The sequence below is a fragment of the Micromonospora matsumotoense genome (assembly GCF_900091525.1).
GTDB classification, from domain to species: domain Bacteria; phylum Actinomycetota; class Actinomycetes; order Mycobacteriales; family Micromonosporaceae; genus Micromonospora; species Micromonospora matsumotoensis.
Window position 1 is genome coordinate 283973 of the sequence record NZ_FMCU01000002.1, and the last position, 56497, is coordinate 340469.

56 protein-coding genes, 1 pseudogene and 1 riboswitch (2 of these 58 cut by a window edge) are annotated in these 56497 nt (G+C 72.5%); of the genes and pseudogenes, 30 read left to right on the plus strand and 27 right to left on the minus strand.

What is annotated here, in order from left to right; translation table 11 throughout:
- The 4 genes from prfH to sthA all read right to left on the minus strand — a co-directional run.
- A protein-coding gene (prfH, locus tag GA0070216_RS04975) for a peptide chain release factor H (protein WP_091239625.1) crosses the window boundary here: on the minus strand, positions 1–568 show its 5' portion. 116 nt of this gene lie to the left of the window's left edge; only the first 568 of its 684 coding nucleotides appear in the window; its start codon is at positions 566–568; its stop codon lies beyond the left edge, outside the window.
- A complete protein-coding gene (locus GA0070216_RS04980; protein ID WP_091240850.1) occupies positions 565–1707 on the minus strand; it encodes an RNA ligase RtcB family protein in 1143 nt (380 codons plus the stop codon). The genes prfH and GA0070216_RS04980 overlap by 4 nt, the downstream gene beginning before the upstream one ends.
- A 206-nt stretch (positions 1708–1913) precedes the next feature.
- The gene (locus GA0070216_RS04985) at positions 1914–3125 is read right to left on the minus strand and encodes an ROK family protein (RefSeq protein WP_091239629.1); all 1212 of its coding nucleotides are present in this window, start codon (positions 3123–3125) and stop codon (positions 1914–1916) included.
- Positions 3126–3274: 149 nt separating this feature from the next.
- Positions 3275–4678 (minus strand): Si-specific NAD(P)(+) transhydrogenase, encoded by a 1404-nt coding sequence (gene sthA / locus GA0070216_RS04990; RefSeq protein ID WP_091239632.1) that lies wholly within the window; start codon positions 4676–4678, stop codon positions 3275–3277.
- 262 nt (positions 4679–4940) lie between these two features.
- On the opposite strand from sthA, the gene GA0070216_RS04995 reads away from it, so the two are divergent.
- The 5 genes from GA0070216_RS04995 (at position 4941) to GA0070216_RS05005 (ending at position 9197) form a co-directional block, all read left to right on the plus strand.
- Complete coding sequence (locus tag GA0070216_RS04995; protein WP_091239635.1) at positions 4941–6647, plus strand: LLM class flavin-dependent oxidoreductase; 1707 nt, start codon at positions 4941–4943, stop codon at positions 6645–6647.
- 89 nt (positions 6648–6736) lie between these two features.
- Positions 6737–6877, plus strand: a complete 141-nt coding sequence (locus GA0070216_RS34375) for a hypothetical protein (RefSeq protein ID WP_176738837.1) — start codon at positions 6737–6739, stop codon at positions 6875–6877.
- Positions 6874–7071, plus strand: a complete 198-nt coding sequence (locus GA0070216_RS05000) for a DUF397 domain-containing protein (protein WP_091239638.1) — start codon at positions 6874–6876, stop codon at positions 7069–7071. Before GA0070216_RS34375 ends, GA0070216_RS05000 begins: the two co-directional genes overlap by 4 nt.
- Before the next feature lie 249 nt (positions 7072–7320).
- Positions 7321–7458, plus strand: a complete 138-nt coding sequence (locus GA0070216_RS34380) for a hypothetical protein (RefSeq protein WP_176738838.1) — start codon at positions 7321–7323, stop codon at positions 7456–7458.
- Positions 7459–7589: 131 nt separating this feature from the next.
- Positions 7590–9197 carry an NAD(P)-binding domain-containing protein gene (locus GA0070216_RS05005; RefSeq protein ID WP_245722307.1) on the plus strand — a complete coding sequence of 536 codons (1608 nt, stop codon included), beginning with the start codon at positions 7590–7592 and terminating at the stop codon, positions 9195–9197.
- Here the strand turns inward: GA0070216_RS05005 and GA0070216_RS05010 are convergent.
- From GA0070216_RS05010 to GA0070216_RS05030, 5 genes are all read right to left on the minus strand, one after another.
- Positions 9181–9843 (minus strand): nitroreductase family protein, encoded by a 663-nt coding sequence (locus GA0070216_RS05010; RefSeq protein WP_091239641.1) that lies wholly within the window; start codon positions 9841–9843, stop codon positions 9181–9183. The two genes, GA0070216_RS05005 and GA0070216_RS05010, sit on opposite strands and share 17 nt — an antisense overlap.
- A 114-nt stretch (positions 9844–9957) precedes the next feature.
- Positions 9958–11109 carry a carboxylate-amine ligase gene (locus GA0070216_RS05015; RefSeq protein ID WP_091239644.1) on the minus strand — a complete coding sequence of 384 codons (1152 nt, stop codon included), beginning with the start codon at positions 11107–11109 and terminating at the stop codon, positions 9958–9960.
- A gap of 74 nt (positions 11110–11183) precedes the next feature.
- On the minus strand, positions 11184–12320 hold the full coding sequence (locus GA0070216_RS05020) for a M20 family metallopeptidase (RefSeq protein WP_091239649.1): 1137 nt from the start codon (positions 12318–12320) through the stop codon (positions 11184–11186).
- Between the two features lie 77 nt (positions 12321–12397).
- A complete protein-coding gene (locus tag GA0070216_RS05025) occupies positions 12398–13660 on the minus strand; it encodes an RNA polymerase sigma factor (protein ID WP_091239652.1) in 1263 nt (420 codons plus the stop codon).
- A gap of 10 nt (positions 13661–13670) precedes the next feature.
- Positions 13671–14072, minus strand: a complete 402-nt coding sequence (locus tag GA0070216_RS05030) for a YciI family protein (protein WP_091239655.1) — start codon at positions 14070–14072, stop codon at positions 13671–13673.
- 439 nt (positions 14073–14511) lie between these two features.
- On the opposite strand from GA0070216_RS05030, the pseudogene GA0070216_RS05035 reads away from it, so the two are divergent.
- Positions 14512–15303 (plus strand): annotated as a pseudogene (locus tag GA0070216_RS05035) (neutral zinc metallopeptidase); the annotation flags it as partial.
- Positions 15304–15421: 118 nt separating this feature from the next.
- Positions 15422–16069, plus strand: a complete 648-nt coding sequence (locus GA0070216_RS05040) for an HAD family hydrolase (RefSeq protein ID WP_091239660.1) — start codon at positions 15422–15424, stop codon at positions 16067–16069.
- A 103-nt stretch (positions 16070–16172) separates the two neighbouring features.
- Here the strand turns inward: GA0070216_RS05040 and GA0070216_RS05045 are convergent, their stop codons facing one another.
- The 5 genes from GA0070216_RS05045 to GA0070216_RS05065 all read right to left on the minus strand — a co-directional run bounded on the left by GA0070216_RS05045 (position 16173) and on the right by GA0070216_RS05065 (position 22807).
- Entirely contained in the window at positions 16173–18725 is a 2553-nt protein-coding gene (locus GA0070216_RS05045; protein ID WP_091239663.1) for an ABC transporter permease, read from the minus strand.
- Complete coding sequence (locus GA0070216_RS05050; RefSeq protein WP_091239666.1) at positions 18725–19492, minus strand: ABC transporter ATP-binding protein; 768 nt, start codon at positions 19490–19492, stop codon at positions 18725–18727. Before GA0070216_RS05050 ends, GA0070216_RS05045 begins: the two co-directional genes overlap by 1 nt.
- A gap of 347 nt (positions 19493–19839) precedes the next feature.
- The gene (locus GA0070216_RS05055; protein ID WP_091240855.1) at positions 19840–20490 is read right to left on the minus strand and encodes a response regulator; all 651 of its coding nucleotides are present in this window, start codon (positions 20488–20490) and stop codon (positions 19840–19842) included.
- A gap of 104 nt (positions 20491–20594) precedes the next feature.
- Positions 20595–21788: a sensor histidine kinase gene (locus GA0070216_RS05060; protein WP_091239670.1), complete on the minus strand. Its 1194-nt coding sequence runs from the start codon at positions 21786–21788 to the stop codon at positions 20595–20597.
- A gap of 107 nt (positions 21789–21895) precedes the next feature.
- Positions 21896–22807 carry a RecB family exonuclease gene (locus GA0070216_RS05065; RefSeq protein ID WP_091239673.1) on the minus strand — a complete coding sequence of 304 codons (912 nt, stop codon included), beginning with the start codon at positions 22805–22807 and terminating at the stop codon, positions 21896–21898.
- Positions 22808–22888: 81 nt separating this feature from the next.
- Here GA0070216_RS05065 and GA0070216_RS05070 point away from each other — a divergent pair, with 81 nt between their 5' ends.
- From GA0070216_RS05070 to GA0070216_RS05080, 3 genes are all read left to right on the plus strand, one after another.
- The gene (locus GA0070216_RS05070; RefSeq protein WP_091240862.1) at positions 22889–24043 is read left to right on the plus strand and encodes a site-2 protease family protein; all 1155 of its coding nucleotides are present in this window, start codon (positions 22889–22891) and stop codon (positions 24041–24043) included.
- A gap of 74 nt (positions 24044–24117) precedes the next feature.
- Positions 24118–25059: a tRNA (adenine-N1)-methyltransferase gene (locus GA0070216_RS05075; protein WP_091240860.1), complete on the plus strand. Its 942-nt coding sequence runs from the start codon at positions 24118–24120 to the stop codon at positions 25057–25059.
- An 81-nt stretch (positions 25060–25140) separates the two neighbouring features.
- On the plus strand, positions 25141–25713 hold the full coding sequence (locus tag GA0070216_RS05080) for a hypothetical protein (RefSeq protein WP_091239677.1): 573 nt from the start codon (positions 25141–25143) through the stop codon (positions 25711–25713).
- A gap of 270 nt (positions 25714–25983) precedes the next feature.
- Here GA0070216_RS05080 and GA0070216_RS05085 read toward each other — a convergent pair whose 3' ends face one another.
- Complete coding sequence (locus tag GA0070216_RS05085) at positions 25984–26280, minus strand: ferredoxin (protein WP_091239680.1); 297 nt, start codon at positions 26278–26280, stop codon at positions 25984–25986.
- A gap of 177 nt (positions 26281–26457) precedes the next feature.
- Here GA0070216_RS05085 and arc point away from each other — a divergent pair, with 177 nt between their 5' ends.
- From arc to prcA, 7 genes are all read left to right on the plus strand, one after another.
- Positions 26458–28239 carry a proteasome ATPase gene (gene arc / locus GA0070216_RS05090; RefSeq protein WP_091239684.1) on the plus strand — a complete coding sequence of 594 codons (1782 nt, stop codon included), beginning with the start codon at positions 26458–26460 and terminating at the stop codon, positions 28237–28239.
- A 151-nt stretch (positions 28240–28390) separates the two neighbouring features.
- Positions 28391–30460 carry a hypothetical protein gene (locus GA0070216_RS05095; RefSeq protein ID WP_176738839.1) on the plus strand — a complete coding sequence of 690 codons (2070 nt, stop codon included), beginning with the start codon at positions 28391–28393 and terminating at the stop codon, positions 30458–30460.
- 58 nt (positions 30461–30518) lie between these two features.
- The gene (gene dop, locus GA0070216_RS05100) at positions 30519–32036 is read left to right on the plus strand and encodes a depupylase/deamidase Dop (RefSeq protein ID WP_091239687.1); all 1518 of its coding nucleotides are present in this window, start codon (positions 30519–30521) and stop codon (positions 32034–32036) included.
- A 109-nt stretch (positions 32037–32145) separates the two neighbouring features.
- A complete protein-coding gene (locus tag GA0070216_RS05105; protein ID WP_091239691.1) occupies positions 32146–32358 on the plus strand; it encodes a ubiquitin-like protein Pup in 213 nt (70 codons plus the stop codon).
- Positions 32359–32391: 33 nt separating this feature from the next.
- Positions 32392–33066 (plus strand): endonuclease VII domain-containing protein, encoded by a 675-nt coding sequence (locus tag GA0070216_RS05110; RefSeq protein ID WP_245722308.1) that lies wholly within the window; start codon positions 32392–32394, stop codon positions 33064–33066.
- Positions 32985–33824, plus strand: a complete 840-nt coding sequence (prcB, locus tag GA0070216_RS05115) for a proteasome subunit beta (protein WP_176738840.1) — start codon at positions 32985–32987, stop codon at positions 33822–33824. The genes GA0070216_RS05110 and prcB overlap by 82 nt, the downstream gene beginning before the upstream one ends.
- 61 nt (positions 33825–33885) lie before the next feature.
- Positions 33886–34719, plus strand: coding sequence for a proteasome subunit alpha (prcA, locus tag GA0070216_RS05120; protein ID WP_091239700.1), 834 nt, complete (start codon positions 33886–33888; stop codon positions 34717–34719).
- Positions 34720–35027: 308 nt separating this feature from the next.
- Here prcA and GA0070216_RS05125 read toward each other — a convergent pair whose 3' ends face one another.
- The 6 genes from GA0070216_RS05125 to rfbB are packed head-to-tail and all read right to left on the minus strand — an operon-like array spanning position 35028 to position 40350.
- On the minus strand, positions 35028–36056 hold the full coding sequence (locus tag GA0070216_RS05125; RefSeq protein ID WP_091239703.1) for a glycosyltransferase family 2 protein: 1029 nt from the start codon (positions 36054–36056) through the stop codon (positions 35028–35030).
- Positions 36057–37367: a lipopolysaccharide biosynthesis protein gene (locus tag GA0070216_RS05130; protein WP_245722309.1), complete on the minus strand. Its 1311-nt coding sequence runs from the start codon at positions 37365–37367 to the stop codon at positions 36057–36059.
- The gene (locus GA0070216_RS05135) at positions 37367–38068 is read right to left on the minus strand and encodes a glycosyltransferase family 2 protein (protein ID WP_091239707.1); all 702 of its coding nucleotides are present in this window, start codon (positions 38066–38068) and stop codon (positions 37367–37369) included. Before GA0070216_RS05135 ends, GA0070216_RS05130 begins: the two co-directional genes overlap by 1 nt.
- The gene (locus GA0070216_RS05140; protein WP_245722310.1) at positions 38061–38468 is read right to left on the minus strand and encodes a DUF2304 domain-containing protein; all 408 of its coding nucleotides are present in this window, start codon (positions 38466–38468) and stop codon (positions 38061–38063) included. The genes GA0070216_RS05135 and GA0070216_RS05140 overlap by 8 nt, the downstream gene beginning before the upstream one ends.
- Positions 38465–39352: a dTDP-4-dehydrorhamnose reductase gene (gene rfbD / locus GA0070216_RS05145; RefSeq protein WP_091239710.1), complete on the minus strand. Its 888-nt coding sequence runs from the start codon at positions 39350–39352 to the stop codon at positions 38465–38467. The genes GA0070216_RS05140 and rfbD overlap by 4 nt, the downstream gene beginning before the upstream one ends.
- The gene (rfbB, locus tag GA0070216_RS05150; RefSeq protein WP_091239715.1) at positions 39349–40350 is read right to left on the minus strand and encodes a dTDP-glucose 4,6-dehydratase; all 1002 of its coding nucleotides are present in this window, start codon (positions 40348–40350) and stop codon (positions 39349–39351) included. Before rfbB ends, rfbD begins: the two co-directional genes overlap by 4 nt.
- Positions 40351–40438: 88 nt before the next feature.
- Here rfbB and rfbA point away from each other — a divergent pair, with 88 nt between their 5' ends.
- From rfbA to GA0070216_RS05175, 5 genes are all read left to right on the plus strand, one after another.
- Positions 40439–41356: a glucose-1-phosphate thymidylyltransferase RfbA gene (rfbA, locus tag GA0070216_RS05155; protein WP_091239718.1), complete on the plus strand. Its 918-nt coding sequence runs from the start codon at positions 40439–40441 to the stop codon at positions 41354–41356.
- Positions 41353–41976 carry a dTDP-4-dehydrorhamnose 3,5-epimerase gene (gene rfbC, locus GA0070216_RS05160; protein WP_091239721.1) on the plus strand — a complete coding sequence of 208 codons (624 nt, stop codon included), beginning with the start codon at positions 41353–41355 and terminating at the stop codon, positions 41974–41976. Before rfbA ends, rfbC begins: the two co-directional genes overlap by 4 nt.
- A gap of 68 nt (positions 41977–42044) precedes the next feature.
- On the plus strand, positions 42045–43403 hold the full coding sequence (gene pafA / locus GA0070216_RS05165) for a Pup--protein ligase (protein WP_091239725.1): 1359 nt from the start codon (positions 42045–42047) through the stop codon (positions 43401–43403).
- Between the two features lie 58 nt (positions 43404–43461).
- Entirely contained in the window at positions 43462–43659 is a 198-nt protein-coding gene (locus GA0070216_RS05170) for a hypothetical protein (protein WP_091240865.1), read from the plus strand.
- A 264-nt stretch (positions 43660–43923) separates the two neighbouring features.
- Complete coding sequence (locus tag GA0070216_RS05175) at positions 43924–44466, plus strand: carboxymuconolactone decarboxylase family protein (protein ID WP_091240868.1); 543 nt, start codon at positions 43924–43926, stop codon at positions 44464–44466.
- Positions 44467–44518: 52 nt separating this feature from the next.
- Here GA0070216_RS05175 and GA0070216_RS05180 read toward each other — a convergent pair whose 3' ends face one another.
- Both GA0070216_RS05180 and GA0070216_RS05185 read right to left on the minus strand, forming a co-directional pair.
- Positions 44519–45604, minus strand: a complete 1086-nt coding sequence (locus GA0070216_RS05180) for a DUF3866 family protein (RefSeq protein ID WP_091239729.1) — start codon at positions 45602–45604, stop codon at positions 44519–44521.
- Positions 45605–45655: 51 nt separating this feature from the next.
- Positions 45656–46783, minus strand: a complete 1128-nt coding sequence (locus tag GA0070216_RS05185) for a cation diffusion facilitator family transporter (protein WP_091239732.1) — start codon at positions 46781–46783, stop codon at positions 45656–45658.
- Between the two features lie 229 nt (positions 46784–47012).
- On the opposite strand from GA0070216_RS05185, the gene GA0070216_RS05190 reads away from it, so the two are divergent.
- From GA0070216_RS05190 to tatC, 5 genes are all read left to right on the plus strand, one after another.
- Positions 47013–48011, plus strand: coding sequence for a helix-turn-helix transcriptional regulator (locus tag GA0070216_RS05190; RefSeq protein WP_091239736.1), 999 nt, complete (start codon positions 47013–47015; stop codon positions 48009–48011).
- Positions 48008–49006, plus strand: a complete 999-nt coding sequence (locus tag GA0070216_RS05195) for a helix-turn-helix transcriptional regulator (RefSeq protein ID WP_091239740.1) — start codon at positions 48008–48010, stop codon at positions 49004–49006. Before GA0070216_RS05190 ends, GA0070216_RS05195 begins: the two co-directional genes overlap by 4 nt.
- Before the next feature lie 10 nt (positions 49007–49016).
- Positions 49017–49265: a hypothetical protein gene (locus GA0070216_RS05200; RefSeq protein ID WP_091239743.1), complete on the plus strand. Its 249-nt coding sequence runs from the start codon at positions 49017–49019 to the stop codon at positions 49263–49265.
- Positions 49266–49478: 213 nt separating this feature from the next.
- Positions 49479–49814: a Sec-independent protein translocase subunit TatA gene (tatA, locus tag GA0070216_RS05205; protein WP_091239746.1), complete on the plus strand. Its 336-nt coding sequence runs from the start codon at positions 49479–49481 to the stop codon at positions 49812–49814.
- 18 nt (positions 49815–49832) lie between these two features.
- On the plus strand, positions 49833–50786 hold the full coding sequence (gene tatC / locus GA0070216_RS05210; protein ID WP_091239751.1) for a twin-arginine translocase subunit TatC: 954 nt from the start codon (positions 49833–49835) through the stop codon (positions 50784–50786).
- A gap of 80 nt (positions 50787–50866) precedes the next feature.
- Here the strand turns inward: tatC and GA0070216_RS05215 are convergent, their stop codons facing one another.
- From GA0070216_RS05215 to GA0070216_RS05230, 4 genes are all read right to left on the minus strand, one after another.
- Entirely contained in the window at positions 50867–51616 is a 750-nt protein-coding gene (locus tag GA0070216_RS05215; protein WP_091239754.1) for an amino acid ABC transporter ATP-binding protein, read from the minus strand.
- Positions 51613–52410, minus strand: a complete 798-nt coding sequence (locus tag GA0070216_RS05220) for an amino acid ABC transporter permease (RefSeq protein WP_091239757.1) — start codon at positions 52408–52410, stop codon at positions 51613–51615. Before GA0070216_RS05220 ends, GA0070216_RS05215 begins: the two co-directional genes overlap by 4 nt.
- Before the next feature lie 41 nt (positions 52411–52451).
- Positions 52452–53351 (minus strand): ABC transporter substrate-binding protein, encoded by a 900-nt coding sequence (locus GA0070216_RS05225; RefSeq protein WP_245722311.1) that lies wholly within the window; start codon positions 53349–53351, stop codon positions 52452–52454.
- Positions 53352–53628: 277 nt separating this feature from the next.
- Positions 53629–53740: riboswitch (SAM riboswitch) on the minus strand.
- Between the two features lie 67 nt (positions 53741–53807).
- Positions 53808–54215, minus strand: coding sequence for a winged helix-turn-helix transcriptional regulator (locus GA0070216_RS05230; protein WP_091239760.1), 408 nt, complete (start codon positions 54213–54215; stop codon positions 53808–53810).
- A gap of 119 nt (positions 54216–54334) precedes the next feature.
- Between GA0070216_RS05230 and GA0070216_RS05235 the strand changes: the two genes are divergently transcribed.
- The 3 genes from GA0070216_RS05235 to GA0070216_RS05245 all read left to right on the plus strand — a co-directional run.
- The gene (locus GA0070216_RS05235; RefSeq protein ID WP_091239763.1) at positions 54335–55183 is read left to right on the plus strand and encodes an SDR family oxidoreductase; all 849 of its coding nucleotides are present in this window, start codon (positions 54335–54337) and stop codon (positions 55181–55183) included.
- A gap of 110 nt (positions 55184–55293) precedes the next feature.
- Positions 55294–55830, plus strand: coding sequence for an RNA 2'-phosphotransferase (locus tag GA0070216_RS05240; protein WP_091240876.1), 537 nt, complete (start codon positions 55294–55296; stop codon positions 55828–55830).
- Between the two features lie 198 nt (positions 55831–56028).
- Positions 56029–56497: the 5' portion of a GAF and ANTAR domain-containing protein gene (locus GA0070216_RS05245; RefSeq protein ID WP_091239766.1), read on the plus strand. Its footprint extends 260 nt past the window's final position; the window shows 469 of its 729 coding nt (coding positions 1–469); the start codon lies at positions 56029–56031; the stop codon falls past the right edge of the window.

The window sequence follows — 56497 nt, forward strand, 5'->3', positions numbered from 1 at the left end:
CGTCGTGGATGCGCCGGCGGGCGGCGGTGACGGCGCGGCCGGCGCGTACGTCGCCGTCGGCGAGACGCTGCCGCAGCAACCGCAGGGCAGCGGCGCGGTTGAGGCTGAACTGCCGTTCGGTGTCCACCACGACGACGAGGCCCGAGGGCCGGTGGGTCGCCCGTGCCGCCGTGCTGACCTTGTTCCGGTGCTGGCCGCCGGGCCCCCCGGTGCGACAGGCGACGATGTGCACGTCGGCCTCGGTGAACGTCGTGGCCGGGGTGTCCACCCGGCACGGCCGGGCGGTGACGTACCAGTTCTTCCGACCCGTCGCGGGCCGGTACGGGCTGGGGGCCTGCCAGCACAGGGTGCCGGTCCACGCGGCGGCGACCGCCTCCGCCTCGGCCCCGGCGAGCCGGACCAGGACCGAGCGGTAGGTGGCGGGCCGGTCACCGGCGACGGTCTCGACCCGGTGGGTGGTCACCCGGTGCCGGGCGGCGTCGGCCGCCAGCCGGTCCAGCAGCCGGGCCACCGCCCAGGCGCACTCCTGCGGGCCCCGCCCGGCCGACAGGAGTAGGTGGACGCTCATGTCCGACCTCGCCGCCGACGCTCGTCCCGACGTGCCGGTCGCAGGTCGGACCCGAGGTCGGGTGTCTTGTAGGTGACCAGTGGGACGGTGCTCGCCACGGGAGTGGCCAGGTCGTGGTCGACCAGGTCGGCGATCACCTGCTCGATGCGTTTGTAGGCCGTCGGCGCCTCCTCGAAGAGCAACTGCCGGTCGCCGCACACCACCAGCGAACCGACCGGCGTCCGCCGCAACTGGGCGACCGTGTGCTTGGCCCGGCCCCGACGCAGCGCGTCGGCGCGGGACATCTTGCGGCCCGCGCCGTGCGCCACGGAGTGGTTGGCCGCCGGCCCCGCGTGGCCGGCGACGAGGAAGGACCGGGTGCCCCGGGTGCCGGCGACCAGCACGTCGCGGCCGTCGCCCGGAGCCGCACCCTTGCGGTGCAGGTAGCCGCCGTCACGGACCTCGACCAGGTTGTGGCACTGGTCGACGATCGGCGCGGTGGGCTCGGCCCCCAGGGCGTGGGCGACCCGGGCGGCCAGCAGCCGCCGGTTGAGCGCACCCCAGCGGACGGCGTCGTGGTGCCGCGCCAGGTAGGCGGCCGGATCGGGGGCGGGCCCCGCGCCGTGGGCCTCGGTGTGTGCCCGCAGGATCCGCTCGCCCAGGCCCCGGGACCCGCTGTGGACGATGAGCACGAGATCGCCGGCGGCGAGCCCGAGCCGGCCCGCGTGGTCCGCCGCGAAGACGGTCTCGATCCGGGCCAGTTCGACGAAGTGGTTGCCCCGACCGACCGTGCCGAGGCCCTCGACGTGGCCGGCGGGCGGATCGCCGGCCGCGACGACCCAGGCCGGATCGTCGGCGTCCCGCGCGGGGTCCAGCGCCCGGTCCAGGTCGGGAAAGCGGGCGGCGAGCCGTTCGGGTACGGCGCGCCTGAGGCTGATCGGGAAGACGGCGATGCCGCACCCGATGTCGGAGCCCACCAGATGTGGGTAGAGCACGGTCGACGCCATCGCGGCGCCGATCGGGGCGCCCTTGCCCGGGTGCAGGTCGGGCATGGCGGCGACGTGGCGCATGCCGTCGAGGGCGGCCACCTGGTGGCACTGCCGGACGGCGTCGGACTCGATCCAGCTCTCGGGGGAGGCGAAGACGGTGACGGTGGCCATGGTCGGCTGCGGCAGGGAACCCTGCCGGGGGTGGTGCTCGGGCACGGACGCTCACTTCGGGAACGGGAGTCGACGGACGGCGTGACGGCGCGATGCGGCGTCACGGGCCTGCGGGGACAAGGGGGTGGTGTCCGTCAGAACGTCATGCCCACCAGCATGGCTCGCCGGACCGGTCGCGCCAACCGGTTTTCCGGTCGGCCGGGCGCTCAGCCGACCCGCACGCCCAGCGGATCGGCGAGCAACCGCGCGAAGCCGAGTTCCGCCGCGCCGACCAGGGTGGCGTCGTCACCGAGGGCACAGACCCGCAGCTGCGCCCGGGTACGCGAGACCGGCAGGACGTTGGCGGCGATCCGTTCCTGGACGTGCGTCGCCGCGCCCCGGTACACCTCCCGCAGCACGCCACCGAAGATCACCATGCCGGGATTGAACAGGTTGATCACGTTGGCCACCCCGATGCCCAGCCAGTCGCCGACGGTCCGCAGCGCGTCGCGGGCCGCCGGCTCGCCGCGATCGGCCGCCTCGACCACCTCGCGGACCGCGTCACGGCCGATCAGGTCGGCGGGGCGACCGGCCGCGTCGAGCAGCGCCCGCTCACCGACCTCCGCCTCCAGGCAGCCGCGCGAACCACACCCGCACGGCCTCCCGTCGTACGGGTTGACGAGCATGTGACCGACCTCGGAGCCGTACCCGCCGTCACCGCCGAGCAACTCGCCGCCGACGATGATCCCGCCGCCGACCCCGACGTCGCCGTGCAGGTAGACCAGGTTGCGCACCCCGACGCCCACCCCGCGTTGGTGCTCGGCCAGCGCGCCCAGGTGGGCCTCGTTGCCGACCAGGACCGGCAGGCCGAGATCGAGCCGACGCCCCAGCTCCGCGCCGAACGCCTGGTCCACCCAGCCCAGGTCGGGACCGAACCGCACCATCCCGTCACCGGGCCGGATCATCCCGCAGTACGACGCGCCGAGCCCGACGCAGACCGCCCCCGGTGTCGCCGTCCGGTGCAGGTCACGCCCGAAGTCGGCCAGCACCCGTACCACGGTGTCCAGATCGACGCCCGCGCGGGCCCGGTGCGCCTCCCGGCGGTCCTGGATCTCCCCACCCAGCCCGACCCGGGCGGCCACCAGCCGGTCCACCGCGATGTCGAAGGCGAGCACATAGGCCCGGTCGGTCGCCGGCCGGACCACCAGGGACGGTCGACCGGCCCGCCCGGTCAGTTCGGGGAACCCCTCCCGCACCAGGCCGGCCGCGACCAGGTCGGTGGTGAGCGCCAGGACCGTGCTGCGGTTGACACCCAGCCACTCGGCCAGCCCGGCGCGCGACACCGGGCCGCCGAGGTGCACCCGCCGCAGCAGCGCGCTCAGGCTCCGGCGACGGCTGACACCCGCCGACTGCCCGTCCATGGTCGGACTCTTCGGCATCACGAGGCGGACCCTGTCGATCGGCGGCGGACTACCCGTCGAGCGTAGTTGCCGCTGCCGCCGTGCGTCACCTCGCGCGCCCGGCCGGTGACCGTCCCCACCCACCGGTGCGGGCCCCGCGTGTCGCACAGCCCGCACCGGGCGTCGGGTCAGCCGTCGATCCGGGTGATGTTGCGGATCTTGTTGACCGCGTCCAGGGCGGCGACCTTGTACGCCTCGGACAGGGTCGGGTAGTTGAAGACCGTGTCGATCAGGTAGTCGACCGTGCCGCCGCAGCCCATCACCGTCTGCCCGATGTGGACGATCTCGGTCGCGCCGGTGCCGAACACGTGCACCCCGAGCAGCCGGCCGTCCTGCGGGGAGACGAGCAGTTTCAACATGCCGTACGAGTCGCCGACGATCTGCCCCCGGGCCAGCTCGCGGTAACGGGCGATGCCGACCTCGAACGGGGTGGAGCTGTTGGTCAGCTCCTCCTCGGTCTTGCCGACGAAACTGATCTCCGGAATCGTGTAGATGCCGATCGGCTGCAACTCCTGGAGTTCGCGGGCCGGCTCGCCGCAGGCGTGCTGCGCGGCCATCCGGCCCTGCTCCATCGAGGTGGACGCCAACGCCGGGAAGCCGATCACGTCACCCACCGCATAGATGTGTTCCACGCTGGTGCGGTAGTGCTCGTCGACCGAGATCCGGCCGCGCTTGTCGGCCTCCAGGCCCGCCGCGTCCAGGGCCAGGTCGTCGGTCTGCCCCTGCCGGCCGGCGGAGTACATCACCGTGTCGGCGACGATCTTCTTGCCGCTCTTGAGGATGCACAGCGCGGCGTTCTGGTGCTTTTCCACCGCGGCGACCTCCTCGCCGAAGCGGAACGTCACCGACAGGTCACGCAGGTGGTACTTGAGCGACTCGATGATTTCCTCGTCGCAGAATTCGAGCATCCGGTCGCGGCGCTCCACCACGGTCACCTTCGTGCCCAGCCCGGCGAACATGGAGGCGTACTCCATGCCGATCACGCCGGCACCGACCACGACCATGCTGCGCGGCACGGCCTGCAGGTTGATCACCCCGTCGGAGTCGACGATCGTCCGGTCGTCGAAGTCGACGCTGTCCGGCCGGGCCGGTCGGGTGCCGGCGGCGATGACGGCCTTGTCGAAGGTGATCCGGGTGTCGTGTCCGGAGCCGCCGTCCACCCAGATCGAGTGCGGGTCGGCGAACCGACCGGTGCCGGTGATCAGCGCGACCCGGTTACGGGACAACTGGTTGCGGATCACGTCGGTCTGCCGCTCGATCACGTGCTGGGTCCGGGCGGCCAGGTCGGCGACGGTGATCTCCTCCTTGACCCGGTAGCTGCTGCCGTAGAGGTCCCGCTGGCTCAGGCCGGTCAGATAGAGCACGGCCTCCCGCAGCGTCTTGGAGGGGACGGTGCCGGTGTTGATGCACACCCCACCGATCATGTCGCGGCGGTCCACGATGCCGACCCGCCTACCGAGCTTCGCGGCGGCGATCGCGGCCTTCTGACCGCTGGGCCCGGAGCCCAGCACCAACAGGTCGTAGTCATACACGGCACCCAGCCTTGCAAGCTGCCGCAACTTCCGCCAGTCGTGATCGTCGCGCGCCGGACGGCAGCACCTTGTCATCGACGGCTGACCGGCCCGGTGCTGCTACCCTGACCGGCCCGAACTCCGCGACTGCCCGGCAGAGCGCCGTGGGACGACGCTACGGTGGGCCGGTCGCCCCAGCCCACCGCCGTGGCCGCGTCCCGACGGGGTACGCGCCGACGGGCGACGCCGGGACGCGACGAGGGGATCAGGTGACGGCAGCGTCATGACCGACTACGGACACGAGTTGCTGTTCGGCGGCTTCCTGACCCCCGACGCCCGGCAGCCGGCGCAGGTCGTCGCCCGGGCCAGGCTCTGCGAGCAGGTCGGCCTGGACCTCGTCACCTTCCAGGACCACCCCTACCAGCCGGGCTTCCTCGACACCTGGACGCTGATGTCCTACCTGGCGGCGGCGACCAGCCGCATCCGGTTGGCCGGCAACGTGCTCAACCTGCCGCTGCGGCAGCCGGTGGTGCTGGCCCGCAGCGTCGCCAGCCTGGACCTGCTCAGCGGCGGCCGGGTCGAACTCGGCCTCGGCACGGGCGCGTTCTGGGACGCCATCGAGGCCAACGGGGGTCGACGGCTCGCCCCCGGGCAGGCGGTGGACGCGCTGGACGAGGCGATCCGGATCATCCGGGAGGTGTGGGCCGCCGACCGGCGCGGCGGGGTACGGGTCGACGGCGAGCACTACCGGGTGCTCGGCGCGAAGCGCGGTCCCGCCCCGGCGCACCCGGTGGGGATCTGGGTCGGCGCGTACAAGCCGAGGTTGTTGCGGTTGGTGGGGCGGACGGCGGACGGCTGGCTGCCGTCGCTTTCGTACCTGCCGAAGGGGTCGGCGGAGCTGGCAGACCTCAACGCGCTCGTCGACGAGGGCGCGTCGGCGGCCGGGCGGGACCCCGCCGAGGTGCGGCGGCTGCTGAACGTCTCCGGCCGGTTCACCCGTGCCGGTGCGGGTTTCCTCGACGGGCCGCCGCAGCAGTGGGCGCGGGAACTGGCCGACCTGGTGCTGACGCACGGCACCTCGGGTTTCATCCTTGGCACCGACGACCCCACCAGCATCCAGCTGTTCGCCCAGGAGGTCGCCCCCGCCGTCCGCGAACTGGTCGCCGCCGAGCGGGCCGGGTCGACCGCGCCCGGGTCGGCCGGGTCGGCCGGTTCATCGGGGCCGGCGGGCGAAGGCGCACCGGCCGGGTCGGCCGAGGACGCTCCGGCCGGGTCGGGCTCAGTGACGCCGGCCGGGTCGGGCGAGGGCGGGTCGGCGGCGGGCTCCGGCCGTCCGGCCGGTGCGCAGCCGGGGGAGGTCGTCCGGGCCGGGGGTATCGCCGGGCTCGCGGTCACCCCCACGCCCGCCCCGCAGGTACGGCACAGCGACCACCGGCTCTGGGACGAGTCGACCCGGCCGGTCGCCCCGCCCGCCCCGCAGGGGCACGTCTACTCCCCGCAGGCCCAGGCCGCCGGCGGGCACCTCGTCGACGTCCACGACCACCTGCGTCGGGAGCTGAGCGAGATCCGCGACCTGCTCGACCAGGTCCGGCGGGGGGTGGTCTCCGCCGGGGACGCCCGGGGCGTGCTCAACCGGATGACCCTGCGACAGAACAACTGGACGCTGGGGGCGTACTGCGCCGCGTACTGCACGCTGGTGACCCAGCATCATGGGCTGGAGGACGACGCGATCTTCCCGCACCTGCGGCGGGCCGACCCGGGGCTGGTGCCGGTGATCGACCGGCTGGCGCAGGAACACGTGGTGATCCACGACGTCGTCGAGGGCGTCGACCGGGCCCTGGTCGCGCTGATCGAGGACCCGGGTCGGCTCACCGAGCTGCAACGGGCGGTGGACGTGCTCACCGACACCCTGCTGTCCCATCTGTCCTACGAGGAACAGAACCTCGTCGAACCGTTGGCCCGGTACGGCTTCTACCCCGGGCAGCTCTGACCGGTACGCCCACCCTCGCCCGGCGGCTGGTCGACCCGCTCGGTCGACCAGTCCCGTCAGCCCGGCTGCCCGAGCTGGTCTGGCAGGAGGTGCTGACCTCCAGCGACATCATCGACCAGTCCAGCCGGGTCGCCGACTACGTCGTGACCTTCGCCGAGGCGCAGGAGCGGGCGCTAAGCTCGGAGGACTCGCTGGCCCTGATCCGGCGGATCGCCGAGGAGATGACGTGATCACCCCAAGCCGTGACTGGTTCAAGTCGTCCCGCAGCTCCGACAACGCCAACTGCGTCGAGGTGCGGTTCGTCGGCGCCGAGGTGGGTGTCCGCGACTCCAAGGACCGCAGCGGCCCCACCCCCGCCTTCGCCGCTGCCTCCTGGGCCAGCTTCACTCAGGTGCTCAGGCTGCCCGAAGTCCCGCGGTCCTGACCGGCGCGGTAGTCATCGCCGGGGGTGCCCGCACCGTCGACAGCGCCGTCGTGGTTCACCTCGACGCCGTCGCGCAGCAGTCCGAGGAGCCCTGGGCGGTGTGCCATGTTCGCGGGTCCTGGCGGCGCAGGGGTGCCGGCGTTCGGCACGTGGTGCCATAATCGTGACGGTGCCCGTGGCCGTCGCCACCGGGCCCGGGGGGCGCCTCCGCACCGCGCGGACGGCGGGGACCGACCCCCGGAGGCCACCGTGGACACCATCCCCCTCGCCGACCTCGTCGACCTGCTCGATGGCCTGCTGCAACTGGGCGCCGCAGCGCTCAGCCTCGCCGCCGCCGTCGTGGTGGCCCGCGCCGGCCGCCGCTCCGGCCGACAGCGTGACGACTGACCCGGGACCTGCTGATCGACTCATTGGGGCCGATACAGCGGTGTCCAACCCGCCCGGACACCGCTGTATCGGCCCCATGGCGAACCAATCGCCCGAGCCAGCGGAGTGGGACGCGCTGTCGTCGTCGACCATTGACACATCTCGTGGTCCACTTCATCGTCGGGGGAACCGTCTCCGCGTCGAAGGGTTACCCGATGGTCGACACCGCGCACACGTACGTCATCGTCGGAGCCGGGCCCGCCGGCCTACAGCTGAGTTACTACCTCCAACAGCAGGGCGCCGACTACCTGACGCTCGAACGTGGTGCCGAGCCGGGCGGCTTCTTCCGGCGGTTCCCGCGCCACCGTCGCCTGATCTCGCTCAACAAGGTGCACACCGACAGCACCGATCCCGAGATCCGGTTGCGGTGGGACTGGAACTCGCTGCTCAACGACGATCCGGAGCTGCTGTTTCCGAAGTTCAGCGAGGAGTACCTGCCGGCCGCCGACGACCTGGTGAGTTATCTCGCCGAGTTCCAACGGGTCCACCAGCTCCGGGTCCGCTACGGCACCACTGTGGAGCAGATCAGCCGCGACGACGACGGGTTCGTCGTCTGCACCGACCGCGGGGTCGTACGGGCGCGCAGCCTGATCGTGGCGACCGGCTGGGGCCGGCCGTTCGTGCCGGAGATCAAGGGCATCGAGCACGCCACCGGCTACGAGGAGATGGACGTCGACCCGGCCAGGTACGCGGGCAAGCGGGTCCTGATCATCGGTAAGGGCAACTCCGCGTTCGAGACCGCCTCGGCCATCCTCGGCAAGGCGTCGATGGTGCACCTGGCCAGCCGGCAGCCGCTGCGGCTGGCCTGGAACACCAAGCACCCCGGTGACGTCCGGGGCCAGTACGGCGCGATCCTCGACAGCTACCAGTTCAAGACGCTGCACTCGGTGCTCGACTGCACCATCGACGAGATCCGGCCGGTCGACGGGCGGTTCCGGGTCTCCATCACCTACACCCACGCCCAGGGGGAGACCGCCGAGCTGGATTACCACGAGGTGCTGCGCTGCACCGGCTTCCGGATGGACACCTCCCTGTTCGACGCCTCCTGTGCTCCGGAGATGGTGCGGGACGGCCGGATGCCCGGTCTGCGCCCCGACTGGCAGTCGAGCAACGTCGACGACCTGTACTTCGCCGGCACCATCGCCCAGGCGCGGGACGTGAAGCACGCCTCGTCGCCGTTCATCGACGGTTTCCGGTACAACCTGCGTACCTTCACCCGGATGCTGCGGGAGCGCTACGACGACGTGCCGATGCCCGTCGCCACCGCACCGGGCGAGCCGGCGTCGCTGACCAAGGTGATGCTCGACCGGGTCAACTGGAGTTCGGCGCTGTGGACCCAGTTCGAGTACCTCTGTGACGTGTTCGTCCGCGACGATGCCACCGGCGACTTCCGGCACTTCGAGGACCTGCCGGAGGACTACGCCGTCGAGCGGTTCGCCGACGCCACCCACGTCTACACCCTCGCCCTGCGCTGGGGCCGCGACGACTACGGCGACGTCTTCGCCATCGACCGGCACCCGACGCCGGACCGGGCCCGGGAGAGTGCCTTCATCCACCCGGTGATCCGGCGGTACCGCCACGGGGAACTGGTGGCCGAGCAGCACCTGCTGGAGGATCTGCTGGCCGAGTGGCGGCGGCCGGACCGGCACGTCGAGCCGCTGGTGGAGTTCCTGACCGGGGACCTCACTGGCGGATCATGACCTCGTCGAGCGGTTTGCGGGCCAGGTCGGGGACCCGGGCGTCCGGCGCCGGGTACCCGACCGGCAGCACCAGGTTGGGGCGTTCCTCCGGCGGGCGCTCGCACACCTCGTTGAGGAACCGCATCGGGCTGGGCGTGTGGGTCAGCGTGACCAGTCCCGCGTGGTGCAACGCGGAGATCAGCAGGCCGACCGCGATGCCCACGGACTCCTTGACGTAGTAGGGCTTGGGGCTGTGCGGCCCCTGGTGCACCTCGAACACGACGATGACGGCGGGTGCGGTCTCCAGGAACGGCTTCTCCCAGTCGGTGCCGAGCTGGGCGATCGCCCCCAGCCACTCCTGCGGCGCGCGGCGCTGGTAGAAGTCGCGTTCCTCGGCCTCGGCCGCCTCCCGTAGCCGGCGCTTGCGGGCCGGGTCGGTCAGCACGACGAACCGCCACGGCTGCACGTTGGCCCCGCTGGGGGCGGTCGACGCGGCCCGGACCGCCGCCTCGACCACCCCCTCGGGTATCGGGTCGGGGGCGAAGTCGCGTACCGAACGGCGGCCGGCCATCCGGTCGGCGAACGCCTCCGCCGCACGCACCATGTCCGCCGCCGGTCGGCGTTCGTGTCGGATCGGGACCGTGGGTAGCAGGACCGTGTCGGCCATCTGTCGCCTCCCTGGGAGAACCGGGCCGCCGGGCACCACGCAGTGGCATCCACAGTGGACGCGCACCCCGCGGGTCGGCTGCTCCCAGCATTTCCGAGGTGGGGTGGTTCGTCGTTACGCCAGTGTGCTTTCTTGCCCATCGGGCACGTCCGGAGCGGTCGCGGTGACGAGGGCGGCGACCACGTCGGTGAGGCGGCCCCGGGCTGCCGCCGCCGCCCGCTGCCGGGTCGCCCCGTCGCCGTCGGCGGCCAGCCCGGCCAGCCACCGGGCGATCCGGGGGCCGTCGCCGGTCTCCTCCAGCGCCGGCCGGGCCAGTTCCACCAGCCGCGCCGCGAGGACCCCGGCGGGCAGCAGCAGGCCGGTGCCCACCTCGACGCCGTGGCCGCCCATCCCGTCCCGGGCGGCCCGCCAGTACGCCAGCCGCATGAGGTCGGGGTCGGTGCGGGGTCCCTCGTCGCCCCGGTCGACGGCCGCCGTGGCGACCATCGCCAGGGCCCGGACCAGGGCGGCGAACCCGGCGGACTCGGCGGCGGTGATCGGCATGTCGGCGACCCGTACCTCCAGGGTGGGGTGGTGCGCCGACAGCCGCAGGTCCCAGAAGATCGTCCCGGAGTCGACCAACGCGCCCGCGTCGAGCAGCAGGTCGATGTGGGCGTCGTACTGCTGGGCCGAGGTCAGGTAGGGCGGCGGGCCGGCCACCGGCCAGCGTTGCCAGGTGAGGCTGCGCCAACTCGCGTAGCCGGTGTCGCGTTCGCGCCAGTAGGGCGAGTTGGCGGTGAGCGCCAGCAACACCGGCAGGTGCGGGCGCAGGTGGTTGCCGACCAGCACGGCCCGGTCCCGGTCCGGCTGCTCCACGTGTACGTGCACCGCGCAGATCGCCAGGTCGTCGTGCAACCCCCGGTAGGTGGCGTTGCCCCGGTCCTGCCGTGGCCCCTTGGTGATCGGCGGCGGCACGGCCCGGCCACGCACCGGGGAGCCGGTGGCGATCACCCGCAGCCCGGCCCGGCCCGCCGCCGCCTGCAGCGCCGCCCGGGCCTCGACGAGTTGCGCGTCGATGTCCGCCACGGCGTGGCAGGGGTCGGTGCGGGTCTCGATCTGGAGCTCGGTGATCTCGCCACCCACCCGGCCGCCGAGCGCCGGACGGGCCAGGTCGACCACCGTGGCGGCCGCCGGCATGACCTCGCCCCGCTCGGCGTCGACCACGAGGAACTCCTCCTCGACGCCGAGCAGGGGAATGGACGACCCCGACCGCTGTGCCGTAGTCATGCGCGCGTCCGACCCCTCGCCGTCGGTCGCTCGCCGACAGGGAGCAGCCTACGGCCCGTTCGGCCGCGCCGTCATCAACGCCACTCCACCGTGGACAGCTGGTCGACCAGTCCGGCCAGAAGGGCCGTTCGCTCCGGCATCCGGTCGAGCTGGACGTACTCGTCCCGGGCGTGCGCCCCACCACCCACCGCGCCCAGCCCGTCCAGCGTCGGCACCCCCAACGCGGCGGTGAAGTTGCCGTCGGACGCGCCCGCCGCGTGTGCCCCGCCCAGGGTCGGCATGCCGAGCTGGCCGGCGACCGACCGGGCGATCTCCAGCAGCGGCCGGGCCAGCTCCGGGGTCATCGGGTGACGGCCGATGTTGCCCTCCACCGCCAGTGTCGCCTCGGGCAGGAACGGCACCAGCTCGTGGATGGCCCGGTCGACGCGTTCGAGTTCGGCGCTGGTCCACGCCCGCACGTCGACCGCCAGGCTGGCCAGCTCCGGCACCGTGTTGGTGGTGGTGCCGGCCGCCAGCAGCGTCGGGGTGACCGACGTGCCGGAGCTGTGCCCCGCGCCGAGGGCGCGCAGCGTGAGGATCTGGTGGGCGACCTCGACGGTGGCGTTCACCCCCCGCTGGGGTTCCACCCCGGCGTGGGCGGCCCGGCCCTGCACGATGACCCGGTACACCGAGCCACCCTTGCGGGCCACCTTCACCTCCCCCTGCGGGGTGGCCGCCTCGCAGACCAGCACCGCGTCCGAGCGCCGCGCCTGGCGCTCGATCAGCGGCCGGGACGTGCCGGAACCGGTCTCCTCGTCGCAGGTGAGCAGCACGCCGACCGCGGAGGTGTCCGCCAGCAGGCCCAGCGCGGTGAACATCTGCACGATCCCGGCCTTCATGTCGCACACCCCGGGACCCGTCGCGATGTCCCCGCGAACGGTGAAGGGCCGGGACCGGACGGTGCCGATCGGGAAGACCGTGTCGAAGTGGCCGAGCAGCAGCACCCGTTGCCGGGCCGCCGGCCACAGCAGGTGCGGCAGGCCGTCGACGACGACCCGTTCGGCAGGCCGGCCGAGCACCTCCTCGCCCCAGCGGGCGAGCAGGTCGGCGCAGGACTCCAGGTGTGGCAGGTCGCCCGGGGCCGACTCGGCGGAGACCAGGGTACCCAGCCGCTCCACCATGTCGGGGCGGAGTTTCGTCGCGGCATCGAGCAGATCGCGCGGATGGTCCATCGAGCCCTCCAACTTCGCGGACAGTGACGGGCCTGGCCAGGCGACCCATCCACCATCGCAGCGCCGCCCGACGACGGTCATCCGTTGGCGTGCTCACCGTCCACGGCGTCGGCCAGCCGGGCCGCCCGGCCGTACAGGTAACGCTGGCGGGGGAGGTTCATCGACCGGCGGGCCGCGTGCGCGTACGCGGCCCGGGCCTCGGCGAGCCTGCCGCAGCGCTCCAGCAGGTGGGCGCGGGCGGTGTGCCGTCGGGGGTCGTCGCCGATCCGGGGATCGGCGGCCAGCGCGTCGAGCAGGCGCAGCCCGTCGACGGGGCCCCGGGCCATCGCCACCGCCACCGCGTGGTTGAGCGCCACCACCGGGTTGTCCGAGATCCGCATCAGCACCTCGTAGAGGGCCACGATCTGCGCCCAGTCGGTCTCCCCGGCGCTCGGTGCCTCGTCGTGCACCGCCGCGATCGCCGCCTGGAGCTGGTACGGCCCGACGTCCCCGCGCGGCAGCACCGCGCTGATCAGGGCCACCCCCTCGGTGATCTGACCGGCCCGCCACAGGTGACGATCCTGCTCCGCCATCGGCACCAGCTCACCCTCCGGACCGACCCGGGCCGGACCGCGGGCGTCGGTGAGCAGCATCAACGCCAGCAACCCGGTCACCTCCGGGTCGTCCGGGAGCAGCCGGTGCAGCATCCGGGCCAGCCGGATCGCCTCGGTGGACAGGTCCACCCGGCGCAGGTGCGGGCCGGCGGTGCTGGCGTACCCCTCGTTGAAGATCAGGTAGAGCACCTGCCGGACCGCGTCGAGCCGGGCCCGGCGCGCGGCGGCGTCGGGCAACGCGAACGGCAGCCCGCTGTCCCGGATGCGCTGCTTGGCGCGGGTGATCCGCCGGGTCATGGTGGCCTCGGGCACCAGGAACGCCCGCGCCACCTCACCGGTGCTCAGCCCGCCGACGGCCCGCAGGGTCAACGCGATCTGGGCGGCCGGCGGCAGCGCCGGGTGACAGCACAGGAACAGCAGAACCAGGCTGTCGTCGCCCGGGTCCCGGTGGTCGGCCGCCGGGGCGAGCCACCGGTCGGCCGGTAGTGCCCGGCCCTCGTCGCCCTCCCGGCGGCGGCGGGCCTGCTCGCTGCGGAGCAGGTCGGTCAGGCGGCGGGCGGCCACGGTGATCAACCAGCCCCGGGGGTGCTCCGGCAGCCCTTCGACCGGCCAGCGCGTCGCGGCGGCCAGCAGCGCCTCCTGGACGGCGTCCTCGGCGGTGTCGAAGTGGCCGTACCGGCGGACGACCGCGCCGAGGACCTGCGGCGCGAGCACGCGCAGCAGGTCCTCGACGGTGGGCGGGCCCATGGCGACCGGGTCAGCCGTCCAGGTCGTCGATGCCGTCGGCGACCGGCCGCACGTCGACGTACCCGCCCTCGGCGTCCGGGTCGACGAACCGGGCGGCGATCTCGGTGGCCCGGTCGAAGCTGACACAGTCGACGACGGTGAACCCGGCCAGCACCTCCTGCGTCTCCGGGTACGGCCCGTCGGTGACCACCGGCGTGCCCTGCCGCAGCCGCACCCGGCGGGCGTGCACCGGCGCGGTCAGCCCCTGCCCGTCGACCAGCTCACCGGATTCGGCCAGCTCCTGGTGCACCGCCGCCATGTGGGCGTGCATCGCGGCGACCTGCTCGGGCGACATCGGTGGCCGCGCACCGGGGCGGCCGGCCATCGCGTCGTAGTCGTGCTGCGAGCCGTACAACATGATCAGGTATTTCATGGTCTCTCCTCTCGCCGGCCGTGGCCCGGCCGGACAGCAGAGACGTCGGGGCCGCCGGACCGATCCGGACAACAGCCCCGAGGCTAATCGCGCCGGCCGGGCGGGGGACCGTCCGGTGGGCGGCGACCACCTGTCGTGGTCCCATGAGGACATGTGGGTGGTGCTCGGGGCGGCGGCACTGGTGACGGTGGGCACGGTCGGCTGGGTCGCCTGGCGTGACCGGGCCGCGCCGCCGGGGCCGAGGACCACGCCGCCGGGCGGGACGCCCAGGCCAGACAGCATCGGTACGAGGGGAGCGAGCCTTCGCCCAGGGTGACCCGATCCGTCGGGGCCAGGAGCACCACTGAGCGTCCGACCCGGGTCGACCCGGCTTGCCCATGGTCAACGGGACGCCGGCCGGGCATGATCGTTCCACGGCCGGGGTACCACCGACCGCAGGACCGGGACGCCTGGGAGGCACACGGTGACGGCAGGCTCGCAACGCCGCTCGCACGGACCGCTGGTCGCCGCGTTGACGGCGCTGGTGGTGGCGGTCGGCTGTGCGGCCGGCGGGGTGGGGGAGAGCGGCCCACAGGCACCCCGGGAACCGGCACCGCAGCAGTCGCCGCGCCCCGCGGCCCCGGCCTCGCCGGAGGCGGAGACCACCCGCGCCGACGGCACCACCAGCGTGGCCGAGTTCAAGAGCGACATCGCCGACGCCGTCACGATCGCCGAGCGGTACTGGGCCGCCCAGTTCCGGGCCTCCGGTCAACAGTTCCGGCCGATCCGTCAGATTCTGCCCTACCAGCGGGAGGGCGAGATCTCCTGCGGCGGTCAGGCGCTGCCCCGCAACAACGCGGTCTACTGCTCCCAGGGCGACTTCATCGCCTACGACGTCAACTGGTCGGTGGCGGCGTTCCGGCAGGTCGGTGACGCGTTCGTGTTCTATCTGCTGGGCCACGAGTACGCCCACGGCATCCAGATCCGGCTCGGCATCCGTGCCGACTTCACCATCCAGCAGGAGTTGCAGGCCGACTGCATGGCCGGGGCGTACCTCGGCGGCTCGGTCCGCGACGGCACCCTGAAACTCGACGCCGGCGACCTGGACGAGTTCCGCGACGGACTGCTCGCCGTCGGCGACGACCCCGACCAGCCGTGGTTCGCCGAGGGGTCGCACGGCACGGCCGAACAGCGCACCGACTGGTTCTTCCGCGGCTACGAGAAGTCCCTGGACGCCTGCAACCTGGGCTGAGGATCAGGTCACGTCCGGGCGGTACGGCGACGGGCGGTCCGGGCCGGGCTGGCAGGATCGCCCGGAGACCACCCGTGACCGCCAGGAGGACCCACTGAGCAGCCCACACCCCGCCGCCGTGCTCTTCGACATGGACGGCACCCTGGTCGACAGCGAGAAGCTCTGGGACGTCGCCCTGCACGAGTTGGCCGCCGAGTACGGTGGCACGCTGACCGGCCCGGCCCGGCGCGCGATGATCGGCACCGCGATGGCCGCGTCGATGCGCATCCTCCACGACGACCTCGGTCAACCCGGGCGGGACCCACAGGCCAGCGCCGAGTGGATCAACGCGCGGATCCTGGAGCTGTTCCGCACCGGGCTGCGCTGGCGGCCGGGCGCGTTGACGCTGCTGCGGGCGGTCCGCGCCGCCGGCATCCCCACCGCGCTGGTCACCTCCAGCGGCCGGCCCCTGGTCGAGGTGGCCCTGGACACCCTCGGCCGGGACAGCTTCGACGCCGTGGTCTGCGGGGACGAGGTGGACTCGGCCAAGCCGCACCCCGAGCCCTACCTGACCGCCGCCCGGCTGCTGGGCGTGCCGATCGGCCGGTGCGTGGCGATCGAGGACTCGCCGACCGGGGTGGCCAGCGCGCTCGCCGCCGGTGCGGCGGTGCTGGCCGTACCGGCGGAGGTGCCGCTGCCGCCGACCGACGGCGTACACCAGGTGGAGAGCCTGACCTCGGCGGACCTGGAGCTGTTGGCGGCGCTGCTCGGCGAGCCACCCGCCTGAGTCGCCGCGACCGACCGGCCGTGACCGGCGGTGGGGGCGGTCCGGGCAGCCACGACGAGGGGGGCTCCGCCGACCGGCGGAACCCCCCTCGCGGTGTGCGGGATCAGTCGTGCGCGATGGCGCCCAGCACGTTGATCCGGGCCGCCCGCACCGCCGGGAGCACCGCCGCCACCACGCCGATGATGGCCGCCAGCAGCAGGAACAACCCCATCTGGCCCCACGGCAGGATCAGGTCGGTGATGCCCTCGTCCTTGAGCGCCCGGACCACCGCCGCGCCCAGGCCGACACCGACGACGATCCCGAGCAGCGCCCCGAAGATCGAGATCACCACCGCCTCGACGGTGATCATCCGCATGGTCTGCGCCCGGCGCAGCCCGATCGCCCGCAGCAGACCCAACTCGCGGGTCCGCTCCAGCACCGACAGGGCCAGCGTGTTGACGATGCCGAGCACCGCGATCACGATGGCCAGCGCCAACAGGATCTGGATCATCGTGAGCAGGCTGTCCAACGAGCCGGTCTGCTGCGCGACGAACGCGTCCCGGTCGGCCACCGACACCTCGGGGCTGTCGGCCAGCAGCGTCTCCAGCTGTGGCTGTACGTCCGCCACCCGCGCCCCCGGCGCCAGCTGGATGAACCCCTGGTTGGGCTTGGGGATGGCGAAGTCCTTCACCGCCTGCGGCGGCAACTGCACCGGGCTGGTCAGCTCGGAACTCTCGTAGATGCCACTGACCGTGTAGGTGCGCGGCTCGCCCCGGGAGGCCTGCACGGTCACCGTCGAGCCGACCGACACGTTGCGGGACTTGGCGGTGTCCGAGCTGAACAACATCTGGTCCGGGCCGAGCCGGCTGATGTCACCGGCGGTGGCCTTGGCCCCGAAGATCCGCTGCAACGCGGTCACGTCGCTCGACGCGGCCAACCAGGTGACCTTGCCGTCGACCATGCCCATGTCGCCGTACTCGCCGTCGGCCAGCTGCACACCCGGCAGCGCCGCCGCCTTCTCCAGCACCGCCGGGTCGAAGCTCGCCGGACGCGGACCGGCCGACGCCCCCGAGATCACCAGCTCGGCCTTGATGTTGTCCCGGGCCAGCGCGCCGATGCTGCCCTTCGCCGAATCCAGGATCACCGTCACCCCGGTCACCAGGGCGATGCCGACCATCAGCGCCGCCGCGGTGATCGCCGTCCGGCGCGGGTTGCGGCCGGAGTTGAGCCGGCCCAACTTGCCCGGCACCGACCAGGCGAAGATCGCCCCCAGCAGGGACACCACCGGTCGACTGATCAGCGGGGTCAGCAGCGCCACCCCGATGAAGGCGAACAGCACCCCACCCAGGATGACGGCCAGCGTGCTGCCCCCGGCGGTGCCGCTGAGCCCGAGGAACAACAGCACCGCGCCGATCCCGGTGATCACCCCACCGGTCACGGTCACCCTGGTCAACGGCCGATCCGGATTGGCCACGTCCTGCATCGCCGCGATGGGCGGGATGCGCGCCGCCCGCAGCGCCGGCAGCAGGGCCGCCACCACCGTGATCACCAGGCCGACCGCGAACGAACCGATCACCGCCGAGGCCGGCACCCCGATCCCGGCCAGCGTCAGCCCACCGGCCAGGTTGCCGAAGACGTACGCCAGCAGCGCGCCGATGCCGATGCCGGCGCCCAGCCCCAGCACCGAGGCGATCAGGCCGATCGCCACCGCCTCCAGCACCACCGAACCGATGATCTGCCGGCCGCTGGCGCCGATCGCCCGCATCAACGCCAGCTCCCGGGTCCGCTGGGCCACGATGATCGAGAAGGTGTTGAGGATGAGGAAGGTGCCCACCAGCAGCGCGACGGCGGCGAAACCGAGCAGGATCTTGTTGAAGAAGGACAGGCCCTCCTTCAGGCTCGCCGAGGCGTCCGCCGACAGTTGCGCGCCGGTCTTGACCTCGAAACCGTCGCCGAGCGTCCGGGCCACGTCGTCACGCAACCTGGTGTCGCTGACCCCGTCGGCCGCCCGGACCGTGATGTTGGTGAAGACGTCCCGCTCGCCGAGCAGCAACCGCTGCGCCACCGGCGTGGTGAAGGCGATCTCGTTGACCCCGCCGATCGAGTCCCGGTCACCGCTGTAACCGAAGACCCCCACCAGGGTGAAGGTCTGCTTCGGCGCCAGCGGGGTCTGCACCCCGACCCGGTCGCCGACCTTCACCTTCCCCGCCTGCGCCAGCGCCGCGTTGACGACGATCTCGTCGTCCGCTCCGGGCGCCCGGCCCTCCCGCAGCTTCACCAGGTCACTCTCGCCCTGCCAGTTCGACCCGAGCTGCGGCGGCCCGAACGAGGTGACCACCTTGCCGTTGCTGCCGATCAGCTGGGCCCCGTCGGTGGTGACCACGCCGGTGGCCTCGGCGACCCCGGCGACCGCGTCGACCCGCTGCACCGTCGCCGCCGGCACCGTGGTCGGCACCGGCTCACCCTGCATCTCGCTGAGCGCCACCTTGGGCTTGCCGGCGACGTTGACGTCGATGCCCTCGTAGGCGTCGGCGAAGACCGCGTCGAACGACCGGCCCAGAGTGTCGGTGAGCACGAACGCCCCCGAGACGAACATGACGCCCAGCACCACGGCCAGGCCGGACAGCAGCAGGCGCACCTTGCGCGCCAGCAGACTCTTGAGGGTGGCCCGCAACATCAGCCGGCCACCTCGACCGGGGTGTCCAGCTTCTTCATGGTGTCCAGCACCGTGTCGGCGGTCGGCTCGATCAGCTCCGAGACGATCTGCCCGTCGGCGAGGAAGACCACCCGATCGGCGTACGCGGCGGCGGTCGGGTCGTGGGTGACCATCACGATGGTCTGCCCGTGCTCACGTACCGAGTTGCGCAGGAAGTTGAGCACCTCCGCACCGGAACGGGAGTCCAGGTTGCCGGTCGGCTCGTCGGCGAAGATCACCTCGGGCCGGGCGACCAGCGCCCGCGCGCAGGCGACCCGCTGCTGCTGACCCCCGGAGAGCTGCGAGGGCCGGTGCCCCAGCCGGTCCCGCAGGCCCACCGTGTCGATCACCGTGTCGTACCAGGCCGGGTCGGGCTTGCGGCCGGCGATCGACATCGGCAGCAGGATGTTCTCCTGGGCGGTGAGCGTGGGCAGCAGGTTGAACTGCTGGAAGATGAAGCCCACCTTGTCCCGGCGCAGCTTCGTCAGGCCCGAGTCACCCAGCCCGGTCACCGTGGTGTCGCCGATCTGCACGGTGCCCTTGCTCACCGAGTCCAACCCGGCCAGGCAGTGCATCAACGTCGACTTGCCCGAGCCCGACGGGCCCATGATCGCGGTGAATCTGCCCCGCTCGAACTCGGCGCTGACCCCGCGTAGCGCGGCGACCTGCGCCTCGCCGGTGCCGTACACCTTCCACACGTCGTTCGCCCGGGCCGCGGCCTGCGAGTGCCGGCCTACCGTCGCGGTCACGTCATCTACCTCTTCCGTCTGGCTGTGTTGCCCCACCGCCCCCGCTGGTCGGTGGGGTCGATCTCATCCTCGGTGCCGGTCGGCGGAGATCCGTCCGACCACGGGGTGACCCGAGGCGGATTTCCCGCTGCGGGTCGGCCCGGAGACCGGCTCAGGGTTGCCCCTGAGTCGACGACCGGTCACTGTTCGTGCCGCCGCCACGGCGGTGTCGATGCTAGAACCTGACGCCGTGTCATGGTCAACCGCGCCGCGTCGTCTTTCGTCACGGTAGGTGAGCGAGGCAACGCTGCCGTCGGCCTCCCGGCCTCACCCTGGGTACGCCCTGAGGGGGACCCGCCGTCAGTTGGCTACGCCTTGGGGCGGACCAGCCCCGACTCGTACGCCAGCACCACCGCCTGCACCCGGTCCCGCAGCCGCAGCTTGGTCAGCACATGCCCGACATGGGTCTTGATTGTCGTCTCGCTGACCGACAGTGCGGCGGCGATCTCCGCATTGGACAGCCCCCGGGCCACCTGGACGAGCACCTCACGCTCCCGCTCGGTCAACGTGCCCAACGCCTTCGGTGGGGTCGCTGCCGGGTCCGGCAACACGGTGGCGAACCGGTCCAGCAGCCGCTTGAGGATGCGCGGCGCCACCACCGCCTCCCCGGCGGCCACCGTCCGGATGGCGGTGACCAGGTCCTCCGCCGGCACGTCCTTGGCCAGGAAACCGCTCGCCCCGGCCCGCAACGCCCCCACCACGTACTCGTCGAGGTCGAAGGTGGTGAGGATGAGCACCCGGACCGGCAGCCGGGCGTCGACGATCGCCCGGGTCGCGGCCACCCCGTCCATCCGGGGCATCCGGATGTCCATCAGCACCACGTCGGGCAGCAGCCGGCGGGACAGCTCCACCGCCTCCTGACCGTCCCCGGCCTCGGCCACGATGTCCAGGTCGTCCTCGGTGCCCAACACCATCCGGAACCCGGTACGCAGCAACGGCTGATCGTCGGCGAGCAGAATCCGCACCGGCCGCCCCGGTGTGCGCGAGGGGCCCCGCGTCCCGTCCTCCGTGAAGGAAGGGGGGCTGCCGTGCGTCTGGCCCATCTGCTCTCCCCGTTCTGCCGTCATGTCGGGACCGCCCCGACCGGTTCCACCGGGATTCGCGCGTACACCCGGAAGCCGCCACCGGGGCGTGGCCCGGTGTGCAGGATCCCACCGTAGAGGCCGACCCGTTCCCGCATACCGACCAACCCGTGCCCGATCCGGTCGGGTTCCGGGCGGGGACCCCGCCCGGTGTCGGTGACCACCACGGTCAGACAGCCGTCCGCCACCCCCAGCCGGACCGTCGCGGTGGCCCGCCCGGCGTGCTTGAGCGCGTTGGTCAACGCCTCCTGCACGATCCGGTACACGGTCAGCGAGATGCCCTCCTCGACCGCCGGCACCGGGTCCGCGACCTCCAGGATGACCGGCAACCCCGCCTCGCGTACCTGTTCGGCCAGCGCGGCGATGCCGGCCAGACCGGGCTGCGGGGTGAGGTCGGCGGCCGGCTCCGCGTCGGTACGCAGCACGTCGAGCAGCCGCCGCAGCTCCCGCAGGGTGACCCGACTGGTGTCCTCGATCGTGGCGATCGCCTCGTCGGCGGCGGCCAGGTCCCGGCGCAGCACCCGCCGTGCCCCGGTGGCCAGCACCCCCATCACGCTGACGTGGTGGGCGACCACGTCGTGCAACTCCCGGGCGATCCGCCGCCGCTCGTCGGCCACCGCCTGCTCGGCCAGCGACCGTTGGTTCTCCTCGGCCACCCGGGCCCGTTCCCGCAGCGCCCGCAGCGAGGTGCGCCGGGCCCGCACCGCCCGACCCACCGCGTAGGCGAGCAACGCGGTGAGCAGGTTGTTGAGCACCAGGTACGCCGGGCCGACGTCGAGCCCGGTGTCCAGCGGGGTGAGCACGTTGAGCGCCGCCACCGGCACCCAGAGCAGCACCGTGGCGGCGACCGCCGGGAGCACCTGCCGGTCGACCGCCATCGAGTAGGTCAGCACCAGGAACGTCAGGCTCTGCGTGGTCGGGGCGTGCCCGAGCAGCGCCGGCACGGCCAGGGTGGCCAACGCCGCTCCCACCGCCGGCCACGGGGCGACCCGGCGCAGCACCGCCGGCACCGCGCACAGCACGCTCCAGCCCAGCACAAACGGCAGCTGTCGGGGCCAGAACTCGCGCGGGGTGAGCAGGGTGAAAGCGACCTCCAGCACCACCAGCGCGACGGCGAAGAGGGCGTCACCGGCCAACGGCCGGCGCACCCACCACCGCTCGCCTCCCTCGGTCATACCGCGACGCTAGCCGCCCACCGGGCCGTCCGGTCGTCGCCGACGGTGAACCTCGCCTCCTCCTCGCGGATGAGCGCCTCTCCGCCCACCGGGCGGTCCGGCGGGCGCTACTCGTCGGCGCCCGGGGTGGCCGGCCGGGACCGGGCGTCGCGCAACGGATCGGCTGCCCCGGCCCGCTGCGGGAACGGCGGCGGGGTGCCGCCGAAGGTCGGGCAGTGCGCCTGGTGGTTGCACCAGTCGCAGAGCCGACTCGGCCGGGGTCGGAAATCCTGCCGTGCGGTGGCCTGCTCGATGGCCTGCCAGAGCGCCACCACGGTGCGCTCGAACCGCAGCAGCTCCTCGGCGTCGGGGGAGTAGTCGCAGACCTCGGCGTCCTTGAGATAGAGCAGGCGCAGCACCCGGGGCACCACCCCCCGGGTGCGCCACAGCACCAGCGCGTAGAACTTCAGCTGGAACAGCGCCCGCGCCTCGAACGCCTCCCTCGGCGCCCCGCCGGTCTTGTAGTCGACCACCCGCAGCGCCCCGTCGGGGGCCACGTCGAGCCGGTCGAGATAACCCCGGATGAGCAACTCGTCGTCGACCACCGCGGAGATCAGGCTCTCCCGCTCGGCGGGCTCCAGCCGACGCGGGTCCTCCACCGCGAAGTAGCCCTCCAACAGCGCCGCCGCCGACCGGAGGAACTCGGCGGTGCCGGCCTCGTCGCCCGGGTCGAACAGGCCGGCCAGCTCGGGCTGCTCGGTGACCAGCCGGTCCCACTGCGGGACGACCAGGTCACCGGCGGCATCGGGGGTGCGCCCACCCGCCGGCAGGTCGAACAACCGCTCCAGCACCGCGTGCACCAGGGTGCCCCGGGCCTGCTCGACGCTGGGCCGCTCGGGCAGCCGGTCGATGCTGCGGAACCGGTAGAGCAGCGGGCAGGTCTTGAAGTCGGCGGCCCGTGACGGCGACAGCGAAGCCCGGACCGTGGCGGGCAGCGCCGCCGGAGGATGCTGCTGGTCGATCACCGGTTCCGCCGTCATGCCCCGAAGGTTAGGACACGGGTGTGACAGGGCCGCGCTCGCCGCACCGGCATGATCGAATCGGCGCGTAGCATCGTGGCGGTGGAGTCCCGTCCCCGTGCGCCGCGCCGGCCCCGCCGGCGTACCGGCCTGACCGTCGGCCGGGTGTTCGGGGTGCCGCTGCACCTCAACCTGTCGATGCTGCTGCTGACCCTGCTGGTGACCGTCACCTACGCGGAGTTCGCCCGGGAGCGCCTCGGGCTGTCCCCGCTCGGCGGTTACCTGATCGGTCTCGGCTTCGTGGTGTCGCTGCTCGGCTCGGTCCTGCTGCACGAACTGGGGCACGCGCTGACCGCCCGGCGGTACGGCATCGGTGTGCGCGGGATCACCCTGGAACTGCTCGGCGGCTACACCGAGATGGACCGGGACGCCCCCAACCCCCGGGTGGAGCTGCTGGTCGCGCTGGCCGGCCCGGCCGTCTCGGCGCTGCTCGGCGGGATCGCGGTGGCCGCCACGCTGGCCATCCCCGACCACACCCTGGCCCACCAGCTCGCGCTGCAACTGGCGTTGAGCAACGTCATCGTGGCCGTGTTCAACATGCTGCCCGGCCTGCCCCTGGACGGCGGCCGGGCGCTGCGCGCCGTGCTGTGGCGGCTCACCCGGGACCGGCACCGGGCCACCGAGGTCGCCGGCTGGGTCGGTCGGGCCGTCGCGGTGGGCACCGCCGGGCTGGTCGTGCTGCTCACCGTGCAGCGGGTCCTGGTGCCGCTGGCGTTACCGCTGATGCTGCTGGTCGCGGTCACCCTGTGGCGGGGCGCCGGCCAGTCGATCCGGTACGCCCGGATCAGTCGCCGGGTGCCGCTGGTCGACCTGGGCCGGCTGGCCCGCCCGGTCTTCGCCGTGCCCACCGGCACGCCGCTGGCCGAGGCGCAGCGCCGGCACGCCGCGCAGGGCCCGCCCGGGTCCGCCGTCCTGGTGGTCGACGGTGCCGGCCGGCCGGTCGCCCTGGTCGACCCGGCGGCGGCGGACGCCGTACCGGTGGATCGTCGACCCTGGCTGGGGGTGGACGCGGTGGCCCGACCGCTGGCCGCGCTGCCGACCCTGCCGCTCGGGCTCGACGGCGAGCGGCTGATGGCGGCCGTCCAGGCCCACCCGGGCGCGCGGTACGTGGTGACGGCAGGCGAAGATGTGGTCGGCGTTCTGCACATCGCGGATCTCGCCCAGGTCCTCGAACCCACACGGAAGATGAACAGGTGACCGCAGCACATCCCCCCGTACTCCCGGCCCGCAACGGCACCCCGACGCCCACCGTCACCGCGGAACTCCCCCCGGTGCACCGGGGGGAGTTCCGCCCCGGTGACCGGGTGCAGCTGACCGACCCCAAGGGGAGGATGCACACCGTCACCCTGGAGCCCGGCAAGGAGTTCCACACCCACCGGGGCATCCTGGCGCACGACGCGCTGATCGGGCAGCCCGACGGCAGCGTGGTCAGCACCGCCGGCGGCGGGACGGCGTTCCTGGCCCTGCGTCCGCTGCTGTCGGACTACGTGCTGTCGATGCCGCGCGGCGCCCAGGTGATCTATCCGAAGGACTCGGCGCAGATCGTCGCGATGGGTGACATCTTCCCCGGCGCCAAGGTGCTGGAGGCCGGCGCCGGCTCCGGGGCGCTGAGCTGCTCGCTGCTGCGTGCCGTCGGCACCGGCGGCGAGCTGCACTCCTACGAGATGCGCGACGACTTCGCGCAGATCGCCCGGCGCAACGTGGAGGCGTTCTTCGGCGCGCCGCACCCCGCCTGGCGGCTGCACGTCGGCGACGTCGCCGACTGCCCGGAGACCGGGTTCGACCGGATCATCCTGGACATGCTCACCCCGTGGGAGACCCTCGACATGGTCGAGCGGGCGCTGCTGCCCGGTGGCGTGTTCATCGGCTACGTGGCGACCACCCCGCAGCTGTCCGAGCTGGTCGAGGCGCTGCGCGAGCGGGGCGGCTGGACCGAGCCGCGGGCCTGGGAGTCGATGGTGCGGGACTGGCACGCCGAGGGGCTCGCCGTCCGACCCGACCACCGGATGATCGCGCACACCGCGTTCCTGGTCTCCGCGCGTAAGCTCGCTCCGGGCGTCACCGCGCCGCCGCGCCGCCGCAAGCCCAGCAAGGGTGCCGAGGCGTACGCCGAACGCAAGCAGGCGCTGCGCGAGGCGGCGGCGGCCCGGGAGGCGGCAGCGCAGGCCGCCGCCACGTCGTCCGTCGGGGCCGACGAGGTGGACCGGCCGTGACGGCGGATCGGAGCAGCTGGGCGTGAACGGGCAGAACCCGACGGCCGGTGCGGGCCGACGGTGCGACCTGGGGGAGTGGGCATGAGTCGGCCGGGTTTCGGCGGCGGTGAACTGCCGGCCGTGTTCCCGGACTGGTCGCCGTACCAGGATCTGGAGTCGGCGGCGCGCGCCTACCTGCGCGACCCGGACATCGCCCTGGAGGCGCTCGGGGGGGTGCTGCGCGGCGCCTCGGTGCTCGGCTTCACCCTGGAACGCTTCGTCAACGAGGTCAACGGGGTGTGGCAGGAGGTCGTCGTCTGTGACGGCAGCCGACTGGTGCTCTGGCACGGCGAGGACGTGCCGCCGGGGGAGGGCCCGCCCGGCTCGATGACCTCGTCGCTGCGGGTGGTGCCGGTCTCCACGGTCACCGAGGTCGGGTGCCGACGCCGGCTGACCCGGGCCGACAACGGCGAGGTACGGGTCGACAGCATCGACGTCTACCTGCTGCTCACCTCGCTGGACGAGGCCCCGCCCGGTGACGAGATGGTCGGTGCGCCCCGGCACGACGCGCTGCGCTTCGGCAAGACCCTCGACGACGGCGGGGCCGGTCAGATCGCCCGGCTGGAGGAGTTCGCCCGGCTGGTCGCCTCGGTGGTCGGCCGCCCGCTGCTCTGACACCGCCGACGGGGCGTGGACGGTGGCGGCCGTCGCCCACGCCCCGTCGATCCGTCACGTGACGGGCCGGTGCCGGAGCGCCGGCTCCCGGAGTGGCTTCTCCTGTCGTGCCGTCTTGGGCCGCGGCGGGTCGGCTTTCGGACTGTCGCTGCCGGCGGTGCCCGGCCGCCGGGGCTGGTCCGCCCGCCCGGTCAACCCCGGGAGCGCCCGCGGGTGATCAGCCCTGCTGGCGGATGGCCGGCCCGGTGGTCGCGCGGTGGCCCGGGGCGGTCAGTCGTCCGTCGCCTCGGGGCCGGCGACCTCGACGCCGTCGCTGCCGCGCACCACGTGGATGCAGTCGCCGGGGCACTCCTTCGCGGAGTCGATCACTTCCAGCCGCAGGTGTTCCGGCACGTCGACCCGGCTGCCGGGGGCGAGCCGCAGCTCGCCGTCGGTGCCCTTGACGTACGCCAGGCCGTCGATGTCGAACTCGAAGACCTCCGGCGCGTACTGCACGCAGAGCCCGTCACCCGTACAGAGATCCTGGTCCACCCAGACCTGCAACTGGTCGGTCGCGACGTCGGTCACCCGGCACCCCCCATGTTCTCCCGGCCCACCCCACGACGGTACCCGAACGGCCGGACCCACCCCTCAGGCGTACCTTGGCGATCAAGGTTCAGTGACGAGGGCGTTGCGTGGGACCGAATCGGCCTCATAGCGGCTAGTGTTAGGGCAGAACGTTCAAGCCCCCCGGGGAGGTGGGACGTGGCACGCAGCGACGACGCGGACTCGCGCGCCGCACGGTGGGAGAAGGAGGCCCACGATCTCTCCACGCAGGTCGCGTTCCTTCAAGAGGAACTCGCTCTGGTGCGGCGCAAGTTGACCGAAAGCCCCCGACACGTCCGGCAGCTCGAAGAGCGGCTGGCGGCCACCCAGGCACAGTTGGCGCGGCTCACCGAGAACAACGACCGGCTCGTGAGCACCCTCAAGGAGGCTCGCGCGCAGATCGTGACGCTCAAGGAGGAGATCGACCGGCTGGCACAGCCGCCGTCCGGCTACGGCGTCTTCCTCGCGCGACACGACGACGGCACGGTGGACATCTTCACCGGCGGACGCAAGCTCCGGGTAGCCGTCTCACCCTCACTGGACGCCGAGGAGTTGCGGCGTGGCCAGGAGGTCCTGCTCAACGATGCGCTCAACATCGTCGACGCGTTCGGCTACGAGCGGGTCGGCGAGGTGGTGATGCTCAAGGAGATCCTCGCGGGTCCCGAGGGCAGCCCGGGTGACCGGGCGCTGGTGGTCTCGCACTCCGACGAGGAGCGCATCGTCCACCTGGCCGACACCCTGATCGGCACGTCGATCAGGGCCGGCGACTCGCTCATGATCGAGCCCCGCTCGGCGTACGCGTACGAGCGGATCCCGAAGAGCGAGGTCGAGGAGTTGGTGCTGGAGGAGGTGCCCGACGTCGACTACACCGACATCGGCGGCCTCCAGTCGCAGATCGAGCAGATCCGCGATGCGGTGGAGCTGCCCTTCCTGCACGCCGACCTGTTCCGGGAGCACCAGCTCCGGCCGCCGAAGGGCATCCTGCTCTACGGTCCGCCGGGCTGTGGCAAGACGCTGATCGCCAAGGCGGTGGCCAACTCGCTGGCCAAGAAGATCGCCGAGCGGCTGGGCAAGGACCGGCACACCAGCTTCTTCCTCAACATCAAGGGTCCGGAGCTGCTCAACAAGTACGTCGGCGAGACCGAGCGGCACATCCGGCTGATCTTCCAGCGGGCTCGGGAGAAGGCCGGGGAGGGCACCCCGGTCATCGTGTTCTTCGACGAGATGGACTCGATCTTCCGGACCCGTGGCTCCGGTGTCTCCTCCGACGTGGAGAACACCATCGTCCCGCAGCTGCTCAGCGAGATCGACGGTGTCGAAGGCCTGGAGAACGTGATCGTGATCGGCGCCTCCAACCGGGAGGACATGATCGATCCGGCCATCCTGCGCCCCGGCCGGCTCGATGTGAAGATCAAGATCGAGCGTCCGGACGCCGAGGCGGCCAAGGACATCTTCTCCAAGTACATCCTCGCCGGGCTGCCCCTGCACCCGGACGACCTGGCCGAACACGGCGGCGCGCCACAGGCCACCGTGGCGGCCATGATCGACGCGGTCGTCCTGCGGATGTACTCGGAGACCGAGGAGAACCGCTTCCTCGAGGTGACCTACGCCAACGGTGACAAGGAAGTCCTCTACTTCAAGGACTTCAACTCCGGCGCGATGATCCAGAACATCGTCGACCGGGGCAAGAAGATGGCGATCAAGGAGTTCCTCACCTCCGGGCGCAAGGGGCTGCGGTTGCAGCACCTGCTCGACGCCTGCGTCGACGAGTTCCGGGAGAACGAGGACCTGCCCAACACCACCAACCCGGACGACTGGGCCCGGATCTCCGGCAAGAAGGGCGAGCGGATCGTCTACATCCGTACGCTCGTCTCCGGCGGCAAGGGCACCGAGGCCGGCCGCGCCATCGAAACCGCCAGCAACACCGGCCAGTACCTCTGACCGGCTGATCGGACGGGCCCGCGACGCGACGCGTCGCGGGCCCGCTCGTGTGCGTCACCCACTGTTACCCGGACCACCCCGCGTCGGACGGGTGGGACGCCGGACACGTGGTTAGACTTCCCCGACCGCGTAGTCGACTCCGAGGAACCGCGTGCCGCCCGAGCTCTCCGTCGCCGATCCGCCGCTGTCCCCGGCGGTGGATCAGACGCCCCCCACCGTCCCGGCGGGCCGGCCGGCCCGCCGCTGGCGGTGGATTCCCCTCCTGCTGGTCGCCCTCGCGGCCGCGTGGGCCGTACCCCTCGCCGGGCACGCCCTGCACCGGGACTGGCTCCTGCCCCCGGTCGTGCTGATCGCCACGGCGAGCGTGCTGCGTGGTGGTCGAACCCTGCTCGACCGGCTGATGCTCGCCCTCGGCCTGCTGCTCGGCCTGGCCGCCATCGGTGGCCTGATCTTCCCGATCTGGCCCTGGGGGATGCGGCCGGTGCCGCTCACCGGGGTCGCCCTCACCGCGCTCGTCCTCGCCGCCGCCACGCTGCGCCGCCGCCCCCGGCTGCCCCGGCCCGGCTGGGCCGACCTGTTCCCGCTGGCCGGTGCCGCCGCCATGGTGCTCTACCTGCGGCAGCCGTGGCAGCGCGCCACCGACCTCGCCGACCGGCTCACCGTGCTCGGGACGGGCGAGGACAACTGGCGGCACCTGGCGCTGTTCGATGCCATGAGCCGCCTCGACGGCTACACCTTCGTCGACCCGGCCGCCGCCCGGGAGCAGATCACCGCCCAGCTCATCTACTACCCGCAGGGCTGGCACCTGATCACCGCCCTGCTCGACGGCTTCCTGACCCCCACCGCGCCGCGCGCCGACGACCTCGTCGCCCACTACTTCGGTTGGACCATCGCCGGGTTCGGGCTGTTCACCCTCGTGCTGGTCTGGGCCGCCCAGCGGCTCTCCGGCCCGATCCACCTGCTGCACCGCACGGTGCTGACGGTCGTCGTCGGCGCGCTGGTGCTCGGCACCCAACTGCCCCGCCTGCTGCACGCCGGCTACCCCACCGAGGTGCTCGGGCTGACGCTGACCGTGTTGATCGCCACGCTGGTCGCCCGGCCGGTCCCCGGCACCCGGGAGCAGGTCGTGCTGCTGTGCACCCTGCTCGCCGCCGTCGGGTTCAGCTACTACCTCTTCCTGCCCGCCGCCGCCGTCCTGGTCCTCTGCTGGGTGCTCACCCACTGGCGGGAGGCGCTGCGCCGGTGGTTCACCGTGCTGACGGTCGGCCTGGCCGGCGCGGCCCTCGCCCTGATCGCCCCGTTGCTCGGCGTGCTGCGGGCCGGGCAGACCGAGGCGCTGGTCATCGGCTCGTCCCAGGCGGTCGAGGGGTGGCGGGCGCTGATCTGGCTCGGTGGCATCGTCGGGGTGGCCCTGCTCGTCCAGATCGCCCGCGCCGATCCGGCCTGGCGGCGTTGGCTGCTGGTCTGTGTGGTCGGCGCGGCCCTGCCCCTGACCATCGCGCAGATCAACACCGACGCCGGGGTGACCCCGGGCTACTACTTCGTCAAGGGCACCCACCTGGCCACCGCGTTGCTCATCGTCGGCACCGCCGCGGTGGTCCGGCTGCTGCCGGTGCCCCGGCCCGCCCTGAGCTGGCGGGGGGTCGCCAGCACGACGGCGGGGGTGCTCGCCGCGGCGCTCACCATGACGGTCGCGGTGGCGCTCTGCGGGGTCACCGGTTGGCACCGCAGCCTGCTGGTGGTCGACGAGCAGACCTGGGCGCAGCGCTGGGTCCACCAGGACCTCACCCTGCCGTCCAGAGTGGCGTGGGTGTGCGCCGATGCCCAGCAGCGCTATCCCGAGGTCCCGGGCACCACCACCCTGGTCATCGACCGGGGGCCGGTACGGTCCTACCTGATCTCACTCTGCCTGTCGGCGTTGCACGGCACCACCGCGGCCACCGACCCGGGCATCTACAGTCTGCCGTTCCTCGAACCGGACCGCACCGACATCATCGTCCGGCGGGTGGCCGGCCCGATCCGGTTCATCACCTCCGATCCCAAGGGTGAGCGCCGGGTGCACCGGATGCTGCGCGACGAACCCGCCCTGCGGCACCGGCTCAGCTGGGTGCCGTTGACGGTCCCCGAGTGCGAGGTGGCCCCCTCCGACGAGCCGCCCCCGTTGACTCCGGAGACCCCGACACCCGACCCGGCCGAAGCGGCATGCCCCCTTCCCCGGTAAGGCGGACTACGCTCGACGTGACGGCGGACCGGGTGAGGCGAGCGGAGCGGGTAGGTCGATGAGCGTCAGAAGGATCATGGGCACCGAGGTCGAGTACGGGATCTCCGTGCCCGGCCAGGCCGGAGCAAACCCGATGGTCACCTCGTCCCAGGTGGTCAACGCGTACGGCGCGCGCCCGGAACTCAACCGTGGCGGCCGGGCCCGCTGGGACTACGAGGAGGAGTCGCCGCTGCGCGACGCCCGGGGGTTCACCTATTCCGGGGCCGCCTACGACCCGGCGGAGGCGCTCGCCGACGAGGATCTCGGCCTGGCCAACGTGATACTCACCAACGGTGCCCGGCTCTACGTCGACCACGCCCACCCGGAATACTCCACCCCCGAGGTGACCAACCCCCTCGACGTGGTGCGGTGGGACAAGGCGGGGGAGCGGGTGATGGCCGAGGCGGCCCGACGGGCGGCCTCCATTCCCGGCACCCAGCCGATCCACCTCTACAAGAACAACACCGACAACAAGGGCGCCAGCTACGGCGCGCACGAGAACTACCTGATGCGGCGGCAGACCCCGTTCGCCGACATCGTGGCGTACCTGACGCCGTTCTTCGTCACCCGGCAGATCGTCTGCGGCGCCGGCCGGGTCGGCATCGGGCAGGACGGCGGCCAGAGCGGCTTCCAGATCTCCCAGCGGGCGGATTTCTTCGAGGTCGAGGTCGGCCTGGAGACCACCCTCAAGCGGCCGATCATCAACACCCGCGACGAGCCGCACGCCGACGCCGACAAGTACCGCCGGTTGCACGTCATCATCGGCGACGCCAACCTGTCGGAGATCTCCACCTACCTCAAGGTGGGCACCACCGCGCTGATCCTCACCATGATCGAGGAGAAGGCGCTCGGCGCCGACCTGGGCATCGCCGACCCGGTAGCCGAGCTGCGCGCGGTCAGCCACGACCCGTCCCTGACCCACCGGATGCGGTTGCGCGACGGTCGCCGGCTGACCGCCCTGGACCTCCAGTGGGCCTACTACGAGCGGGTGCGTTCCTTCGTGGACGAGCGGTACGGCGCGGACGCCGACGCGCAGACCCTGGACGTGCTGGAGCGTTGGGAGCGGGTGCTGGACCGGCTGGGCCGCGACGTGTTCCTCTGCGCCGACGAGCTGGACTGGGTGGCCAAGCTGCGGCTGCTGGAGGGTTACCGGGAGCGGGAGAAGCTGGGCTGGGGCTCGCACAAGCTCCAACTGGTCGACCTGCAGTACTCCGACGTACGGCCGGAGAAGGGCCTCTACCACCGGTTGGTGACCCGGGGGTCGATGAAGACCCTGCTGGACGGCGAGCAGACCCGTCGGGCGATGACCGAGCCTCCGGAGGACACCCGGGCCTACTTCCGGGGCCGCTGCCTGGCCCAGTACGCCTCCGAGGTGGTCGCGGCGAGCTGGGATTCGGTGATCTTCGACGTGGGCCGGGAGTCGCTGGTCCGGGTGCCGATGATGGAGCCGGAGCGGGGCACCCGTCAGCACGTCGGCGCGCTGTTCGACAGGTGTGACACCGCCAAGGATCTGCTGGAGACCCTGACCGCCGGCTGACCCGACCGGTGACGGTGGCCCGTCGTGCGTCGGATGCCGGCGCGCGGCGGGCTTTTCGTCGTCTCCGCGAGGTAAGTTCATCGCAGACGATCGTGGAGGAGGCAGCGAGATGGCTTCACAAGAGGGCGGCCAGACCCAGTCGGGCAAGTCGCACCAGGCCGAGGAGATCGACGACGTCACCACCGAGGCCAACCCGGAGGTCGCCGAGCGGCACGCCGAGATCACCGAGGACGTCGACGACCTCCTCGACGAGATCGACTCGGTCCTGGAGGAGAACGCCGAGGAGTTTGTGAGGGGTTACGTACAAAAAGGAGGTCAGTGAATAAATCAGGGCGAAACGGACATGCCGCTCCCCTTGGATGATCAGAACGGCCGTCGTCGTTGCCGCGACTGCGGGGAATGGAAGCCGCTCGGCGAGTTCTGTGCGAGCAGCAAGCGTCCCAGCGGTCGTGGCAGCTACTGCAAACCCTGCTTCAACAACCGTTCGACGGCCAGTTACGCCAGACGGGTCAAGGAGAAGCACGGCCGAGAGGTGTGGCTCACGCGGGAAGTTCCGGAAGGTCATCGTTTCTGCGCCGACTGTGGAACCGTCAAGCCTGTGGTCGACTTCCCCCGTAACCGGGCCGACAGTACGGGCTATGCCACGTACTGCAAGCCGTGCCACCACAGCCGCACAAAGGAAGTCAGGCAGCGGCTCTACGGCGGTAGCCGCGAGTACCACCTGCGCCGCCGCTACGGGATCGGCGAGGAGGAGTTCCAGGAGTTGCTCGCCGAGCAGGGCGGTGTCTGCGCCATCTGCGGCGCGGAAGATCCTCAACATCTGGACCACGATCACCGCACCGGATGGGTGCGCGGGATACTCTGCTTCAACTGCAACGGTGGTCTTGGCCAGTTCCGTGACAGTCGCACGAGGCTGGCCAGGGCGATCACGTACCTGAGAGGAACCACGTGGCAGCGGGCTTTGATCCATCCGGGCGTCTACCAGATGTGTTCACCAACGCGGGGACGTCCTCCTTCACGACCTTCCTGAGTCGGGTGGCCCCGGAGATGCTGCCCGGCCGCCGGCCGTTGCCACCGGGCATGGCCGCCGACCTGGCGCCGCACGCCACCACCATCGTGGCCATCTCGGCCGCCGGTGGCGTGGTGCTGGCCGGCGACCGACGGGCCACCATGGGCAACCTGATCGCGCAGCGGGACATCGAGAAGGTGCACCCGGCCGACGCGTACTCGCTGGTCGGCATCGCCGGAACGGCGGGCATCGGCATCGAGCTGATGCGACTGTTCCAGGTGGAGCTGGAGCACTACGAGAAGATCGAGGGCGCGATGCTCTCCCTCGACGGCAAGGCCAACCGGCTCGCCTCGATGATCCGGGGCAACCTCGGCGCGGCCATGCAGGGGCTCGCGGTCGTCCCGCTCTTCGCCGGCTTCGACCTGGCCGCCCGGGATCCGGCCCGCGCCGGGCGGATCTTCAGCTTCGACGTCACCGGTGGCCCCTACGAGGAGACCGGCTACGACGCGATCGGCTCCGGCTCACTCTTCGCCAAGTCCGCGCTCAAGAAGCGGTACCGCACCGGCGTGTCCATCGACGATGCGACCCGGCTCGCCGTCGAGGCGCTCTACGACGCCGCCGACGACGACACCGCCACGGGCGGCCCGGACCTGATCCGTCGGATCTACCCGGTGGTGATGACGGCGACCGCCGAGGGCACCCACCGGCTCACCGAGGCCGAGACGGCGGCCATCGCCGAAGGCGTCGTCGCCGGGCGGGCGGAGAACCCGGGCGGCTGACCCGCCGCCACGTCCACCAGCCAGCAGTCGTCAGCACAGCGCCAGAAGGAGAACCGCCGCCGTGGCCATGCAGTTCTACGCCTCGCCCGAGCAGATCATGCGCGACCGCTCCGAGCTGGCCCGCAAGGGCATCGCCCGGGGTCGCAGCGCGGTGGTCCTGAGTTATACCGGCGGGGTGCTCTTCGTCGCGGAGAACCTCTCCAGCGCCCTGCACAAGGTCAGTGAGATTTACGACCGGATCGGCTTCGCCGCCGTCGGCCGGTACAACGAGTTCGAGAACCTGCGCCGCGCCGGGGTGCGGATGGCCGACCTGAACGGCCTGAGCTACGACCGGCGCGACGTGACCGGCCGGGCCCTGGCCAACGCGTTCGCGCAGACCCTGGGCGCGATCTTCACCGAGCAGTCCAAGCCGTTCGAGGTGGAGATCTGCGTGGCGCAGGTTGGTGCCACGGCCGATGAGGACGAGCTGTACCGGCTCACCTACGACGGGTCGGTCAACGACGAGCCGGGCCGGATGGCGATGGGCGGCCAGGCCGAGGCGATCACCGGGGTGCTCAAGGCCGACCACCGGCCCGACATGTCGCTCAGCGAGGCGGTCCAGATGGCCATGAAGGCGCTGAGCAGCGTCGGCGGGGAGGGCGGCGCGGCCCGTACCATCGCGGCCAACCAGCTCGAGGTGGCGGTCCTGGACCGGGGCCGGATCGGGCGGACCTTCCGCCGGATCACCGGGGCGGCGCTGACCGCGCTGCTGGAGGGTGACCCGGCGGGAGATCTCGCACCGGCCGAGGGCCGGGCCGAGACCCCGACGGTGCCGACCGAGGAGGCGCACAAGCCCACCACCTCGGCCGGCTCGGCCGACCTGGAGGGCCAGCCCCAGGAGAAGCCGGAAGCATAGCGACACCGGAACGCCGCAGGGGCCGAAGAGTGCTCTTCGGCCCCTGCGGCGTTCCGTCACCCGTGTCGACAAGCCACCCCGTGCCGACTCTGGCGGGGTGGAAGGCGGATCTTGGAGCGTTTCGGCCCTTCTGGGGGCCCTTCCTTCCAAGATCCGTCCAGGGGTCAGGTCCACGATCCGCCGGACTCCCTTCGACGTCCGGCGGCGGTGGGCATCCGGCGGCGACGAGCACCCGGAGGTGACGGCAGTCCGGCGACGGTGGGAGCCCGGAGGCGGCGAGGCCCAGGCGGTGGAGGGCCGGGGATTGGTCAGGACCGGCGCAGCAGCGGCTTGGCCAGGGCCCAGTAGCCGGCGGCGATGACGTTGAAGATGCCCATCCCGGGTGGCGACTCGACGTTCGACGGGTCGACCTTCGCGGTCATCAGTTCGGCGATGACCCCGTCCGGGACCATCCGCTCCTGCTGGAGCTGCCGCCGCCGGGCCCGCACCCAGGCCCGGTGGGTCCACAGCCAACCCCAGCCGCGCGCCTTCTCCTGCCCCCAGCCGCCGAGTAGCGCAGCCACCAGCATCGCCGCCTCGGTGAGCAGCAGCATCGGCGTCAGCACCACCAGGGTCCGCGTCTCGTACGCGGTGAGCAGCGAGATCAGCCGGTTGCGCTCCAGCAGGTAGTGCTTGAGCTTGTTGCGGGAGAACTCGTAGTGGTGCACCACCACCGCGTCCGGGACGTACTCCTGGCGCAGCCCGCGCTGCCACAGCCGCAGGCTGATCTCGGTGTCCTCGTGGTAGGCGAAATACTCGGCGGCGAAGCCGTCCAGCTCCCGCCACAGCGCCCGGTTGATCACGAAGCAGCAGCCGCTGATCGACGGCACCGTGGTCCGCCGGGCGTGCGCGCTGGCGGGCTGGCCGTTGCCACCGGCCCAGGAGAGCCCGATGTAGTGCAGCGGGTTGCCGGACGTGTTGATCAGATCGGGGTTCTCGGCGAGCCGGATCGAGGCCATCACCGCGCCCACGCCGGGCTCACCGGCCACCGCCACCGTCCGGGCCAGCGCGTCGGGGGCGACGATGGCGTCGGAGTTGACGAAGGCCAGCCACTCGCCGGTGGCCTCGGCGGCGCCGACCCGGCAGCCGCCGGAGTAGCCGGTGTTCTCCTCCGGCCGGACCACCCGCACCCCGGCGAAGCCCTTGACCACGTCGATGCCGTCACCGGTGCAGCCGTTGTCGACCACGATCAGCTCGATCTCGACGTCGGTGCTGGCCAGGACGGCGCGGGCGGCGTCGACCAGATAGGGCTCGGCACCGTAGGCGAGCATCACCGCGGACACCTGGGGGCGGGTCATCTACAGACCTCCGGAGACGCCGGTGGCCACCACGTCGTCGAGCGGCCGGGAGGGGGTGGGGGTGGTGGGGCGGGTGCCCCGGCGCAGCAGCAGGACGGCCATGGTGGCGGCCACCACGACGGAGCCGACGGCGTAGGCCAGCTCGACGCGGAGCGCGACCGGGGCCGGCACGACCGTGACGGCGAGCAGGGCGGCCACCCCGATCATCCAGGAGACCGCCTGGGCGCGGTGCCGGTCCAGGGCGAGCAGGGCCTGGCCGAGCACCATCGCCCACAGGTAGGCGAGGGTGCCGACGGCCAGCCAGGCGAAGTCGCCGTGGCCGAGCACGCCGGGGGCGTCGAAGAGCCGGCGGACCAGCCACGGGCCGAGGGCCACCGCGCCGACTGCGCCGGTGACGCCGAGGGCGGTGACCACCCCGAGCGACCGGCGCAGCAGGCCGTGGAAGCCGGCGACGTCGCCGGTGGTCGCGGTGGTGGCCAGGCCGGGCAGCAGCGACGCCTGCATCGAGCCGAAGACGAACAGCGGGATGCGCACCAGCACCAGGGCGGAGAGCAGCGCACCGGCGGTGGCCACGTCGGCCGGGTCGATCAACCGGGCGTTGATCACGCCGATGTTGACCACGACCTGGGAGAGCAGGCTGGAGACGGTGAGCAGGCCGAGGCCGCGCAGCAGGGTTCCCCAGGCGACGGGGACGCCGCCGCCGACGGCCCGCAGCACCGGGGGGAGGGTCACCAGCACCGACAGCAGCGGGGCGACGACCAGCACCGCGCCGTACCAGACCGGGTCGGTGACGCCGCTGATGCCGAGCCCGGCGACCAGCACGATGCGCAACCCGCCGTCGACCCCGAGCTGGGTGCCGTACCAGGGGAAGAGCTGCAGGCCGGACAGCACGCCCCGGGTGGTGTAGGCGACGGCCATCGAGACCAGCGCGCCGATCAGCACGGCGACCATCGTGGCGTCGCCGGCGAAGAGCCGGTCGGTGAGCGTCCGGTAGCCGGCGAGGGTGACCACGACCAGCAACGCCAGGACGGCGGCGGCGACGGTGGCTCCCCGGGCCAGCACCGGCCCGGGGGGCAGCCCCTGGCTGCGGCGGGCGGCGACGACCCGGGCCACCTCCTGCTCGACGGGGATGAAGACGCCGATGCCGAGGGTGAACACGATCGACCAGAGCACCGACAGCGAGGAGTAGTCGGCGAGGTCGAGGGCGTGCCCGGCCACCGCGAGGTGCACGTAGGAGGCGAGCCCGAGCAGGGCGAGCCCGCCCCCGACGGCGAGGGTGCCGGGCGGGACGAGGTGGAGCAGTCGCCGCATCACCGGCGGATGAGCGCCAGGGTGAGCACCGCGAAGGCCCGGCCCAGGTAGATCATCGCCTTGGCGGGGGAGTGGCTGGGGGTGCCGGCCATCCGCTTGCGCATGGCCACCGGCACCTGACGGATCCGGTAGCCGCGCCGGGCGGTGTGCACCAGCGTCTCCACCGTGTCGCCGAGGTACTCCGCCGGGTACCAGCGGGCGAACATCTCGATGACCCGCCGGTTGGCGGCCCGGAAACCGGAGGTGGTGTCGGTCAGTTTGGTCTTGGCGACCCGGGAGAGCACCCCGGACAGCATGACCATCGCCCAGCGCCGGGGACCGCGTACGGAGTAGTCGCCCTCGCCGGCGAACCGGGCGCCGATGACCAGGTCGTTGTCGTCGAGCAGGTCGACCAGCTTGGGCACGTAGCGCGGGTCGTGCTGGCCGTCGGCGTCGATCTGGATCGCCACGTCGTAGTCGTTGTCGCGGGCGTACCGGTAGCCGAGCCGCATCGCCCCGCCCACCCCGAGGTTGTACGGCAGCTTCGCCACCCGGGCGCCGGCGGCGGCGGCCACCGCGGCGGTGCGGTCGGTGGAGCCGTCGTCGACCACCAGCACGTCGACGCCGGGCAGTTCACCGCGGACCTCGCCGACCACGTCGGCGATCGACCCGGACTCGTTGAGCGCGGGGATGATGATCAGGACGCGCTTGCCGTTAACCATCGTGGGACACCAGTTCGTCTCGGCCGGCTGCGGTGGTCCGGGCGGCTTCGGTGAGGCGGGCGGCGCGCTCCGCGTCGATCTGGGCGCGGAGCAGGGCGAAGTCCTCGGCCAGGGTCCGGGTCTCCTCTTCCAGGGCGCTGACCTCCCAGCTCAGGTGCACGCAGACCAGCAGCAGGAAGACGATGCCGAGGAAGAGCACGAGGCTGACGCCGGAGACCACGCCGAAGAAGCCGGCCACGTTGTCCAGCAGTCGGGGGAACAGCGACAACGGGATCACGATGACCAGGACGCCGAGCCAGAGCATGCCGTACTTCTCGCGGAGCTGCCGACGGCGCAGCAGCTCGACGATGGTGGCGAGCAGGATCAGTCCGGTCAGACCGGTGACGAGGGTGAGCTTCATGCGACCTTCCACGGGGCGGGTGCAGTGGGGGAGTCGAAGGCGTCGGACAGCGCGTCGCGCCAGTCCGGCAGCGGGGGCAGGCCGGCCTCGGCCCACCGGTCGTGCCCTAGCACACTGTACGCCGGTCGCGTGGCAGGACGCGGAAACCGGTCACTGGTGGTGGGTCGGACCCGGTCGGGGTCGAGTCCGGCCAGGGTGAAGGCGGCCCGGGCCAGGCCGTACCAGGTGGTCCGGCCGGTGCAGGTGCCGTGGTAGATCCCGGCGGGGGCCCCTCCGGCCAGGGCCGCGTCGGCGAGCGCCACCAGCCGGGTGGCCAGCGCGTACGACCAGGTGGGTTGGCCCTGCTGGTCGTCGACCACGTCGAGGTGCTCGCGGGTGGCGGCCAGGCCGATCATGGTGGTGACGAAGTTGCGGCCGTGTGCCCCGTAGAGCCAGGCGGTCCGCACCAGGTAGCCGGTTTCGGGGAGGAATCGGGCCACGGCCCGCTCCCCGGCGAGCTTGCTGCGGCCGTACGCGTTGATCGGGTCGGTGGGGGCGTCCTCGGCGTACGGGGTGTCCGCGTCGCCGGCGAAGACGTAGTCGGTGGAGACGTGCAGCAGCCGCGCGCCGTGCCCGGCACAGGCGCGGGCCAGGTGGGCCACCCCGTCGCCGTTGATCGCGGTCGCCGCCGCCTCGTCGCGTTCGGCACCGTCGACGTCGGTCCACGCGGCGGCGTTGAGCACCACGTCGTGCCTGGCGACGGCGGCCCGGACCGCCTCGGCGTCGGTGATGTCGAGGTCGGTGCGGGTGGCGGCGGTCACCTTGAGGTCGCTCCGGGCGGCCAGCACGGCGAGCAGGTCCCGGCCGAGCATGCCGCCCGCGCCGGTGACGAGTACCCGGGTCATGCGGCCGGCGCCGTCTTCAGCGGCTCCCACCAGGCCCGGTTGTCCCGGTACCAGGCGACGGTCTGGGCCAGGCCCCGGTCGAGGTCGATGCTCGGGGCGTACCCCAGCTCGGTGTTGATCTTGCTGATGTCCAGCGAGTAGCGGCGGTCGTGGCCCTTGCGGTCGGTGACCGGGACGACCCGGTCCCAGCCGGCGTCGCACGCCTCCAGCAGCCGGCCGGTCAGCTCCTTGTTGCTCAGCTCGGTGCCGCCGCCGATGTGGTAGACCTCACCGGCGCGGCCGGCGTGCGCCACCATCGCGATGCCCCGGCAGTGGTCGTGCACGTGCAGCCAGTCCCGGACGTTGCCGCCGTCGCCGTAGAGCGGCACGGTGCCACCGTCGAGCAGGTTGGTGACGAACAGCGGGACGACCTTCTCCGGGAACTGGTACGGCCCGTAGTTGTTGGAGCAGCGGGTGACCACCACGTCCATGCCGTGGGTCCGGTGGTAGGCCAGCGCCAGCAGGTCGGAACCGGCCTTCGAGGCCGAGTACGGCGAGTTCGGGGCGAGCGGCCAGCCCTCCGTCCAGGAGCCGGAGTCGATCGAGCCGTACACCTCGTCGGTGGAGACGTGCACGAACCGGCCGGTGCCGTGGCGCAGCGCGGCGTCCAGCAGGGTCTGGGTGCCGAGCACGTTGGTGGTGACGAACGGGGCGGCGCCGGCGATCGACCGGTCGACGTGCGACTCGGCGGCGAAGTGCACGATCACGTCCTGGTCGGCGACGACCTCGTCGACCGTCGCCGGGTCGCAGATGTCGCCCCGGACGAACCGGAGCCGGGGGTCCTCGCGCACCGGGGCGAGATTGTCCAGGTTGCCGGAGTAGGTCAGCTTGTCCAGCACGGTCACCGTGGCGGGTTCGACCGCGGGCACGCCGGAAGCGTCGCCGCCGGGCACACCCAGCAGCATCCGTACGTACTCCGACCCGATGAATCCGGCTCCGCCGGTGACGAGAATCCTCACGGGGACGGAAGTGTACGCGCATCGGCCCGCCGACCCGGGGACCGTGACCCCGGTGTCCGGTTCGCGCCGGTCCCGGTAGGCTCCCCCGGTGCGTGGAATCCTTCTCGCTGGTGGCACTGGGTCCCGGCTGTGGCCGATCACCCGTGCGGTGTCCAAGCAGCTGATGCCGATCTTCGACAAGCCGATGGTCTACTACCCGCTGTCGACGCTGGTGATGTCCGGGGTGCGGGAGATCCTCGTGATCACCACGCCGGAGGACCAGAGCCAGTTCCAGCGGCTGCTCGGCGACGGCAGCCAGTGGGGGCTGCGGCTGGAGTACGTCGCCCAGGCCCGGCCGGAGGGCATCGCGCAGGCGTTCGTCCTCGGTGCGGACTTCATCGAAGACGACTCGGTGGCGCTGGTGCTGGGCGACAACATCTTCCACGGCGTCGGCCTCGGCCGGCAGTTGGCCGACAACGGCGACCTGGTCGGCGGGCGGGTCTTCGCGTACCCGGTGGCCAACCCGGAGGCGTACGGGGTGGTCGACTTCGACGCCGACGGCCGGGTGCTGTCGATCGAGGAGAAGCCGGCCCGGCCGAAGTCCCGCTACGCGGTGCCCGGCCTGTACTTCTACGACAACCGGGTGGTCGAGATCGCCGGCAACCTCACCCCGAGCGCCCGGGGCGAGTTGGAGATCACCGCGGTCAACGAGGCGTACCGGCGGGCCGGGGAGCTGTCGGTGACCGTGCTGGACCGGGGCACCGCCTGGCTGGACACCGGCACCTTCACCTCGATGATGCAGGCCGGCGAGTTCGTCCGGGTGATCGAGGAACGGCAGGGGATGAAGATCGGCTGCGTCGAGGAGGTCTGCTGGCGGGCCGGCCTGCTCGACGACGCCCAGCTCCGCGCGCTGGCCGAGCCGCTGACCAAGAGCGGTTACGGTGACTACCTGCTGGGCCTGCTGGCCGATAAGCGGGACGAGGCGGTGCTGCGCGCGGCACAGTCGTCAACGGAGGGGGTGCGGTGAAGATTCGCCCGCTGAGCATCGAGGGCGCCTGGGAGGTCACCCCGCAGCAGCACGGTGACCCGCGCGGCCTGTTCATGGAGTGGTACCGGTTCGACCAGCTCGCCGAGGCGGTGGGCCACCCGCTGCGGCTGGCGCAGGCCAACCTGTCGATCTCCGGCCGGGGCGTGGTGCGGGGCATCCACTTCGCCGACGTCCCGCCCGGCCAGGCCAAGTACGTCACCTGCGTCCGCGGCGCGGTGCTCGACGTGGTGGTGGACCTGCGGACCGGTTCGCCGACCTTCGGCCATTGGGAGGGCGTCCGGCTGGACGACACCGACCGGCGGGCGGTCTATCTGGCGGAAGGGCTGGGGCACGGCTTCTGCGCGTTGAGCGACGACGCGACCCTGAGCTACCTCTGCTCGACCACCTACAACCCGACCGGGGAACACGCCGTGCACCCGCTCGATCCGGAACTGGGCATCGAGTGGCCGGCCGAGGTGCCGCAGTTGTCGTCCCGGGACGCGGCGGCGCCGACGTTCGCGCAGGCCCGTGCGGCGGGACTGCTGCCGGACTACGCCTCCTGCCGGGCCTTCGTGGCCGGGCTGGGGCCGGACGGAATGTCGTACTCGGACGGGATTTGAGCGACCGGACCACACTACCTGTGCTGTGACAGTGACGAACCGACCCTCCGGGCGGCTAGTGTCACATCATGGAGCGGCGAATCTTCGGCCTCGAGACCGAGTACGGCGTCACCTGTACCTACCGCGGGCAGCGGCGGCTGTCCCCTGACGAGGTCGCCCGGTATCTGTTCCGCCGGGTGGTGTCCTGGGGACGGTCGAGCAACGTGTTCCTGCGCAACGGGGCCCGGCTCTACCTGGACGTCGGGTCGCACCCGGAGTACGCCACTCCGGAGTGCGACTCGGTCACCGACCTGGTCGCTCACGACCGGGCCGGCGAACGGATCCTGGAGGGCCTGCTCGTCGATGCGGAGAAGCGGCTGCACGACGAGGGCATCGCGGGTGAGATCTACCTGTTCAAGAACAACACCGACTCGGCCGGCAACTCGTACGGCTGCCACGAGAACTACCTGGTGTCCCGGCACGGTGAGTTCGGCCGACTGGCCGACGTGCTCATTCCGTTCCTGGTCACCCGGCAGCTGATCTGCGGGGCGGGCAAGGTGTTGCAGACCCCGCGCGGGGCGGTCTACTGCCTGTCCCAGCGGGCCGAGCACATCTGGGAGGGCGTCTCCTCGGCGACCACCCGCAGCCGGCCGATCATCAACACCCGCGACGAGCCGCACGCGGACGCCGAGCGCTACCGGCGGCTGCACGTCATCGTCGGTGACTCCAACATGAACGAGGTCACCACGCTGCTCAAGGTCGGCTCGGCCGACATCGTGCTGCGGATGATCGAGTCCGGCGTGGTGATGCGCGACCTGTCGTTGGAGAACCCGATCCGGGCCATCCGGGAGGTGTCACACGACATCACCGGCCGGCGCAAGGTGCGGCTCGCCTCCGGCAAGGAGGTCAGCGCCCTGGAGATCCAGCAGGAGTACCTGGCGCGGGCCACCGAGTTCGTGGAGCGCCGGGGCGGCGACCAGACCGCCAAGCGGGTGGTGGAGCTGTGGGGCCGGGTGCTGAACGCGGTGGAGGACGGCAACCTCGACCTGGTGGCCCGGGAGATCGACTGGGTGAGCAAGCTCCGGCTGATCGAGCGTTACCAGCGCAAGCACGACCTGCCGCTGTCGCACCCCCGGGTGGCGCAGATGGACCTGGCCTACCACGACCTGCGCCGGGGTCGGGGCCTGTACGGGCTGCTGGAGCGGCGCGGCCAGGTGGACCGGGTGGCCACCGACCCGGAGATCTTCGAGGCCAAGGAGACGCCGCCGCAGACCACCCGGGCCCGGCTGCGCGGCGAGTTCATCCGGCACGCCCAGGAGAAGCGGCGGGACTTCACCGTCGACTGGGTGCACCTGAAGCTCAACGACCAGGCGCAGCGCACCGTGCTCTGCAAGGACCCGTTCCGGGCGTACGACGAGCGGGTGGAGCGGCTGATCGCCAGCATGTGACCCGGTGGGGTCGGCGGCCGGCACCGGCCGCCGACCCCACCGGTACGCTGGCGGGGCGATGAACACTTCCGAACCTGCCGACCGCGAGCGCGGTGACACCGAGCGGCTCAACTGGATCGACCGCCGCCGGGCGAAGATCCGCGACGAGGTCGCCCGCAACCGTCGGGGCGAGTACACCGTGCCGACCTGGGTGCTGACCGTCGCGCTGGTCGTCATCGTGGCGGGCTGGCTCGCGTTGATCCTCCTGGTCGGCTGAGTCCTCCCCGGCCGCGCCCTTACCCGCCGGGCCGCGCCGGTCGGCGTTTCCTCGCCCGGGCCGCGCCGGTCGGCGTTTCCTCGCCCGGGCCGCGCCGGTCGGCGTTTCCTCGCCCGGGCCGCGCCGGTCGGCGGCTCTCGCCCGGGCCGCGCCGGTCGGCAGGTTGATCCGGTTGCGCAAGCCAGAAGATGAGCCGGTCGGCTGGAACTGGCACCCTGGTGCGACGGCGGCCCGTCGGGCGGCCGACGACGACAGGGGGTGCCGGTGGCGCACATCGATCTGGGTCTCGACGAGAAGGCTTTCCCGGGGATCACCGGGCCGATGCGCTACCGGCCGGAGACCGCGAAGCCGCTGAACGCGCTGGCCGAGGTGCTGCTGCGGGCCCCGCACCCGACCCTGACGCCGGGGGAGCGGGAGCTGATCGCGGCCTACGTCTCCGGTCTCAACGAGTGCCGGTTCTGCTGCGCCTCCCACTCGGCGTTCGCCGCCGCCCAGCTGCCCACCGGGATGACCCTGGTCGACCAGGTGCGGGCCGACCCGGACACCGCGCCGATCAGCGCGAAGCTGCGCGCCCTGCTGCGGATCGCGGCGGCGGTGCAGGCCGGTGGCCGGCAGGTCACCACCGAGCTGGTCGAGGCGGCCCGCGCCGAGGGCGGCACCGACCTGGAGATCCACGACACGGTGCTGATCGCCGCCGCGTTCTGCATGTTCAACCGGTACGTCGACGGCCTGGGCACCTTCGCCCCCGAGGGGGAGGGTTACGAGGCGACCGCCGCGCGGATCGTGGCGCACGGCTACACGGCCTGACCTGCCGACACGTCTGCCGGCAGCGGGCCGACCGGCCGCCGGGCGGTAGCCGTCAGCCGACCAGGGCGGCGGCGTGCCGTCCGGCGGCGGCCGCCGCGAGGAAGTAGGCGTGGTCGGCGTCCAGACCACGGCCCATCGTGGACAGTCCCACCGGCAGGGCGCGCAGCGCGGCGTCCAGGCCGTCGGTGTCGACCCGGACCAGGGTGTGCCGGGCGGCCAGCGGGGCCAGCGCGGCATCCACCCGGGCCGCCAGTTCCGCCGCGAGGCCGTCCGGCACCACCAGCTCCGCCGGGGCCAGCGCCACCCGGCCGTACGCGGTGAGGCTGTGGTGGGACACGCCCTGGTGCCGGGGGCGGGCGTCGGCGTCGGAGATCCGCAGCGAACCGACCGGGCGGCCGCCCAGCACGGCCACCGCGTTGACCGCCTCACCGACGGCGACGCCGGAGAACCCCCACCGGGTGCCGGTGCCCAGGTTGCCGGGCCCCTGCGCGACGATCGCCACGTCGGCGCGGAGCACGTGCCGGGCGGCCAGCAGGCCGGTGTGCAGGGTGGCCGCCTCCAGGTCCCCGCCGAACGCCTGACCGACGCTGACCGTGCCGACCAGCGCGTCCCGTAGCCCGTCGAGGGTGCGGGAGAACCAGGCCGGCAGGGCGCCGCCGTCGGTGAGCAGGTAGGCCACCCGGGCCTGCGGGGCGTCGGCGTGGATGCCGGCGAGGATCGCCGGCAGGGCGGAGTGCAGGTCGGCGGTGACCACCGGCATCCCGTCCAGGCTGTCGACGGTGGCGAGCAGCGCGTGGTGCGGCGACGCCTCCTCGTCGACCCCCAGCATGATCGGCTGGAGCGGGGTGTAGCGGGCCTTGACCAGGTGACCGGCGTCGCGGGTGTCCCCGGACTGCGGCGGGTCGGCGGGCAGCCGGTCGGGCAGGGCGACCACCAGGGCGTACCCGCCGGTGCCGAGGCCCATCAGCAGCGCGCCGGCGTTGAGCAGCACCCGGTCGCCGGGCCCGGGGTCACCCACCAGCTCCGGGTAGGCCAGGGCGCGCATGGTGGCCCCGTCGGGCAGGGCGACGTCGATCTCCACCGCGCCGGCCCACCGTCGTCGCACCGCCGTGACCGTCCCGGACCGCCATCGCACCATGCCCGGCACGCTATCGCCGGCCGGCCGGGCGACCGCGTGCGGGGCCGTCGCTCAACCCCGTCCGTCCGCCCCCGGGTCGGGCGGCCCGCTGACGGGGCCGGCGTCGGCGGTCGGGTCGGGCCGTTGCGGGCCAGGTCGTTCCGGGTCAGGCGGGATGGTGGGCGTCGCACCGGGTCGCTCCCTGCTGATCCGGGCGTCGGCCACCGGCCCCGACTCCTCCTGGGTACGCCGGGCACGTCGGCCGGCGGCGCCGGGCAGCGACCGGGTGGGGTCGAGGAAGACGTACCCGATCTCCGGGTAGCGGGCGGTGAGCCGGCGTTCGGCCTCGTCGGCGTCGGCCTCGATGTCGCCCCCGGTCGCCTCGTCCCGGAAGTCGACCTTGGCGGCGACCAGGATGTCGTCCGGGCCGAGCTGCATGGTCAGCAGGGTGTCGATCCGGTCGACCGTCGGCAGGGCGGCCAGCTCCCGCTCGATCTCCTGGTGCAGGCGCTCGGGCACCGCCCGGCCGACCAGGAGCGAGACGTTGCTCCTGGCCAGGATGGCGGCGACGACGAGCAGCAGCAGGCCGATCAGGATCGAGGCGAGGCCGTCCCACAGTTCGTCGCCGGTCCACTCGGACAGGCCGAGGCCGACGCCTGCGATGAGCAGACCGATCAGGGCGGCGCTGTCCTCCAGGAACACCGCCTTGACGGTGGTGTCGGCGGTCAGCCGCAGGAACCGGCGGGGGGTGGTCCGCCAGCGGCGGGACTCGCTGCGCACCTGGCGTACCGCGCGGGCCAGGGACACCGACTCGATGGCGAAGGAGATCGCCAGCACGACGTACGAGATCAGGTAGTTGCCGCTGTGTTCGTGGACCAGGATGGTGGTCACGCCGTGGGTGATGGCGAAGCCGGCCCCCGCCACGAAGGTGAACAGCGCGGCGATGAACGCCCAGACGTAGCTCTCCTTGCCGTACCCGAAGGGGTGCCGGACGTCGGCGGGCCGGGCGCCCCGACGCAGCGCCAGAAAGAGCAGGACCTCGGTGGTGGTGTCGGCCACCGAGTGGGCGGCCTCGGAGAGCATCGCCGCCGAACCGGAGACGATTCCGGCGACCAGTTTGGCCACCGCGATGGCGAGGTTGGCCGCTCCCGCCACCACGACGGTGCCGACGCTCTCGTTCTTGACTGCGGCTTCCGACATGCGGTCACGGTAAATCCGCGGGCCCGCCTCCGCCCGGAGAGGCTGGCGGGCTTGCCCCGTTGATCAAGAGCTTTACGCCAAGTTGATCTCTACGGATGACGCAAACCTCTTGATCACCGCAGAAGGGTGGGGCGGCGGTGGGGGATCGTGTTCAGGTGGGTTGGGGGCGGGCGGCATTACGCTGGGTGTGGGTGCACGGGTATCCCGTCCGGGCTGCTAGCGTTCACCCGTGTCGCGGAGTCGTACCGAACGCCTGGTCAACCTGGTGATCTGTCTGCTGTCCACCCGACGGTTCCTGACCGCCGCGCAGATCGCCGCGACCGTGCCCGGCTACGAGCACGATCCGGACGACGCCAAGGAACACGAGGCGTTCCAGCGCAAGTTCGAGCGGGACAAGGCGGAGCTGCGCGAGCTGGGCGTGCCGCTGGAGACCGGAACGGCCAGCGTCTTCGACGCCGAGCCCGGCTACCGGATCGCGCACCGTGAGTACGCCCTGCCCGACATTCCGCTCGCACCGGACGAGGCCGCGGCGGTGGGCATCGCCGCCCGGCTCTGGCAGCACGCCGGGCTGGCCGCCGCCGCCTCCTCGGGGCTGGCCAAGCTGCGCGCGGCGGGGGTGGACGTCGATCCGCAGGCCACCCTGGGGTTGGAGCCGATGGTCACCGTCGACCCGTCGTTCGCCCCGCTCACCGCCGCTGCCCGGGACCGCCGCGAGGTCACCTTCGACTACCGGGTGCCGGACCGGGACGCGCCGACCCGACGCCGGTTGCAGCCGTGGGGCGTGGTCTGCTGGCGGGGCCGCTGGTACGTCGTCGGCCACGACCGGGACCGGGCGGCGACCCGCTGCTTCCGGCTCTCCCGGGTGGTCGGCACGGTCCGGGTCACCGGTGCGCCGGGCGGCTACGAGCCACCCCCCGGACTCGACCTGATCTCGCACGTGGCCACCTGGTCCGGGCCGGTCGAGCGGACCGGCCGGGCCACCGTGCTGGCCACCCCCGGTCGGGCCGCCGGCCTGCGCCGGTGGGCGATCCAGAGCGTGCCCGGTCCGGACGGCGACCGCCTGGTGCTGCCGTACGCCGATCCGGAGTCGCTGGCCGGTCAGCTCGTCGGCTACGGCCCGGACGTCCGGGTCCTGGACCCACCCGAGGTACGCGACGCGGTGATCCAACGGCTCAAGGAGATCGCCGCCCGGCACGACGAACTGGCCGTGGCCGGGGGTGCCCGATGACCCGCCCCGCCGCCCGCACCTCCGCCGACCGGCTGGCCCGGCTGCTGAACCTGGTGCCCTATCTGCTGGCCCGACCGGGCATCGAGGTCGCCGAGGCCGCCGGTGACCTGGGCGTCACCGAGCGGCAGTTGCGCGAGGACCTGGAGCTGCTCTGGGTCTGCGGCCTGCCCGGTTACGGCCCGGGTGACCTGATCGACATGGCCTTCGACGGCGATCGGGTGACCATCACCTACGACGCCGGCATCGACCGGCCGCTGCGGCTCACCCCGGATGAGGCGTTGGCCCTGGTGGTGGCGTTGCGGATGCTCGCCGAGACGCCGGGCGTGGCCAACCGGGACGCCGTCGAGCGGGCCCTGGCCAAGATCGAGAACGCGGCCGGTGACCTGGTCGGCGCTCCGGTGGCCGTCCGGCTGCCCGGCGAGGGTCGGCGGGTGCAGGAGTTGCGGGCCGCGGTGGAGCGGCGGCGGGCGCTGCGGATCACCTACTACACCGCCGCCCGGGACGAGAGCACCGAGCGCACCATCGACCCGCTGCGGATGCTGATGGTCGACGGCCGGGCGTACGTCGAGGCGTGGTGCCGCCGCGCCGAGGCGGTCCGGTTGTTCCGGGCCGACCGGATCGACGCGGTGGTCGAGCTGGACGAACCGGCCGTGGTGCCGCCACAGGCCCGACCGCACGACCTGCGCCAGGGGGTGTTCCGTCCCTCCCCGGACCTGCCGCTGATCACGTTGCGGATCGGCCGGGGGGAGCGGTGGATCACCGAGTACTACCCGTGTGAGCGGGTCGAGGTCGACGGCGACCGGTGGGTGGTGTCGCTGCGGGTGACCGATCTCGGCTGGGCCCGCCGCTTCGTGCTCGGGCTGGGCCCGGACGTCACCGTGGTCGCCCCGGTCGAGTTGGCCGCCCAGGTGCGTGCCCAGGCCACCGCCGCACTGGAGGCGTACGCCACCCCGGTGCTCTCGGCCGGTCCGGCGGGCCCGGTGACCGCCCGGTAGGCTGACCGCCGTGGTGAAGTGGATCGTTCTCGCGGTGCTGCTGTTCGCGCTGGTCGTGTTGGCCCTGGCGGTCCGTCCGGTGCTGGTGCGGCTGCCCCGGTTGCGCCGCGCGGCGGTGGCGTTGCAGCGTCGCCAGGCCGACGCGGAGGCGCTGCGACACAGCGCCGAGGCGTTGCAGGAACGGGCCGAGGCGCTCCAGCGGCAGGGCGAGACGACCCAGCAACGGCTGGAACTGATCAAGGCCAAGCGCGGGAAGTGATCGACACCGGTCGGTGGACCGCGCGTCCGCTGCCCGCCCGGCGTCCGTTTCACGCAGCTCTGCACCCGTACAGGTGGTTGACGGGACACTCAGCGGTGGTCAAGACTTCACCGGCCGGGCCGCATCAGCGGTGGCCCGGCGGGTGGCAACAGCCCGTCACGCACGTACGATGGGCGGCAACCACCCTTCGACACAGAGCGACTGGAGCTTCCCATGGGTGCCCTCAAGCCGTGGCACATCGCCGTACTCGTGGTCGTGCTGATCCTGCTCTTCGGCGCGAAGCGGCTTCCCGATGCGGCCCGCTCGCTCGGCCGTTCGTTGCGGATCATCAAGGCGGAGACCAAGAGCCTGGCCGACGACGACCGTGACCTGGCCGAGAAGGCCGACGCGCAGTCCGGCTACCAGCCGCTGCCGCCCCAGCAGCAGCCCGTGCAGCAGCAGCCGTACGCGCCGCAGCAGCAGGCCCAGCCGCAGTACGCCCCGCAGCAGGCTCCGCAGCAGCCGGTCGCCCCGCCGGTCGACCCGGTGCAGCGCGTCCGCGACAACTGACCGAAGGGCCCGATCACCGTGGCCTTCGCACTCCGTAAGCGCGGCCCCAGCACCTTCGAACGGGCCGCCGACGGTTCCATGAGCCTGATGGAGCATGTCCGCGAGCTGCGGAACAGACTGTTCCGCGCCTCGCTGGCGATCGTGGTGGGGTTCGGGTTGGGCATCTGGCTGGCCGGCCCGGTGCTGCACCTGCTCCAGCAGCCCTACTGCGACCTGCCCAAGGCCCGGCTGGCCAACGGCACCTGCAACTTCGTCCAGCTGGGCCCGGCCGACCTGTTCCTGCTCCAACTGAAGGTGGGGCTCTGGGTCGGCCTGATCGCCGCCGCCCCGGTCTGGCTCTATCAGGTCTGGGCGTTCATCGCCCCCGGCCTGCACCGGCACGAGCGGCGCTACGCGTACATCTTCACGGCGCTCGCTGCGCCGTTGTTCGCCGCCGGCGCGGTGCTGGCCTACTTCGTCACCTCCAAGGGCCTGGAGTTCCTGCTCAACGTCTCCGGCGGCGGGGACATCACCACCACGCTGGACATCACCCGCTACATCTCGTTCATCACCAACCTGATTCTGCTGTTCGGGGTGGCGTTCGAGTTCCCGCTGCTGGTGCTGATGCTCAACTTTGTCGGGCTGGCCAGTGCCCGCAAGCTGCTGAGCTGGTGGCGGGTGGCGATCTTCGTGTTCTTCGCCTTCTCCGCCGTGGTGACGCCCACTCCCGACCCGTTCGGGATGACCGCGCTGGCGCTCTGCCTCTCCGCGCTCTACTTCGCCGCGGTCGGGGTGGCCTTCATCAACGACCGGCGCAAGGGCCGGCGCAAAGCGTCCTACGCGGGGTTGAGTGACGACGAGGTGTCGCCGCTGGAGCTGGACGACGACCCGGTGGTGGCCACCCCCGAGCTGGAGTTGTCCGAACCGGTGAGCGCCTCTGAACCGGTGGCCCCGCCCAGACCGATCGACCGCCGTTTCGACGACATGACCTGATCGTCCGGGACTCCGCACCATCCGACGCCGCTTCCGCCCTGCCGGGAGCGGCGTCGTCCGTCCCGCCCCGGTCAGGGCGGTCAGAGCACCTGGGACAGGAACCGGCGCAGCCGGGGGTGCGCCGGTGTCTCGAAGACCGCCGCCGGTGCGCCGGCCTCCAGCACCACCCCGTGGTCCATGAACGCGACGGTGTCGGCGACCGAGCGGGCGAAGCCCATCTCGTGGGTGACCACCACCATCGTCATGCCCCCGGCGGACAGCTCGGCCATCACCCCGAGGACCCCCTTGACCAGCTCCGGGTCGAGCGCCGAGGTGGCCTCGTCGAAGAGCATCACCTGCGGTTGCAGGGCCAGCGCGCGGGCGATGGCGACCCGCTGCTGCTGCCCGCCGGAGAGGTGGGCGGGTCGGGAGTCGGCCTTGGCGGCGAGGCCGACCAGCGCCAACTGCGTCCGGGCCAGCGCGACCGCCTCGTCCTCGGGCAGCTTCTTGAGCCGGCGCAGCGCCAGGGTGATGTTGCGCAGCACGGTCATGTGCGGAAACAGGTTGAACTGCTGGAACACCATGCCGACCCGCTGCCGCAGGGCGTCCGGGTCGTCGCGCAGCACACTGCGCCCGTCGAGCAGGACGTCACCGGCGTCCGGCTCGATCAGCCGGTTGACGGTGCGCAGCAGGGTGGACTTGCCGGAGCCGGACGGGCCGATGACGCAGGCCGTCGCGCCGCGGGCGACGTCCAGGTCGACGCCGCGCAGCACCCGGTTCGCCCCGAAGGCCAGGTGTACGTCGCGGACGGCGAGGCTGACCGAGCTGGTGGTCGCGGTGCCGGCGGTCATCGGGGATCCTCCCGGGGGGAACGCGGTTGCGGTAGGGCGGTTTCACCGGCCAGGGCCAGCCCGCCGTCGTCGTCGGGGTCGATGGTGACCGTCCGGCCCTGGCGCAGCCGCCGGTCGATGGCGTTGACGGCGTGGGTCAGCGGCACGGTCAGCACCAGGTAGCACAGGCCGGCCAGCAGCAGCGCCGACTGGTTGCCGGTGTTGGCCGCGTAGTCCTGACCGATCCGGAACAGTTCCCGCTGGCTGGCCAGCAGGCCGAGGAAGTAGACCAGGCTCGAGTCCTTGATCAGCGCGATCAGCTGGTTGACCCAGGCCGGCAGCACCCGGCGTACGCCCTGGGGGACGATGACCAGGCGCATCGCCTCACCCCAGGAGAAGCCCAGCGCCCGGGCCCCCTCCAGTTGCGCCGCCTCCACGCTCTGGATACCGGAACGGAAGATCTCCCCGATGTACGCGGCGGCGATCAGCGACAGCGCCAGGATGCCCAGCGGGTAGGGGTTGGGGCCCCAGACCTGCATTCCGAGCGGCGCCAGGCCGACGCCGATCAGCAGGATGGTGGCGGCGGCCGGCAGCCCCCGGAAGACGTCGGTGTAGACCCGGGCCGGCCAGCGCAACCATCGGGTACGGGAGATGCCCGCCACGGCCAGCGCCATGCCGAGCACCGAGCCGAGCAGGGCGGCGGAGACCGCCAGGATCAGCGTGTTGGGCAGCCCGACGGTCAGCATCTCGGGCAGCGCCGCGCGCATGGATTCCCAGTCGAAGAAGGTCTCCCACAGGGTGCTCAACGGATCCATCGAGTTCTCCTACCGCCCCGCTCGCTGGTCTGGTCGTACCGTCAGGAGGTGGCCGACGCGGACGGCGTCGCCGCGCCCGGGGCGGCGACGGTGCCGCTGCCGGGCGTGAAGCCGGCCGGGATCGGGCGACCCGGGTAGTACTGCTGCTGGAGCCGGGTCCAGGTGCCGTCGGCGATGACCTCGTCGAGGCCCTTGTTCAGTGCCTCGCGCAGCGCGTCGTTGCCCTTGGCGAAGGCGTACGCGGTGGGGGCCGGGCTCAACTCCTTGGCCGCCACCGTGATCTTGCCGTTGCTGTCGGCGGCCGACTTCTCGCCGATCTCGGCGGGGGCGATCCAGGCGTCGGCCGTGCCGGCCTTGAGCTGGTTGATCGCCCCGTTGTAGTCGGGCACCCGCACCGGGTCGAGGCTCTTTCCGGTGGCGTAGTCGTCCTGGACGGTGCCCTGCACGACCACCACCCGCTTGCCGCCGAGCTGGTCGAAGCCGGTGAGTGGGGAGCCGGCCGGTACGTCGAGGCCGGAGTAGCCGAAGTCGTAGCCGTTGCCGAAGTCGACGGTCTTCTTCCGGGCCTCGGTGACGGTGATCGAGGAGCTGCCGATGTCGAACTTGCGGTTGTTGACCTGGGAGAGCAGCGCCGAGAAGTCGGTGCCGACGAACTCGACCTTCAGCCCCACCTTGCCGGCGGCCGCGACGAGCAGGTCGTTGTCGAAGCCGGTGAACGTGCCGTCCTTGAGATAGACGTTCGGTGGTGCGTCGGTGAGCGTGCCGGCGCGCAGCACACCCGGCTGGAGCAGGCCGTACGGATTGTCGGCCGGGTCGGCGGACTCGCCGCCGCAGGCGGTCAGCCCGGTGACGGCGAGCAGGGCGGCGACGCCGAGCGCGGCGGCCCTGGTCAGGGCGGGCCGGGGCCGCCGGGTCGTGGTCAGGGCAGGAAGGAATCGCACGGGTGTCTCCAGGGTTGATCGGGCGACGGCGGGCGCGCGTCGCCGACGGGGTGCCCGCCGGGCACGCCGCTGAGGTGGTACGGGAGGAGGGGGTCGACTACCGGGGGCGACAGGAGTCGCTGTGGACCCGCATCAGGTCGACGTGTCGCCGTCTGACCAGCCGGACGCCGCAGGTCCGCACGCCGGCCCGGGACACGGGGGCGACGCCGTCGGTGGGCGGGGCGGGTGCGGGGGCAGACATGGGTTCTCCCGGAGTCGGAGTTGACCTGGGGAAACCAGGCCACGCTTGCACCGGTGGTCTACCGGTGCCTGGTCCTCACCCGGAGCACCCCACCGTGGCGGAGGGTTGCCGGCCAGCGAGCCGGGGCTTGACGCTGGCGCTCATGACCTGTCCGAAGGCTAGCAGCCGGGACCGGGCGATCGTCCACCCGTTATGACGGCCCTCACGTCCGCTCCTTACCGCCGGCTGGGGCGGGTGGGACGCGCGGTGCCGGTGGGCGATCGACGGGGGAGGTCGGCGTCGTAGCGGACCCGGGCCGCCTGCACCTCGGCCAGGTGGGTGGTGGCCCAGGACTCCAGGCCGGAGACCAGGTCGAGCAGGCTGCGGCCCAGGCCGGTGAGGGCGTAGTCGACCCGGGGCGGCACGCTGGCGTGCACCGTCCGGGTGACCAGGCCGTCGCGCTCCAGTCCGCGCAGGGTCTGGGTGAGCATCTTCTGGCTGATCCCGTCGATGTGTTCGGCCAGCTCGCCGTAGCGCCGGTCACCGTCGGCGAGGGTCAGCACGACCAGCACGCTCCACCGGTCGCCGATCCGGTCGATGACCTGCCGGCTACCGCAGTTGCGCTGGAACGGGTCGGGTCGCATCCCTTTACTCTCCATCAGTGCGTCACAAACTTCAAGGTGCCTACTCTCCGATGGGAAGTATTGCGGTTCACCTGGGTGTTTGCCAGTACGACTGAAGTAGCCACCCGAAGGAGAGCGCCATGTCTGTCGTCGTCACCGGAGCCACCGGCCAGCTGGGCCGCCTGATCGTCGAGTCCCTGCTGCGCCGGGGCGTACCCGCCGGGAAGATCGTGGCGCTGGGGCGGGACACCAGCCGACTCGCCGACCTCGCCGACCGGGGGGTCGAGGTCCGGCCGGCCGACTACGCCGATCCCGACTCGCTGCGGTCCGCGTTCGCCGACGCCGAGCAGCTGATGTTCGTTTCCGGCAGCGAGGTCGGCCAGCGGGTGCCCCAGCACCACCACGTGATCGAGGCCGCCCGCGAGGCCGGCGTCGGGCTGGTCGTCTACACCAGCATCGCCCACGCCGACACCTCCGACCTGCTGCTCGCCGCCGAGCACCGGGCCACCGAGGAGGAGCTGCGCGCTTCGGGCCTGCCGTACGTGCTGCTGCGCAACAGCTGGTACCTGGAGAACTACACCGGCCAACTCGCCGGCTACCTGGCCCACGGGGTCGCCGGATCGGCCGGTGACGGCCGGGTCAGCGCCGCGACCCGGGCCGACTACGCCGAGGCCGCCGCCGAGGTGCTCACCACCGAGGGACACGCCGGTCGGGCCTACGAGCTGGGCGGCGAGGCGTTCACCATGGCCGAGTTGGCCGCCGAGGTGTCCCGGCAGAGTGGACAGGACGTCCGCTACACCGACCTGCCGGTGCCGGCGTACACCGACCTGCTCGTCTCGGCCGGGCTGCCCGAGCCGTACGCCGCCACCCTGGCCGACGCCGACCGGGGCATCGCCCAGGGCGCGCTGTACGTGCCCGTGGAGGACCTGGAGAAGCTGCTCGGTCGCCGCCCCACCGGCCTCGCCGAGGCGATCCGCGCCGCCCGCTGACCCGACCCGCCCGCCTCCCGACTCCGACCGGCCTGCCCCGGCGACACCCGGGGCGGGCCGCGCGGGATAACCGGTGGAGCATCGCCGCCACCCACCCGACAATGCTCGACATGGATCATCAGACGCTGGTGCGGGTCAGCAAGCGGATCTCGCTCGCCCTGCGCCACCAGCCCGCCCGGTTCGGCCTCACCCCCGACCCGGGCGGCTGGGTGTCCGTGGTCGACCTGCTGGCAGCCCTGCGGATCGACCGGGCCGACCTCGACGTCGTGGTCACCGGCAACGACAAACAGCGCTTCGCGGTGACCCGGGACGCCGACGGGGTCGAGCGGATCAGGGCCAACCAGGGCCACTCGTACCCGGTCGACCTGGGGTTGGTCGCCGAAGCGCCGCCGCCCCGGCTCTTCCACGGCACCGGGGCCGCCGCGCTCGACTCGATCCGGGCCACCGGGCTGCACCGGGGCGGCCGGCACCACGTGCACCTGTCGCCGGATATGGCGACCGCCCGGCGGGTCGGGGCCCGCCGGGGTGGCGCGGTGGTGGTGCTGACCGTCGACGCGGCGGCGATGGCCCGCGACGGGCACGCCTTCTATCGCAGCGCCAACGGCGTGTGGCTCACCGACGCGGTGCCACCGGCCTATCTGACCTGATCAACCCGGTGTCGGCGGTCGCGGCGCCGGGCGGGTACGCCGGGCGGTTCACTGCGGCGGCGGGTATCGTGCGGTTGTCGTGCCTCGGGGCGGCCCGGCGAGCCGAACCCGACGCCGTGGCCGAGGGCCGACACCGCTGCTGCCACCACGCGTCCCCCGCCGCAGCGCGAGGGACGCCCGCCGGGAAGGGACCGCGCGATGGCACCGCTCCGGCTGAGCCCGCAGGACGCCCTGGTCGAACTCAGCCGGATCCGGCTCGACGAGGTCGGCTTGGACGAGGTGTTGCAGCTGATCGCCGACCTGGCCCGCCGCAGCCTGCGTGGGGTGGCCGAGGTGTCGGTGACCCTGCTGCGCGGCGGCAGCCCGCAGAGCGTCGCCGTCACCGGCGACGTCGCGCTCCTGCTCGACGAGTGGCAGTACCGGCAGGGCCACGGGCCGTGCCTGGACGCCGCCATCACCGGCGACACCCTGCTCGTGTCCGACACCGCCACCGAGGAACGCTGGCCGGTCTGGGCGGCCCGGGCGGTCGACGGGGGCATCGGCAGTACGCTCGCCATCGGTCTGCCGATCCAGGAGGCGGTGGTCGGTGCCCTCAACCTCTACGGGCCCACCCCCCGCGCCTTCGACGCCGAAACGGTCGAGCTGGCCCGGACCTTCGCCGCGTACG

Coding starts and splice junctions, on each gene's coding strand:
- GA0070216_RS05135 (WP_091239707.1), bottom strand. CDS start 38,068: ATGGTTAACGGCAAGCGCGTCCTGATCATCATCCCCGCGCTCAACGAG.
- GA0070216_RS05045 (WP_091239663.1), bottom strand. CDS start 18,725: ATGTTGCGGGCCACCCTCAAGAGTCTGCTGGCGCGCAAGGTGCGCCTG.
- GA0070216_RS05010 (WP_091239641.1), bottom strand. CDS start 9,843: ATGGCCGACACGGTCCTGCTACCCACGGTCCCGATCCGACACGAACGC.
- GA0070216_RS05020 (WP_091239649.1), bottom strand. CDS start 12,320: ATGGACCATCCGCGCGATCTGCTCGATGCCGCGACGAAACTCCGCCCC.
- GA0070216_RS05240 (WP_091240876.1), top strand. CDS start 55,294: ATGGATCATCAGACGCTGGTGCGGGTCAGCAAGCGGATCTCGCTCGCC.
- GA0070216_RS04980 (WP_091240850.1), bottom strand. CDS start 1,707: ATGGCCACCGTCACCGTCTTCGCCTCCCCCGAGAGCTGGATCGAGTCC.
- GA0070216_RS05080 (WP_091239677.1), top strand. CDS start 25,141: ATGAGTCGGCCGGGTTTCGGCGGCGGTGAACTGCCGGCCGTGTTCCCG.
- GA0070216_RS05015 (WP_091239644.1), bottom strand. CDS start 11,109: ATGACTACGGCACAGCGGTCGGGGTCGTCCATTCCCCTGCTCGGCGTC.
- GA0070216_RS05230 (WP_091239760.1), bottom strand. CDS start 54,215: ATGCGACCCGACCCGTTCCAGCGCAACTGCGGTAGCCGGCAGGTCATC.
- GA0070216_RS05065 (WP_091239673.1), bottom strand. CDS start 22,807: ATGACGGCGGAACCGGTGATCGACCAGCAGCATCCTCCGGCGGCGCTG.
- GA0070216_RS05030 (WP_091239655.1), bottom strand. CDS start 14,072: ATGAAATACCTGATCATGTTGTACGGCTCGCAGCACGACTACGACGCG.
- GA0070216_RS04995 (WP_091239635.1), top strand. CDS start 4,941: ATGACCGACTACGGACACGAGTTGCTGTTCGGCGGCTTCCTGACCCCC.
- GA0070216_RS05195 (WP_091239740.1), top strand. CDS start 48,008: ATGACCCGCCCCGCCGCCCGCACCTCCGCCGACCGGCTGGCCCGGCTG.
- GA0070216_RS05180 (WP_091239729.1), bottom strand. CDS start 45,604: ATGGTGCGATGGCGGTCCGGGACGGTCACGGCGGTGCGACGACGGTGG.
- GA0070216_RS05185 (WP_091239732.1), bottom strand. CDS start 46,783: ATGTCGGAAGCCGCAGTCAAGAACGAGAGCGTCGGCACCGTCGTGGTG.
- GA0070216_RS05235 (WP_091239763.1), top strand. CDS start 54,335: ATGTCTGTCGTCGTCACCGGAGCCACCGGCCAGCTGGGCCGCCTGATC.
- GA0070216_RS04985 (WP_091239629.1), bottom strand. CDS start 3,125: ATGCCGAAGAGTCCGACCATGGACGGGCAGTCGGCGGGTGTCAGCCGT.
- dop (WP_091239687.1), top strand. CDS start 30,519: ATGAGCGTCAGAAGGATCATGGGCACCGAGGTCGAGTACGGGATCTCC.
- GA0070216_RS05140 (WP_245722310.1), bottom strand. CDS start 38,468: ATGAAGCTCACCCTCGTCACCGGTCTGACCGGACTGATCCTGCTCGCC.
- GA0070216_RS05215 (WP_091239754.1), bottom strand. CDS start 51,616: ATGACCGCCGGCACCGCGACCACCAGCTCGGTCAGCCTCGCCGTCCGC.
- GA0070216_RS05130 (WP_245722309.1), bottom strand. CDS start 37,367: ATGCGGCGACTGCTCCACCTCGTCCCGCCCGGCACCCTCGCCGTCGGG.
- GA0070216_RS05220 (WP_091239757.1), bottom strand. CDS start 52,410: ATGGATCCGTTGAGCACCCTGTGGGAGACCTTCTTCGACTGGGAATCC.
- GA0070216_RS05125 (WP_091239703.1), bottom strand. CDS start 36,056: ATGACCCGCCCCCAGGTGTCCGCGGTGATGCTCGCCTACGGTGCCGAG.
- pafA (WP_091239725.1), top strand. CDS start 42,045: ATGGAGCGGCGAATCTTCGGCCTCGAGACCGAGTACGGCGTCACCTGT.
- GA0070216_RS05025 (WP_091239652.1), bottom strand. CDS start 13,660: ATGGGCCCGCCCACCGTCGAGGACCTGCTGCGCGTGCTCGCGCCGCAG.
- rfbD (WP_091239710.1), bottom strand. CDS start 39,352: ATGACCCGGGTACTCGTCACCGGCGCGGGCGGCATGCTCGGCCGGGAC.
- GA0070216_RS05105 (WP_091239691.1), top strand. CDS start 32,146: ATGGCTTCACAAGAGGGCGGCCAGACCCAGTCGGGCAAGTCGCACCAG.
- tatA (WP_091239746.1), top strand. CDS start 49,479: ATGGGTGCCCTCAAGCCGTGGCACATCGCCGTACTCGTGGTCGTGCTG.
- GA0070216_RS05170 (WP_091240865.1), top strand. CDS start 43,462: ATGAACACTTCCGAACCTGCCGACCGCGAGCGCGGTGACACCGAGCGG.
- GA0070216_RS05060 (WP_091239670.1), bottom strand. CDS start 21,788: ATGACCGAGGGAGGCGAGCGGTGGTGGGTGCGCCGGCCGTTGGCCGGT.